General features: G+C 75.4%; 42 protein-coding genes (1 of these 42 running past the window's edge). 26 read left to right on the top strand and 16 right to left on the bottom strand.

Translation table 11 applies throughout. The annotated features are described in order from the left end of the window. The 3 genes in view from ACWGKI_RS06885 to ACWGKI_RS06875 are tightly spaced (at most 59 nt apart) and all read right to left on the bottom strand, a layout consistent with a single transcriptional unit that may run on beyond the window. Positions 1-4,098 carry the 5' portion of an FtsK/SpoIIIE domain-containing protein gene (locus ACWGKI_RS06885; protein ID WP_452185767.1) on the bottom strand. The gene continues 717 nt to the left of window position 1, outside the view, so the window shows 4,098 of its 4,815 coding nt (coding positions 1-4,098); the start codon lies at positions 4,096-4,098; its stop codon lies beyond the left edge, outside the window. A 59-nt stretch (positions 4,099-4,157) separates the two neighbouring features. Continuing rightward, a complete protein-coding gene (locus tag ACWGKI_RS06880) occupies positions 4,158-6,791 on the bottom strand; it encodes an FtsX-like permease family protein (RefSeq protein WP_452185765.1) in 2,634 nt (877 codons plus the stop codon). Next, positions 6,788-7,582, bottom strand: coding sequence for an ABC transporter ATP-binding protein (locus ACWGKI_RS06875; protein ID WP_380243465.1), 795 nt, complete (start codon positions 7,580-7,582; stop codon positions 6,788-6,790). The genes ACWGKI_RS06880 and ACWGKI_RS06875 overlap by 4 nt, the downstream gene beginning before the upstream one ends. A gap of 386 nt (positions 7,583-7,968) precedes the next feature. Between ACWGKI_RS06875 and ACWGKI_RS06870 the strand changes: the two genes are divergently transcribed. After that, the gene (locus tag ACWGKI_RS06870; RefSeq protein WP_452185762.1) at positions 7,969-8,901 is read left to right on the top strand and encodes a hypothetical protein; all 933 of its coding nucleotides are present in this window, start codon (positions 7,969-7,971) and stop codon (positions 8,899-8,901) included. Between the two features lie 114 nt (positions 8,902-9,015). Here ACWGKI_RS06870 and ACWGKI_RS06865 read toward each other — a convergent pair whose 3' ends face one another. Together ACWGKI_RS06865 and ACWGKI_RS06860 are read right to left on the bottom strand one after the other, a co-directional pair. Then, on the bottom strand, positions 9,016-9,741 hold the full coding sequence (locus tag ACWGKI_RS06865; protein ID WP_452185760.1) for a response regulator: 726 nt from the start codon (positions 9,739-9,741) through the stop codon (positions 9,016-9,018). After that, a complete protein-coding gene (locus ACWGKI_RS06860) occupies positions 9,738-11,195 on the bottom strand; it encodes a sensor histidine kinase (protein ID WP_452185758.1) in 1,458 nt (485 codons plus the stop codon). The genes ACWGKI_RS06865 and ACWGKI_RS06860 overlap by 4 nt, the downstream gene beginning before the upstream one ends. Positions 11,196-11,360: 165 nt before the next feature. Between ACWGKI_RS06860 and ACWGKI_RS06855 the strand changes: the two genes are divergently transcribed. From ACWGKI_RS06855 to purE, 4 genes are read left to right on the top strand one after another with little or no spacing between them, the layout of a single operon-like run. Next, positions 11,361-12,044: a response regulator transcription factor gene (locus ACWGKI_RS06855; protein WP_380243469.1), complete on the top strand. Its 684-nt coding sequence runs from the start codon at positions 11,361-11,363 to the stop codon at positions 12,042-12,044. A gap of 24 nt (positions 12,045-12,068) precedes the next feature. After that, positions 12,069-13,412 (top strand): ATP-binding protein, encoded by a 1,344-nt coding sequence (locus ACWGKI_RS06850; RefSeq protein WP_380243470.1) that lies wholly within the window; start codon positions 12,069-12,071, stop codon positions 13,410-13,412. 55 nt (positions 13,413-13,467) lie between these two features. After that, positions 13,468-14,742 carry a 5-(carboxyamino)imidazole ribonucleotide synthase gene (locus ACWGKI_RS06845; protein WP_452185756.1) on the top strand — a complete coding sequence of 425 codons (1,275 nt, stop codon included), beginning with the start codon at positions 13,468-13,470 and terminating at the stop codon, positions 14,740-14,742. Beyond that, positions 14,739-15,275 (top strand): 5-(carboxyamino)imidazole ribonucleotide mutase, encoded by a 537-nt coding sequence (gene purE / locus ACWGKI_RS06840; RefSeq protein ID WP_452185754.1) that lies wholly within the window; start codon positions 14,739-14,741, stop codon positions 15,273-15,275. Before ACWGKI_RS06845 ends, purE begins: the two co-directional genes overlap by 4 nt. A 10-nt stretch (positions 15,276-15,285) precedes the next feature. On the opposite strand, the gene ACWGKI_RS06835 is transcribed toward purE, so the two are convergent. The 4 genes from ACWGKI_RS06835 to rfbB all read right to left on the bottom strand — a co-directional run bounded on the left by ACWGKI_RS06835 (position 15,286) and on the right by rfbB (position 20,474). After that, a complete protein-coding gene (locus ACWGKI_RS06835; protein ID WP_452185752.1) occupies positions 15,286-16,338 on the bottom strand; it encodes a TIGR00341 family protein in 1,053 nt (350 codons plus the stop codon). Between the two features lie 287 nt (positions 16,339-16,625). Continuing rightward, the gene (locus ACWGKI_RS06830) at positions 16,626-18,011 is read right to left on the bottom strand and encodes an LCP family glycopolymer transferase (protein ID WP_452185750.1); all 1,386 of its coding nucleotides are present in this window, start codon (positions 18,009-18,011) and stop codon (positions 16,626-16,628) included. Between the two features lie 14 nt (positions 18,012-18,025). Next, positions 18,026-19,372: an LCP family protein gene (locus ACWGKI_RS06825; protein WP_452185748.1), complete on the bottom strand. Its 1,347-nt coding sequence runs from the start codon at positions 19,370-19,372 to the stop codon at positions 18,026-18,028. Between the two features lie 106 nt (positions 19,373-19,478). After that, positions 19,479-20,474: a dTDP-glucose 4,6-dehydratase gene (rfbB, locus tag ACWGKI_RS06820; RefSeq protein ID WP_452185746.1), complete on the bottom strand. Its 996-nt coding sequence runs from the start codon at positions 20,472-20,474 to the stop codon at positions 19,479-19,481. 101 nt (positions 20,475-20,575) lie between these two features. On the opposite strand from rfbB, the gene ACWGKI_RS06815 reads away from it, so the two are divergent. The 4 genes from ACWGKI_RS06815 to ACWGKI_RS06800 are packed head-to-tail and all read left to right on the top strand — an operon-like array spanning position 20,576 to position 25,396. Beyond that, complete coding sequence (locus tag ACWGKI_RS06815; RefSeq protein ID WP_452185744.1) at positions 20,576-22,240, top strand: DUF2142 domain-containing protein; 1,665 nt, start codon at positions 20,576-20,578, stop codon at positions 22,238-22,240. Beyond that, positions 22,237-23,310, top strand: a complete 1,074-nt coding sequence (locus tag ACWGKI_RS06810) for a glycosyltransferase family 2 protein (protein WP_452185742.1) — start codon at positions 22,237-22,239, stop codon at positions 23,308-23,310. The genes ACWGKI_RS06815 and ACWGKI_RS06810 overlap by 4 nt, the downstream gene beginning before the upstream one ends. After that, positions 23,307-24,467 carry a glycosyltransferase gene (locus tag ACWGKI_RS06805; protein ID WP_452185740.1) on the top strand — a complete coding sequence of 387 codons (1,161 nt, stop codon included), beginning with the start codon at positions 23,307-23,309 and terminating at the stop codon, positions 24,465-24,467. The genes ACWGKI_RS06810 and ACWGKI_RS06805 overlap by 4 nt, the downstream gene beginning before the upstream one ends. Beyond that, positions 24,464-25,396 carry a lysylphosphatidylglycerol synthase domain-containing protein gene (locus tag ACWGKI_RS06800; RefSeq protein ID WP_380244284.1) on the top strand — a complete coding sequence of 311 codons (933 nt, stop codon included), beginning with the start codon at positions 24,464-24,466 and terminating at the stop codon, positions 25,394-25,396. Before ACWGKI_RS06805 ends, ACWGKI_RS06800 begins: the two co-directional genes overlap by 4 nt. 86 nt (positions 25,397-25,482) lie before the next feature. Here the strand turns inward: ACWGKI_RS06800 and ACWGKI_RS06795 are convergent, their stop codons facing one another. Next, on the bottom strand, positions 25,483-26,100 hold the full coding sequence (locus ACWGKI_RS06795) for a dTDP-4-dehydrorhamnose 3,5-epimerase family protein (protein ID WP_380244285.1): 618 nt from the start codon (positions 26,098-26,100) through the stop codon (positions 25,483-25,485). 155 nt (positions 26,101-26,255) lie between these two features. Here ACWGKI_RS06795 and rfbD point away from each other — a divergent pair, with 155 nt between their 5' ends. Beyond that, complete coding sequence (gene rfbD / locus ACWGKI_RS06790) at positions 26,256-27,086, top strand: dTDP-4-dehydrorhamnose reductase (protein ID WP_452185787.1); 831 nt, start codon at positions 26,256-26,258, stop codon at positions 27,084-27,086. Positions 27,087-27,188: 102 nt separating this feature from the next. Beyond that, complete coding sequence (locus ACWGKI_RS06785) at positions 27,189-27,947, top strand: class I SAM-dependent methyltransferase (RefSeq protein WP_452185738.1); 759 nt, start codon at positions 27,189-27,191, stop codon at positions 27,945-27,947. A gap of 25 nt (positions 27,948-27,972) precedes the next feature. Here the strand turns inward: ACWGKI_RS06785 and rfbA are convergent, their stop codons facing one another. After that, on the bottom strand, positions 27,973-28,836 hold the full coding sequence (gene rfbA / locus ACWGKI_RS06780; RefSeq protein WP_452185736.1) for a glucose-1-phosphate thymidylyltransferase RfbA: 864 nt from the start codon (positions 28,834-28,836) through the stop codon (positions 27,973-27,975). 61 nt (positions 28,837-28,897) lie between these two features. Next, positions 28,898-29,665, bottom strand: coding sequence for a TIGR03089 family protein (locus ACWGKI_RS06775; RefSeq protein WP_452185734.1), 768 nt, complete (start codon positions 29,663-29,665; stop codon positions 28,898-28,900). 163 nt (positions 29,666-29,828) lie between these two features. Here ACWGKI_RS06775 and ACWGKI_RS06770 point away from each other — a divergent pair, with 163 nt between their 5' ends. From ACWGKI_RS06770 to ACWGKI_RS06760, 3 genes are all read left to right on the top strand, one after another. Beyond that, positions 29,829-30,164, top strand: coding sequence for a WhiB family transcriptional regulator (locus ACWGKI_RS06770; RefSeq protein ID WP_380244291.1), 336 nt, complete (start codon positions 29,829-29,831; stop codon positions 30,162-30,164). 91 nt (positions 30,165-30,255) lie between these two features. After that, positions 30,256-33,648, top strand: a complete 3,393-nt coding sequence (locus tag ACWGKI_RS06765) for a glycosyltransferase (RefSeq protein WP_452185732.1) — start codon at positions 30,256-30,258, stop codon at positions 33,646-33,648. 62 nt (positions 33,649-33,710) lie between these two features. Further along, entirely contained in the window at positions 33,711-35,342 is a 1,632-nt protein-coding gene (locus tag ACWGKI_RS06760; RefSeq protein ID WP_452185730.1) for a DUF5719 family protein, read from the top strand. A 183-nt stretch (positions 35,343-35,525) separates the two neighbouring features. Here the strand turns inward: ACWGKI_RS06760 and ACWGKI_RS06755 are convergent, their stop codons facing one another. Beyond that, entirely contained in the window at positions 35,526-35,999 is a 474-nt protein-coding gene (locus ACWGKI_RS06755; protein WP_452185727.1) for a metallopeptidase family protein, read from the bottom strand. A 105-nt stretch (positions 36,000-36,104) separates the two neighbouring features. Here ACWGKI_RS06755 and ACWGKI_RS06750 point away from each other — a divergent pair, with 105 nt between their 5' ends. After that, complete coding sequence (locus ACWGKI_RS06750) at positions 36,105-36,461, top strand: DUF3499 domain-containing protein (RefSeq protein WP_380244868.1); 357 nt, start codon at positions 36,105-36,107, stop codon at positions 36,459-36,461. 33 nt (positions 36,462-36,494) lie between these two features. Here the strand turns inward: ACWGKI_RS06750 and manA are convergent, their stop codons facing one another. Then, positions 36,495-37,706, bottom strand: coding sequence for a mannose-6-phosphate isomerase, class I (gene manA, locus ACWGKI_RS06745; RefSeq protein WP_452185725.1), 1,212 nt, complete (start codon positions 37,704-37,706; stop codon positions 36,495-36,497). 93 nt (positions 37,707-37,799) lie between these two features. Here manA and ACWGKI_RS06740 point away from each other — a divergent pair, with 93 nt between their 5' ends. From ACWGKI_RS06740 to ACWGKI_RS06715, 6 genes are all read left to right on the top strand, one after another. Then, a complete protein-coding gene (locus ACWGKI_RS06740) occupies positions 37,800-39,236 on the top strand; it encodes a phosphomannomutase/phosphoglucomutase (RefSeq protein ID WP_452185723.1) in 1,437 nt (478 codons plus the stop codon). Then, positions 39,233-39,439 carry a Trm112 family protein gene (locus tag ACWGKI_RS06735; protein WP_452185721.1) on the top strand — a complete coding sequence of 69 codons (207 nt, stop codon included), beginning with the start codon at positions 39,233-39,235 and terminating at the stop codon, positions 39,437-39,439. The genes ACWGKI_RS06740 and ACWGKI_RS06735 overlap by 4 nt, the downstream gene beginning before the upstream one ends. Positions 39,440-39,672: 233 nt before the next feature. Beyond that, on the top strand, positions 39,673-41,166 hold the full coding sequence (locus tag ACWGKI_RS06730) for a polysaccharide pyruvyl transferase family protein (RefSeq protein WP_452185719.1): 1,494 nt from the start codon (positions 39,673-39,675) through the stop codon (positions 41,164-41,166). 101 nt (positions 41,167-41,267) lie between these two features. Next, positions 41,268-43,493 carry a polysaccharide pyruvyl transferase family protein gene (locus ACWGKI_RS06725; protein WP_452185717.1) on the top strand — a complete coding sequence of 742 codons (2,226 nt, stop codon included), beginning with the start codon at positions 41,268-41,270 and terminating at the stop codon, positions 43,491-43,493. 65 nt (positions 43,494-43,558) lie between these two features. Continuing rightward, positions 43,559-45,475, top strand: coding sequence for a glycosyltransferase (locus tag ACWGKI_RS06720; RefSeq protein WP_452185716.1), 1,917 nt, complete (start codon positions 43,559-43,561; stop codon positions 45,473-45,475). 2 nt (positions 45,476-45,477) lie between these two features. Further along, complete coding sequence (locus ACWGKI_RS06715) at positions 45,478-46,599, top strand: sulfotransferase domain-containing protein (protein ID WP_452185713.1); 1,122 nt, start codon at positions 45,478-45,480, stop codon at positions 46,597-46,599. A gap of 13 nt (positions 46,600-46,612) precedes the next feature. On the opposite strand, the gene ACWGKI_RS06710 is transcribed toward ACWGKI_RS06715, so the two are convergent. Beyond that, positions 46,613-47,977 carry a SpoIID/LytB domain-containing protein gene (locus ACWGKI_RS06710; protein ID WP_452185711.1) on the bottom strand — a complete coding sequence of 455 codons (1,365 nt, stop codon included), beginning with the start codon at positions 47,975-47,977 and terminating at the stop codon, positions 46,613-46,615. Between the two features lie 150 nt (positions 47,978-48,127). Here ACWGKI_RS06710 and ACWGKI_RS06705 point away from each other — a divergent pair, with 150 nt between their 5' ends. The 5 genes from ACWGKI_RS06705 to glf all read left to right on the top strand — a co-directional run bounded on the left by ACWGKI_RS06705 (position 48,128) and on the right by glf (position 56,400). Continuing rightward, complete coding sequence (locus ACWGKI_RS06705; protein ID WP_452185709.1) at positions 48,128-50,089, top strand: N-acetylmuramoyl-L-alanine amidase; 1,962 nt, start codon at positions 48,128-48,130, stop codon at positions 50,087-50,089. A gap of 129 nt (positions 50,090-50,218) precedes the next feature. Beyond that, on the top strand, positions 50,219-51,517 hold the full coding sequence (locus ACWGKI_RS06700) for a hypothetical protein (protein WP_452185707.1): 1,299 nt from the start codon (positions 50,219-50,221) through the stop codon (positions 51,515-51,517). Between the two features lie 10 nt (positions 51,518-51,527). Further along, positions 51,528-53,366: a glycosyltransferase gene (locus ACWGKI_RS06695; protein ID WP_452185705.1), complete on the top strand. Its 1,839-nt coding sequence runs from the start codon at positions 51,528-51,530 to the stop codon at positions 53,364-53,366. Between the two features lie 10 nt (positions 53,367-53,376). Further along, positions 53,377-55,239, top strand: coding sequence for a glycosyltransferase (locus ACWGKI_RS06690; RefSeq protein WP_452185703.1), 1,863 nt, complete (start codon positions 53,377-53,379; stop codon positions 55,237-55,239). A 24-nt stretch (positions 55,240-55,263) separates the two neighbouring features. Then, a complete protein-coding gene (glf, locus tag ACWGKI_RS06685) occupies positions 55,264-56,400 on the top strand; it encodes a UDP-galactopyranose mutase (protein WP_452185701.1) in 1,137 nt (378 codons plus the stop codon). Positions 56,401-56,442: 42 nt separating this feature from the next. Here glf and ACWGKI_RS06680 read toward each other — a convergent pair whose 3' ends face one another. Next, positions 56,443-57,552 (bottom strand): hypothetical protein, encoded by a 1,110-nt coding sequence (locus ACWGKI_RS06680; RefSeq protein ID WP_452185699.1) that lies wholly within the window; start codon positions 57,550-57,552, stop codon positions 56,443-56,445. Between the last annotated feature and the right edge of the window lie 119 nt (positions 57,553-57,671).

Here is a 57,671-nt window from a genome sequence, read left to right as displayed (position 1 = left end):
GCCGCGGCCGGGCTGTGCCGGCCCCGGTTCGACGGCGTCCGCGAGGGGCACGCCGAACAGCTCGTCGGCGCCACGCTCGCCCGGGTGCAGCACGACAGCGGTGCGCCGGGCACGCAGCTCCGCGAGGGCGCCCCGGTGCGCGAGGGCGGTCCCGGTCGTCGTCGAGGCCGCGACGAGGGCGCGCCCCGCGGCGTCGACCATCGCCGCGATCCGGTCGGCCTCGAGCGGGTGCTGCTGGACGAGGGCGTCCAGGTCGTCCACGACGAGCACGCCCGGGCGCAGCTCGTCGAGGAACGAACGCAGGTCTGCCGACGACGGGGGTGCTGCGGGGACCCTCCCCGCGTCGCGACGCAGTGCGGCGTCGCGGGCGACCACCCCCGCGAGGAGCCCCGCGGCGGCGAGGTGGCGTACGACCCGGCGCAGCACGGTCGTGCGCCCGCTGCCGCGCGGCCCCGTGACGAGCAACCCGTGCGTGACGTCGAGGCCGACCACCTCCGCCTCGTCGCCGCCCACGCCGAGCGGCACCACGAGCCCGCCCTCCGTCCCGACGCTGGCGTCCGGTGGGTGGGGCCGAGCCGCACGCGCGAGGTCCCGCTCGTCGACCGAGGGCGGGAGCTCGCGCACGGTCACCGGGGCCGCGCCGGACCTCCCCGGCGGCCGTGCCGGGCTCGGAGGGCCGTGGCCGGGCAGCAGCACCTGGCACAGCAGCTGGTCTTGCCCGAGCCATGCCGCACGACCGGGCGGCCCGCCCCGACCGGCGAGCTCGGAGGGCGCGCCGAGGAGGACGTCCGCGTGCGCCTCGCGCCCGAGCAGCACCAGGCGCGGGCCCACCCGGGCGGCGAGGCCGCCGAGCATCGGGCCGTCGGACGACAGGGCGAAGGCCACGCCCGGGGTTGCGAGCGCCCGCGCGAGCGGGTCCCCCGGATCCGGTCCGGTCAGCGCCGCACGCAGCTCCTCCACGGCGTCGACCACCACGAGCGTCGGGGCGGTCGGCGGGGCGGTGCCCAGCAGCCGCAGGAGTCGTGCGGTGCGCCGTGGGGAGCCGGGGCCGGCGAGCGTGCCGAAGCCTGCGTGCTCGTCCAGCGCGGCGAAACGGGGCAGCGCGGCGGCCGGGGCGAGCGCGTGCACGTGCCAGCCCCGGGCCAGGGCGCCGGCCGCCAGCCCGACGAGAGCGGTCGTGCGGCCCGAGCGTGCTCGGCCCACGACCCCCAGGTGTCCCGCCGCCGGGTCCCAGCGCAGGAGCGTCCGGCGTTGGTGTTCCGGGTCGTCGCCGAGCGCCACCGGGAGGCCGGGCACCCCGACGTCGCCGACAGGGCCCGGGCCTGCGTCGTCGCCGGCACCTGGTGCGGCGGCGGCGAGCACGGGGTCGCCGGACCGGACGCTCTCCGGCAGCGGGGGCAGCCAGGGCGCGCGCCCGGCCCGCTGGCCCCGCACCGCGGCGGCCTCGCGGACCGCCTCGACGACCTCCGCCGCGCCGGGTCCTGCCACGCCGGGTCCTGCCACGCCTGGCCCCGCCGCGCCAGTGCGTGAGGCCTCGGTACCGCACGCAGCTCCCCACGCCGGCGCGCGGCGCACAGCGGCCGGCGTTGCCGCCCGACCTGCGGCGTGCGCGCACTGCAGCACCACCGGGGGTGCCGCCCCGCACCGGAGGACCCCTCGGCCGGGCGTCCCCGGGGGTATCCGGGCGGCGAGCGGCGTGTCGACCACGTCGAGGGAGTCCGCGGGGTCCACCACCCGCAGGGCGAGCCGCGCGGACACGTTGGCACGGAGGTCGGCGCTGACCGCGCCCGCCGGCCGTTGGGTCGCGAGCACGAGGTGCACGCCGAGCGACCGACCCTGGGCCGCCACCCGCAGCAACCCGGGCAGGAACTCGGGGAGGTCGTCGGCGAGTGCCCGGAACTCGTCCACGACGACGACCAGCCGGGCGGGCGCGTCGGCCACGCCCGCCGGCAGGGCGTCCACGTCCGCCACCCCGTGGCGCGCCAGCACCTGCTTGCGCCGGTGCAGCTCGGCCCGCAGGCCGGCGAGGGCCCTCCCGGCGAGGCCGGGGTCCAGGTCGGTCACCTGGCCGACCACGTGCGGCAGCCGACCGCACGCACCGAAGGACGCGCCACCCTTGAAGTCCACGAGTGCCAGCGCGAGGTCGTCGGGGGACCGGCGGCAGGCGAGGCCGAGCAGCAGCGCCTGCAGCAGCTCGGACTTGCCCGACCCGGTGGTGCCCGCGACAAGCAGGTGCGGACCGTCCGTGACCAGGTCGAAGAGCACGGGCCGCCCGCGGGCGTCGCGGCCGAGCGGCACCGCCCACCCGTCCGCCCGGTCCCAGGCGGCACCGACGTCGGGGAGCTCGTCCAGCAGGGGGAGCAGGGGAACCGTGGCGGGGAACCTCGGGTCGGCCGGGCCTGCCGGGTCGGCGGGGCCCTCCAGGTCGCTCGCGGTCGCACCGCCCGTCCCGGACTCCAGCGCGCCCAGGGAGCGGTGCAGTCCTGCGACCCCGGCGACGAGCCGCGCGGCGCGCTCGGCCCAGGCCTCGTCGACGCCGACCAGCGGCCCGGTCGTCGTCGAGCCGTCGGGGGCTGCACGCCGGACGCGACCGCCGCGCACCCGCCAGACCGTGCGGCACCATGCCGGCACGGGTGCGCCCTCGGGCAGGCACAGCAGCACGGCGCCACCGCGGGCGAGGGCGTCCTCGCGGCGCGCGGTGTCGGCGCTCGCGGCGCCGTCCCCCGGGTCGACGACCACCAGGGGAGGCCCTCCGCCAGGCAGCCAGCGGCACCACGACCAGGCGGCGGCACCGGCCACCTCGACAGAGGCGCCCCACGCCGCCAGCTCGACCACGACGGACCGTGCGGCGGCGAGCACCTCGTGCCGCGGACCGACGAGCGCGAGCGCCCCGTCGGGCACCAGCCGGGCGACGGCACGCGCCGCTCTCGAGCTGCCGGGACCGACCGCGACCCCGGCGCCCGGGTGGTCGGTGGCGCGGGAGCGCTCGTGGGCGCGCGCGACGGCGGCACGCCACGCGCCGTCAGAGGCCTGGTGCGCGGCGGCGAGCCGGGCGAGCAGAGGGCCGGGGGAGTCCCCCACCGCGGCGCGTTCGACGACGTTCCCCTGCCCGCCGTCGGCCGCGACCGTCGGGTCGGCCGCGCGTCGCCGGCGTCGTGCCGCGACCACCTGGGGCACCAGCGTGCCGAGCCCGAGCAGCGAGAACAGCGCGTACGCGGGCTGGCGGAGGACGATCGCGAGGACCACCGAGCCGAGGACAGGGACCGCGGCCGTGGCGAGCATCGCGACCGACCCGGGGGACGACGGCTGGGTCGACTGCGCCGAGGGTCGGGCCGTCGTCCGGCCCTCGCCGCCCCCTCGCCCGTCGAGCCATGCCGCGACCGAGCCGGAGCGGTGCAGCGTCCAGGCTGCCGGCACGGCGCCGCCGGGGAGCTCGAGACGGGCTCCCGGCCGCCATCGGCGCGGGAGCCTTCCGACCCGGCGCCGCCGGGCCCCCGCCCGGGGGCCGCCCGGCGGACCCGCGGAGACGAGGCGCGGCGGACCCGCGAAGAGGAGGCCCGGCGACGGGACGCGCAGCGAGCGGGCCGGACGCTGCCGCCGCCCGACCGACCGGACGGTGACCCGGTCCGGCCGGCGCGGGTCGACGCGCACCACGACGCCTGGCGGCGAGGTCGCGGCGTCGTGCCGGGCGGTGGAGCGCGCGTCGTGCAGCGACCGCGGGGCTCCGGGGGAGAGCGTGAGCGTCGCGCCCGCGGCGGCGCCGTCGGCCCGCGCGACGAACCATGGCCCGTCGAGCACCGCGGCGGAGCGGTCGGGCCGCGAGGGTGTGGCGGCGGCGTCGTGCGGCGTCAGGACCGCGCCGGGCAGGAGCGGCCGGGCCCCGACCACGTCGGCGTCGTCCACGGGGACGCCGTCCGCGGCGAGCGGAGTGTGCCGCAGCTCCGGGCGGCGCAGCAGCCCGGCCAGGTCGGCCCGGCAGGTGCCGAGCGGGGCGCCGGCCGGCAGGAGCACGTCCTCCCCGGGGTGCACGGTGACGCGGACGCCGTCGTCGCCCGGGTCGGGGGTGACAACGAGGGCGGGCACCGTGGAGGTCGACATGACCTCCAGGGTGCCCGCCCTGCGCGACCGTCACGGACGGCCTGTGGACAACGTCCGCGCTACTCGCTGGCGAGCGCCTCCACGGGGGAGGTCTTCACCGCGGTGCGGGCCGGGGCGACGGACGCCACCAGACCGGCCACGGCGGCCACCGCGAGCATCACCAGCACGTCGCGCCACGGGACCACGATCACGGGCGAGCCTGCCCAGCCGAGCGCCGCCGCCGCGCCCGCCCAGCCGTAGACGAGGCCGAGCAGCACACCCAGCAGGGCGCCGACCAGGGCGATGAGGAGGCCCTCCACGGCGAGCATGCCCCGCAGCTGGCCCTTGGAGAGCCCGATCGCCCGCAGGGTCGCGGACTCCCGGCGTCGCTCGATCACCGACAGGGACAGGGTGTTCGCCACGCCGATCAGGGCGATGACGACGGCAGCCGCGAGCAGCCCGACGACGATCGCGAGCGCGGTGTCGATCACCTTCTGGAAGCCGGCGCGCTCGACCGCGGCGCCGACGACGTCGGCGGGGGTCTCGGTGTCCGCGACGGTGTCCTGGATGGACGGGACGACGGACGCCGCGTCGGACGGGTCCTCGAGGCCGACCCACAGGCTGGTCACGGGCGCGGCCGGGTCGAGGGAGGCGAGGTCGTCCGGCACCACGAGCAGCCCGCTGTCCGCGAGGTCGGTGACCGCAGCCTTGACCTTCAGGGTCCCGTCCGGGCCGGTGAGCGTGAGCTTCTGCCCGTCGGAGATGCCCCAGGCCTCGGCGACGTCTGCCGGGACGACGGCGGTCCCCGCGGCGAGCGGCGCGACCAGGTCGGTGCTGCGCAGCACCGAGGCGGCGTCGTCCGGGTCGACGCCACGGACCGTGAGCGACAGGCCGGAGCCGACACCGTGGCCGGTGACCTTGGCCGCCGACGACGGCGACTCCACCACGGTGGACACGCCCGCGAGGTCGCCGACTGTCCCGGCGAGGGAGTCGGGGACGGCCGCGACGGTGCTGTCCCCGGCCGCGACGCTCGTGGGGTCGCTCGACAGGTCGGTCGAGACCGTGACGTCCACGGGGTAGCGGGAGTCCAGCTCGGAGTCCATCGTGACCCGCGCGCTGGCGGCGCCGGTCGACATCATGCCGACCAGCGTGACGCCGATGAGGAGCGCGGTCGAGGTCGCCGCGGTACGGCGCGGGTTGCGCAGGGTGTTCGCGGCGGCGAGACGCGCCGTCGGTCCGGACATCCCCACCAGTCGCCCGGCGAGCGCCACCACGCGGGGCAGCCAGAAGACCGCGCCCACCAGGACGCCCACGAACGAGAGGACGCCGCCCCCGACGGCGACCATCAGGCCGGTCGTCGGCTCGCCGGCCGCCGTGCTGAGCGCGACACCGCCGCCCAGCATCGCGAAGCCGATGACGGTGACGAGCAGCGAGAGCACCAGGCGCACCCGACCCGCGCCTCGGGTCGCCGACGGGGCGTCGGCCGGGCGGAGGGCCTCGAGCGGCGCGACGCGGGTCGCCGCGCGGGCAGGGGCGAGGGCGGCGACGAGGGTCACCACGGTGCCCACGACCAGCGGGATGAGGACGACGGCCGGCGTGATGCCGACGGTGGCCGGCAGCGGGACGCCCAGGTCCATGCTGCGGCCGATCGTGAGCGCCGCCTGGCCCAGGCCGACGCCCGCGAGCAGGCCCACGGCCGAGGAGAGGAAGCCGAGGAGCGCCGCCTCGAAGAGCACCGACCGGCGCAGCTGGGACTTGTCCGCGCCGACGCAGCGCAGCAGCGCGAGGGTGCGGGTGCGCTGGGCGACGAGCACCTGGAACGTGTTCGCGATGACCAGGGCGGCGACGAGCAGCGCCACGGCCGCGAAGACCAGCACGAACAGGGTGAAGAAGACGTTGTCGCCGCCGGTCATCTCGTTGGCGACGGACTCGGCGTGCTCCTCGGGCGTCACGACGCTCAGGTCGGCGGTGTCCGTGCCTGCCGCGGACGCGGCGCTGGTGAGCGCCCCGGTGATGGCGGTGCGGGCCGCCTCGACGTCCGTGCCGGCGTCGAGGGTGACGAGCGTGGTGGTGGGCGGGGCGGACTCCTCGCCGGGGGCGAGCATGTCCGCGTCCCAGCCCGTGACGTCCGCGGCCGGCGCGACGGCTGCTCCGCCCTGCAGGGAGTACGCGCCGTACGGGTCGGTGAGCGTCCCGCTCACGGTGAGCTGTTCGCGGACCTCGGTCCAGGCGTCCTCGGACTCCGGGTCGCCCTTGAGGACGGTGCGCACGAGGGTGACGGTGTCGCCCGGGGCGGTCTTGAGCCGCTCCGCGACCTTCACGGGCAGCGCGATCTCGCCGGAGGCGGTCGGCAGCGAGCCGTCGGCGACCTCGAAGGGGAGGACGTCGGTGTCGGTCGGCTCCGCCAGCACGGGCTGGTAGATGGTGCGACCGTCGGACTCGAGCTGCTGGTACGACAGGAGCTGCGGGTCGGCCGTGGCCACGCCGTCGGCGCCACGCACCGCGTCGAGTGCCGCGTCGTCCGCCGGGACGCCGCGCACGACGAGGTCGGCCCCCGTGAACTGGGCGGCGATCGAGTCGTAGGTGGTGCGGGTGATGACGTTGCCGGCGAGCAGGGTGATCGCGACGAACGCGGTGCCGATGACGATCGCGAGGCCGGCGGCGGCGAGCCGCCCGGCGCTGCGCCGCATCTGCGACAGGGTGAGGCGGATCATCGCGTGGCCACCGTCCGCAGCGCGTCGAGGCCGGCGAGGGCGGACTCGGGGGTCGGGTCGGAGATGTCGCCGGCGATCTTGCCGTCGGCGATGAGGACGACGCGGTCCGCGTAGGCGGCGGCCGCCGGGTCGTGCGTGACCATGATGATCGTGCGGCCGAGCTCGCGCACCGAGCGGCGCAGGAAGCTCAGCACCTCGGCGCCGGAGCGGGAGTCGAGGTTGCCGGTGGGCTCGTCCGCGAACACGACGTCCGGCTGCGCGATGAGGGCGCGCGCGATGGCGACGCGCTGCTGCTGGCCGCCCGACAGCTCGCTGGGGCGGTGCGTGAGCCGCTTGCCCAGGCCGAGCGTCTCGACGAGGGTGCCGAACCACTCCTTGTCGACGGTCCCGCCGGCGAGCTCGACCGGCAGCGTGATGTTCTGCTCGGCGGAGAACATGGGCAGCAGGTTGAACTGCTGGAAGACGAACCCGACGCGGGTGCGGCGCAGCGCGGTGAGGGCCTTGTCGTTCAGCCCCGTCACCTCGGTGGAGCCGATGAACGCCTGCCCGCCGGTGGCGCTGTCCAGGCCGGCCAGCAGGTGCATGAGGGTCGACTTGCCCGAGCCGGACGGGCCCATGATCGCGGTGAAACGGCCCGCCGCGAAGTCGACGTCGACGCCGTCCAGCGCGCGCACCTGCGCCTCGCCGCGGCCGTACGTCTTGGTCAGCGCGCGGGCCCGCACCGCGGGGGTGACGTTCGGTCGGGCGGCGGTGCCCTCGTCGGGGATCGGGACGTACACGGTCGTGTCCACGGAAGCGCTCCGGTGTCTCGGGGTGGTGGCCCGCGGCTCTCTCGGAGCCCGCCGGCCAGGACAGCACCGACGCTACGGAGCGCGGACCCCGCCGACATCGGCCCGAGGGCGGGTCCTGCGTCGCTCCCAGGTCATCCTCAGGTATGACACCGACCCTGAGCCGCACCCTGACTCACCCCTGGGCCACCTTGTCAGAATCACGTGCGGGCATGGCGTGACCTGGTTCTGACAGCTCGCTCGGCCTGCCCGCTGTCAGACGCACGTGACCGTAGGGCAGGACGTGGTTCTGACAGCTCGGGCCGGGGAGGCTGCCCCCAGACCGTGGCCGTCCTCAGATGTCCCGACGGCGACCAGCTCGCCTCCGCCGCGCCACGACGGTGGGAGCCATGACAGGTTCCGCCCACCTCTACCGCGTCCTGCTCGGGCTGCGCGATCTCGCCCGCCGCCAACGGGGCGTCGTCACCCGGGCCCAGGTCGGGGCCCTGGGCATGACGCCCGGCCATGTCGAGCAGCAGCTGCGCGCGCTGCGGTGGCGGTCGCTCAGCGAACAGGTGCTCGTCGTCCACCGCGGTCCGCTCGCCCGCGACGCCAGGCTCTGGGCCGCCGTGCTCGGCGCGCCCCGGGGGAGCGTCGTCGGAGCGTGGACCGCCCTCGAGCTGCAGGGTCTGGAGGGGTGGACGCGCGATCCCGTGCATCTCGTCGTGGCCCGCGGCGCGAAGCCCGACCGGCACCCCTGGCTCGTGGTGCACGAGTCGCGCCGGCTGCGGGCCGAGGACGTCGTGGACGCCGGCGGGCTTCCCGTGCACGGCGTCGCGCGGGCCGCCGTCGACGCGGCGGCCTGGCAGCCGACGTGGCGCACGGCGGCCGGGCTGATGGCCGCCGTCGTGCAGCAGCGCCTCGTGACGACCGACGACCTGTTCGCCATGCTCGACACGGTGGGCGCGGTGCGGCACCGCAAAGTGATGCGGCTGGCGCTCGCGGACGTCGTCGGCGGGGCGGACTCGCTCGCCGAGATCGACTTCGTCCGGCTGTGCCGGGACGCGGGGCTCCCAGAGCCGAGCCGGCAGTCGCCCCGGCGGGACCTCCAGGGTCGACGACGGTTCCTCGACGTCGAGTGGCGGCTGCCGGGCGGTCGCCGGTTCGTCGTGGAGATCGACGGCGTCGGCCACCTGGAGCGCGACCGCTGGTACGCCGACCTGCTGCGGGACGCCGAGCTCGGCGCCGACACCCGCACCGTGCGGATCCGCCTGCCCGCGATGGCCGCACGCTACGAGCCGGACCGCGTGCTCGCCGTCGTCCGCCACCACCTCGGCTGGTGAGCTGTCAGAACCAGGTACGCGTATGCCAGGACCTGGTTCTGACAACTCGCGCGGCCCCAGACCTGTCAGAACCAGGTACGCGTATGCCAGGGCCTGGTTCTGACAGGTCGCGGGTCAGGACCCGGGGCGGACGAGGCCGGTCTCGTAGGCCGTGACGACGGCCTGCACGCGGTCGCGGGCATCCAGCTTGGCGAGGATGCGCCCGACGTGGGTCTTCACGGTCGCCTCGGCGACGAACAGGTCGGCGGCGATCTCGGTGTTGGACCGGCCCCGCGCCATGAGGACGAGGACCTCGCGCTCGCGGTCCGTCAACGCCGCGAGCGCGTCGTGCTGCGGGGCGGCCTGGTCGGCGGGCAGCGCGGTGACGAGGTGCTCGAGCAGCCGCCGGGTCGACGACGGCGCGATGACGGCGTCCCCGGCGTGCACGGTGCGGATGGCGGCGAGCATCTCCTCCGGGGGCGCGTCCTTGAGCAGGAACCCCGACGCGCCGCTGCGGATGGCCTCCAGCACGTACTCGTCGAGGTCGAACGTGGTGAGGACGATGACGCGGGGCGCGTCCGGCGAGGCCGTGAGCCGGGCGGTGGCGGTGAGGCCGTCGAGGTGCGGCATGCGCACGTCCATCAGCACGACGTCGACACGGTGGTCGGCGAGCAGGCGCAGCGCCTGGGCGCCGTCGCCCGCCTCGAGCGCGACCTCCAGGTCCGGCTGCGAGTCGATGACCATGCGGAAGCCCGCGCGCACCAGCTGCTGGTCGTCGACCAGGGCCACGCGCACCACGCCCCCTGGCGCGCCGCCGGGCGGCCCGGCCGGGGGGAGCGGGTCGGTGGTGGGCGAGGTCATGCGTCCTCCTGCGGGGTCGTCGGCGGCGCGTCGGCCGGCGGCGTGGTGGTCATGGGGGCCGGGCTGGCCGGGCTGACGGTGCTGACGGTAGGTGGCTGCGGTGCGGCGGTGACGGTCGTGCCGGGCAGCGGCAGCTCGAGGTGCACGCGGAAGCCGCCGCCGGCACGGGGACCGGTCTCGAGGGTGCCGCCGTACAGGTTGGTCCGCTCGCGCATCCCCCGCAGGCCGAACCCGGGGTCGTCGCTCGCGGCGGCGGCACCGCGGCCGTCGTCGAGCACCTCGAGCTCGACGGTCGACGGCGTCCAGCGGACGGCGACGGTGACGGCCGGGTCGGGCCCGGCGTGCTTGCGCACGTTGGTGAGCGACTCCTGGCAGACGCGGTACAGGGTCAGCCCCATGCCGGCGGTCAGAGGTCGCGGTGCGCCGACGCGCACGTGCGAGACGCGCAGCCCGCCGTCGCGCGCCTGGGCCACGAGGTCCTCGATGTCCTCGACCCCCGGCTGGGGGGCGGGCCGGCTCGTGCGGTGCGGCTCACGGTGCGGCTCGCGCTGCGGCACGGCCGTGGTCGCGCCCGTGGACGGCCGGGCCGCCGCCGCGCCGGCGGACGGGGCCGGATCGCCGGGTCCGCCTGGCCCGACGTGCTCGTCGCGCTCGGCGTCGTCGTCCTGGGAGCGCAGCACGCCGAGCAGGCGGCGCATGTCGGTGAGCGCGGTGCGCCCGGTCTCGCTGATGGTGCCGAGCGCCCGGACCGCGGACTCGGGGTCGGACGCCGCGGCGTAGCGTCCGCCGTCGGCCTGCGCGACGACGATGGACAGGGAGTGCGCGACGATGTCGTGCATCTCGCGGGCGATGCGGGCGCGCTCGGCGGCGGCGCTGATCCGCGCCTGCTGGTCGCGCTCGATCTCGAGGCGGTGCGCACGGTCGCGCAGGGCGTCCATCGTCACGCGACGGGAGCGGCGCACGAGGGCGAACGCCCAGACGGCGAGCGCGGTGACGAAGCAGAAGATCCCGACGGGGACGACCTCGGCCAGCCCCGCCACTCCGGTGTCGCCGAGCATCGCGACGGCCACCGGCAGCACGGCGAGGGTCCCGACCGCGGTCGAGCAGATGGCCGTGACGTGCGCCCAGGTGGGCCCGTAGACGGTCACCGAGAACAGGGCGACGAGGATCAGGAGGTCCCCGGGCATGATCATCGGGTAGCCGGCGAGGATGTGCGCGAGCGCGACGGCGTAGACGGCGACGGCCGAGGGCACGGGGCGGGTGCGGCGCCAGGGCAGCGGTGCGAGCAGGGCGATGCTCCACGCGATCGACCCGGTCCGGGACAGGAACGGCTCGGCCGAGTACAGGTCGGTGGCGGAGCTGATCGTGAGCGCGGCGAGCAGCGCGGTCGTCGTCAGGTCGACGCCGAAGCGGTGCGCCTCGAACCAGCGCCCCATCCTCTCGATCCAGCTCATGACGGCCAGAGTAGGTGGGCGACGCCGCGGCCGCGTCAGCCCGGGGGAGGAGCGGGGGCCGGCAGGGGTCGGTCCCGGGGAGGACTCCGGCGGGCGACGGCGGGCCGGAGAACCGTGGCGTCTTTCACGTCCCAGGACCAGCGACGATGCCGCTAGCATGAGGGAATGACCCACGTACTGCTGGCCGAGGACGACCCGGCTATTGCCGAGCCTTTGGCGCGGGCTCTCACGCGTGAGGGTTACGACGTCATCGTGCAAGGAACTGGTCAAGGAGCCGTCGACCACGCGGGGAACGCGGACATCGTCGTCCTCGACCTGGGCCTGCCCGACATGGACGGCCTCGACGTGGCGCGGGAGATCCGCGGATCCGGGCTCACCGTGCCGGTCCTGGTGCTCACCGCACGCGCGGACGAGGTCGACCTGGTCGTCGGCCTGGACGCAGGCGCCGACGACTACGTGACGAAGCCGTTCCGCCTGGCGGAGCTTCTCGCCCGCGTCCGGGCGCTGCTGCGCCGCACGCACGGCGAGACCGGCGAGGACGAGGAGCTGCGTGCGCAGGACGTGCGCGTCGACGTGTCCGCGCACCGCGCGTTCCAGGGCGAGCGAGAGCTGCACCTCACCACCAAGGAGTTCGACCTGCTGAAGGTGCTGGTCGCCAACGCCGGGTCGGTCGTGGTGCGCGACACGCTCATGCGCGACGTGTGGGGCTCCGACCCTGTCGGTTCCACCAAGACTCTCGACATGCACGTGTCCTGGCTGCGCCGCAAGCTCGGTGACGACGCCAACGCCCCGCGCTACGTCTCCACCGTGCGAGGGCTCGGCTTCCGCTTCGAGCTCGGCGCGAGTTGACACCGCAGGGCCAGGGCTGACCTCGTGCGTCGCCGCGTCCTGCTGGCGACCATCTCCGCGGTCGCCGTCGCCGTGCTCCTGCTGGGTGTCCCTCTGGGCATCTTCGGTGCGCGGTACGTCCTCGCCATCGAGGAGCAGCGCATCACCAACCGCGTCGACGTGCTCGCGCGCAGCATCGACAACACGCTCGAGCGCGGTGACATCGTCGGTGAGTCCACGGTCGAGCGGGCCGCCGAGGGCAGCGACGGCGACCTCCCCGCGTACGTCGTCGTGACCCTGCCGGACGGCACGCAGCTCACGGCGGGCGAGCCGGTCACCGCGCCCACGATCGACAAGGCCAAGCTCACGGACCAGAACGTGTCCGTCTCGATGACCGTGTCCGCGGTCGGCGCGTACGTGAAGTCCGCGCAGACGGTCGCGCTCGTCATCATCGCGGGGATCGTGGCGATCGCCGCCGGCATCGCGGTCGCGGTGTGGCAGGCCAACCGGTTGTCCGCTCCGCTCGTGTACCTCGCGGCGTCGGCCGAACAGCTCGGGTCGGGGCAGGTGCGCCCCCGCCTGGAACCCTCGGGCGTCGAGGAGATCGACCTCGTCGCCGCCGAGCTGGCACGCTCGGCGGACCGGCTCGCCGGCCGGCTCGCCGCCGAGCGGCAGTTCACCCAGGACGCGTCGCACCAGCTCCGCACGCCGCTGACGGCGCTGACGATGCGCCTCGAGGAGATCACGCTCGCCTCCGACGACCCCGAGGTGGTCGAGGAGGCGCGGATCTCCCTGGAGCAGGTGGAGCGCCTCGTGTCCGTGGTGGACGACCTGCTCACGGCGTCGCGCCGGTCGCAGGGCGGCACGACGGAGGCCGTCGTCCTGGCGGACGTCGTGCACCAGCAGGAGGAGGAGTGGGCGCCCACGTTCGAGCGGGCAGGGCGCCGCCTGGTCATCGAGGTCCCCGACGGGATGCAGGTGCTCGCCACGCCGGGCGCGCTGGCACAGATCATCGCGACGCTGCTGGAGAACTCCCTCAAGTACGGGGACGGCACCACCACGGTGCGCTCGCGCCCCTCGGGCACGACGGGCGCGGTCGCCGTCGAGGTCGCGGACGAGGGGCCGGGGGTGGCCGACGACGTCGCGACCCGCATCTTCGAGCGTGGCACGACGACGGGTGGCAGCACCGGCCTCGGCCTCGCCCTGGCCCGTGACCTCGCGGCGGCCGACGGCGGACGGCTCGAGCTGGCGCAGCGCCGGCCCCCGGTCTTCGCGCTCTTCCTGGCCGGCGTGCCGCGCACGCTCGATCCCCACCTCGTGCTGCCACCCGGCACGACCATCTCCTCCCGTGGCCGCCGGCGCGGCTGGCTCCACCACCACGGCGACTGACGGGCGGCGTCCGGACGGCAGGAGCACGGCGCCCGCCTTTGGGCCGGTATCCTCGATGCCCGTGACCGGACCCCACGCCACCGCCCCTGTCGTCGCCGTCGTCGGAGGGGGTCAGCTCGCCCGCATGATGGCCCCCGCGGCCGCAGAGCTGGGCGTGGGCCTGCGGGTCCTCGTCGAGGACCCGGCGTCGTCCGCGGCGCAGGTGGTCACGGACACCCCGGTGGGCGTGGCGAGCGACGACGCGGCGATCCGTGCCCTCATCGCCCCCGCCGACGGGCGGCCCGCGGCCGCGGTGCTCACCTTCGAGCACGAGCACGTGCCGAACGTCCTGCTCCAGGACCTCATCGACCACGGCACGCCCGTGCGTCCTGGCCCGCACGCCCTCGTGCAGGCGCAGGACAAGATCGTCATGCGGCGCCGGCTCACCGAGCTCGGCCTGCCGTGCCCGCGCTGGGCGGCCCTGCCGACCGACCCTGCCGAGGCGCGCGAGGCGCTCGACGCCTTCCTCGCCGAGGAGGACGGGCACGAGGCCGTGGTGAAGACGTCCCGCGGGGGCTACGACGGCAAGGGCGTCCGCGTCGTGTCGTCGTCGGACGACGTCGCCGACTGGCTCCAGGCCGTCGTCGACGGCGGTCCCGCGCTGCTCGTGGAGCGGAAGGTGCCGTTCGTGCGCGAGCTGGCGGCCCTGGTCGCCCGTCGCCCGTCGGGCGAGGTGCGCACCTGGCCGGTCGTCGAGTCCGTCCAGCGTGACGGGGTGTGCGCGGAGGTCGTGGCGCCCGCCCCCGACCTGGACCCCGCCGTGGACGAGGAGGCCCGCCGGATCGCCGTCGCGGTGGCCGAGGGGCTCGACGTGACCGGGGTCCTCGCGGTCGAGCTGTTCGAGACCCGGGAGGCCGACGGCAGCACCGCGGTGTGGGTCAACGAGCTCGCGATGCGCCCCCACAACTCCGGCCACTGGACCATCGACGGCGCCGTGACGAGCCAGTTCGAGCAGCACCTGCGCGCCGTGCTCGACCTGCCCCTCGGCGACACCACCGCCCGGGCGCCGTGGACCGTGATGGCGAACGTGCTGGGCTCGACCCTCGACGCCCTCACCGACGCCCTGCCCGACGTGCTCGCGCACTACCCCGAGGCGCGGGTCAACCTGTACGGCAAGGGCATCCGCCCGGGCCGCAAGCTCGGTCACGTCAACGTGAGCGGCACCGACCTCGACGAGGTGCGCCGTCGTGCCCTCGGCGCGGCGGCGCTGCTGCGCGGCGAGGCCGGCCCGGCCGGCACCGCCACCGCCGGGGCCCCCACCACGACCGCCACCAGCAAGGAGCACGCATGAGCACGCCTGTCGTCGGGATCGTCATGGGCTCGGACTCGGACTGGCCGGTGATGGAGGCTGCCGCGGACGCGCTCGCCGAGCTCGGGGTCGAGTCCGAGGTCGACGTCGTCTCCGCGCACCGGATGCCGACGGAGATGATCGACTACGGCCGCACGGCCGCCGAGCGGGGCCTGCGGGTGATCGTCGCGGGGGCCGGCGGCGCCGCGCACCTGCCCGGCATGCTCGCCGCCGTCACGCCGCTGCCGGTGGTCGGCGTGCCGGTACCGCTGCGCCACCTCGACGGCATGGACTCGCTGCTGTCCATCGTGCAGATGCCCGCGGGCGTGCCCGTGGCGACCGTGTCCGTCGGCGGGGCCCGCAACGCGGGCCTGCTCGCCGCGCGCATCCTCGGTGCCGGGACCGGGCCCGAGGACCTCGCGCTGCGCGAGCGCATGGTCGCCTTCCAGGCCGAGCTCGGCGACGTCGCGCGCGCCAAGGGTGCCAAGCTGCGGGCCGCGCGCGAGGGCGCCCGCCGCACCGGCTTCTCCGCCTGACGCGAAGGGCTCAGCCCTCGACGCGCTCGCCCACCGTGTGCACCACGGTCACCTCGGGGTCCCACGGGACGAGCTCGTCGACCGCCGACTGGAGGGCCGCGACGTCGGGCACGTCGCCGGGGCCGCGGACCTCGACGACCACGTCCGTCGTGCCCTGCCACGTGACGTCCTCGACGTCGGCGCCGGGGGTGTCCGCGAGCCAGGCCTCCGCCGCGGCGCGGACCTGGCCGGCCCAGACGTCGGCGAGCACGGACTGGGCGGTGTTGGCGGCCATGGGCAGCGCCACCACGACGACGGCGAGCGCACCGACGAGGACGGCGCGGCGGGGCCGGCGTCGGCCACCGGCGTCCTGCCGGGCCTGCGCGGCGTCCGACGCGTAGCCCGCGCCGGTGAACACCACCGTGGACGCCACGACGAGCGCGACCACGTTGGAGCCGAACAGCAGCAGCGCGCCGGCCGCGAGGGCGGGCTCGCCCGCGCCCAGGCAGACACCCACCACGCCGAGCGGCGGCACGAGGGAGATGGCGATCGCGATGCCCGGCAGGACGTCGCCGAGGTCGCGGCGCGCGAGGGCGATGGAGCCGGCGAACCCGGTGGCGAACGCGGCGACGAGGTCGCCGACGCCGGGCGAGGTACGCCCCGTGACCTGGGAGTTCGACACGACCTGCGACGTCTCCGGGAGTACCAGGGCGACCAGCCAGCCGATCGCGACGACGAGTGCCAGCCCGCCCAGCACGTAGAGGGCGGAGCGCCCGACCAGCCGTCCGCGCCCCGTGACGATCCCGAGGCCGAAGCCGAGGATGGGCGTCGACAGCGGCGCGATGATCATCGCCCCGATCACCGTGGCGGTGGAGTCGGTGACGACGCCGGACACCGCGATGATCCCGGACAGCACCAGCATCGCCCAGAAGGCGGAACGCTTGGCCCCGACCTCGCCGGAGGTGAGGTCGAGCCGGTCGGTGAGCTCGGCGAGGTCGCGGCGCTGCGCAGCCGGGACGACGGCCGAGAGGAATCGACCCCGCGGCGCGGTGGGGGCGGTGGCGAGGGCGTCGGCAGCGGACATCGGACCTCCGGGGGCGCGGGCGCGGTGCCCGCCGTCGGCCGGGCAGCCCGGGGCTCGGCGCTCCGCGGCGAGGAAAGTATGCCGTGCCCGCGTCGTCGAGGTGGCACGGCACGCGCCGAGGTAGTTCCGGTCCGGCCGAGGTAGTACACCTCGTGCCGAGGTAGGGGCCTGGGCCACTACCTCGGCACGGGTGGCACTACCTCGGCCCGAGCTGCACTACCTCGGCCCGAGCTGCACTACCTCGGCACGGGTGGGACTACCTCGGCACGGGTGGGTCTACCTCGGCGTCAGCCGGGCATGCCGCCGACGGTGCTGCCGGGCTCGAGCTCGCCGTCGCGCACGTCGGCCCAGAACTTGTCGGTCTTGTCGGCGTCGAGCAGCACGGTCGAGCCGACTCCGGTGCCGGGGTCGTAGCCCGGGTCCGCGATCGGCGGGGTGCCGGTGACGCCGTCCGGGCCGGTGGCGGCCTTGAAGGCCAGGCCCAGGCGGCCGAGGTCGACGATGCCGGAGCTCTCGTCCACGGTGAGCGCGTCGGTGCCGGCGTTGACGAGCTTCACCTGGTCGACCGGGTTGAGCAGCACGCTCGGCTTGACGACCTTGGCGGCGACGGCGGCGATGACCTGCTGCTGCCGCTCTGCCCGGCCGATGTCGCCCTTGGGGTCGGAGTACCGCATGCGCGAGAAGGCGAGCGCCGTCTCGCCGTCGGCCATGTGGCAGCCCTTCTCCCAGTGCAGGTCGCTCTTCTTGTCGTCGACGTCCTTCGGGTAGCACAGCTCGACGCCGCCGACCGCGTCGACGATCTCCTCGACGCTGCCGAACCCGACCTCCGCGTAGTGGTCGACGGTCAGGCCGGTCAGGCCCTCCACGGTCTCGACGAGGAGGGGAGCACCACCGTAGGAGTACGCGGCATTGATCTTGTTCGCCTTGTGCCCCGGGATCTCGGTGTACGTGTCGCGGGGGATCGAGATCAGGGCGGCCGGCCCGCTCTTGGGCTTGTGCAGCACCATGATCGTGTCCGTCCGGGCGCCGCTCGTCCCGTCCTCGGGCACCGTGCCGGTACCGCGCTCGTCCGACCCGGCCAGGAGATAGGTGGTGCCGGGCGTCCCCGCGGCGTCCGACAGGGCCTCGATGTGCTGGATCTTGCCGTTGGCCCACACGATCAGGCCGATCGGCCAGGCGAGCAGCAGCACGAGCACGAGCACGGCGACCAGCCCCGCGACGCGCCCCTTGCGCACGCGGAAGCCGCCACCACCCGCGGTCGCCGCCGCAGCGTCGCCCGGGCCGCCGGGACCGGCCGGCGGCGGCGTGCGCGGCGCGGCCTGGGTGCTGCGCGCCTGCGCGGGCATGACGCGGGTGCCCGACCCCTGCCTGGCCGCGGGCGGGCGGGACGCGGGCGCCGCCTGCGAGCCGCGCGGCGCGTACGACCGGGGCTTCGGCGCGGCGCCGCCGCGCCGCTCGGGCGGCGTGGTCGGGATCTCCCGCGAGGACTGGCGGCGGACCCGAGGCTCCACGGGGGCGGCGTCGTCACGCCGTCCCACGCGGCCGCCGGTGGGCGGCGCGGGCGGGCGGGAGGACCCGCCCACGGGGATGGCGTCGCCGGAGCCGCGAGGGCGGTCGGAGCTGCCGCCGGACGGCGTGAAGCTCGGCGGGATGCGCTGGTCGTCGTTGCTCATGGGGATCCCCGCGCTCAGCCGCAGACCGAGGTGACGTCGGCGCCGGTGAACGCCTCCTTGCCGGCCTCGCGCGTGCGCTTCGGCTCGGGGTCGTCCTTGGTCGTCGCGGCGGTGGCGTCGTCGGTGGCGGCGCCGGTGGCCTCGTCGGTCGGGTCGTCGGTCGCGTCGTCCGTCGTGCCGGTGTCGTCGTCGGACACGGGGGTCGCGCTGCTGTCGCCGGCGCCCTTCGACTTCTTGCCGGTCTTCTCGGTCGTGATCGCGTCGTTGAGGGGCTTGTCGTGCTTGAGGTTCTTCCAGACCGCCTCGGCGTCGTCGGTGAGGATCACGTTCGCCGCGTTGCTCGGGTCGTACATGTTCGGCGCGGTCATGAACGAGATGGTGTCAGGGCGCACGTTGCGCGCGCTGTACGCCAGCCCGGCGAGTCCCTGGATGGAGGCGAAGTTGCTGCTCATCGTCATCGACCCGGTGACGGCGCCGAGGAACTTCAGCGACTTCGCGGGGTCGGCCAGCGTCCCGGCGCTGAGCACCTCGCGCGCGAGGGCGGCCACGAGCTCCTGCTGGCGGCCGATGCGGCCCAGGTCGGAGCCGTCCCCGATGCCGTACCGTGCGCGGGCGTACTTGAGGGCGGTCTTGCCGTCGAGCTCCTGCACGCCGGCGGACAGCTTGAGGTGGTCGGCCTTGGGGTTGTCGATGTCCTCCGGGATGCAGAGCTCGACACCGCCGAGGGCGTTGATCATCTTCTCGAACCCGGCGAAGTCGACGACGACGAAGCCGTCCATCTGCACGTCGGTGATCGTCTCGATCGTCTTCTGGGCGCACAGCGCGCCCGACTCGACGTCACCGCCGCTGTTGACCCCCTGCGCGAAGGCGGCGTTGAACTTCACCCCGTACAGGGGTGCGGTCTGACCGCCCGACGACGTCGGGCACGACGGGACGTCGACGGTGGTGTCGCGGGGGAGGGAGAGCATCTCCACCCGCGAGCGGTCGGACGAGATGTGCATGATCATCGTCGTGTCCGAGCGGGCGCCCAGGGTGCCGTCGCCGACGATGTCGGCGTTGTCGCCGCCGCGGCTGTCCGAGCCCATGAGCACGATGTTCAGCGGCATGTCGGCGTTGGGGTCCTTGGGCAGGATCTTCTCGGGCCGGTCGTCGCCGAGCAGCTTGTCCGCGTCGACGGACGTGATGTTGTTGGTGAGCCGGACGGCCGCCGTCGCGCCGCCGACGGCGACGAACGCCAGGACGGCGGTCAGCCCCATCCCCAGGGCGCGCGCGAGCGTGTGCGTGCGCAGGGCGCGTGCGTGCGAGGGCCCCTTGACGGAGTCAGGGGCCGAGGCGACGTGGCGGGGGGTGGTGCGGCTCACGGGAAGCGAGCATAGAGGGTTCGTGTCACGCCGCTGCGGTGCCCGGGAACCGGGACGGTAGAGGAAATGTGTGGGTCGGTCACCGGCCCCGGGCCCGAGGCTGTCGTCACTGGCCGTTCCGGGCGTACCGGGCCTCGACGGCCGCCTTGGCGGGCCGCCACCAGTCCTCGTGCGCGCGGTACCAGTCGACCGTCGCGGCCAGGCCGCTGCGGAAGTCGGTGTAGCGGGGCGCCCACCCGAGCTCCTCGCGCAGCTTGGACGCGTCGATCGCGTACCGCAGGTCGTGGCCGGGCCGGTCGGTGACGTGGTCGAAGTCGTCCGCGTCGCGGCCGAACAGCTCGTTCAGGGTCCGCACGACCTGGAGGTTGTTGCGCTGGCCGTCGGCGCCGATCAGGTACGTCTCCCCGATGCGACCGCGCTCGAGGACGGCCCAGACGGCGGAGTTGTGGTCCTCCACGTGGATCCAGTCGCGCACGTTGAGCCCCGCCCCGTACAGGCGCGGCCGCACCCCGTCGATGAGGTTGGTGACCTGGCGGGGGATGAACTTCTCCACGTGCTGGTACGGGCCGTAGTTGTTGGAGCAGTTCGAGATCGTCGCCGCCACGCCGAACGACCGTACCCACGCACGCACCAGCAGGTCCGAGCCTGCCTTCGTCGCCGAGTACGGGCTGGACGGGTTGTACGGCGTCGCGGGCGTGAACGCGTCGTCGCCCTCGAGCGGCAGGTCGCCGTACACCTCGTCGGTCGAGACGTGGTGGAACCGCACGCCGCGACGGCGGACCGCCTCCAGCAGGGTGAACGTGCCGACCAGGTTGGTCTGCACGAACGGCGACGGGTCGGCCAGCGAGTTGTCGTTGTGGGACTCCGCGGCGAAGTGCACGACGACGTCCGCGCCCGCCACCAGCTCGTCCACCAGCGGCGCGTCGGTGATCGACCCCTCGACCAGCTCGACCTGCTCCGCGACCGGCGCCAGCGACGTCCGGTCCCCGGCATAGGTCAGGGCGTCCAGCACCGTCACGCGGGCGTCGGGGCGCTCCCGCACGGTCTGCTGGACGAAGTTCGCGCCGATGAACCCGGCGCCGCCTGTGACGAGGACCCGCATGCGCGGCACCCTACCGGCGGCGCGACGGGCGCGGCAGGGGGCGCGGGGGCGAATCCGGGACCCGCGGCGCCGGTGGCGTCCCGCTCTGGGACACTGAGGTCGTGACGGACACCACGCGGCACGTGCGCCGGGAGCCCGCCCCGCCACCCCTCACGAGCGCCCTGCGACCGGCCCCGCGCGGGTACCGGCGTGCCGTCGCGCTGATCACGCTGGCCGTGGCCGGGTGGGCCACCCTGTGGGCCGTCGTCACGCCGCCGTTCCAGGCGCCCGACGAGCAGAACCACCTCAACAGCGTGCTGCGCATCGCTTACGACGGAGGATGGCCTGCCCCTGGCGACGCCTACCTCGCCCCCGGGGTCGTCGACGCCGTCCACGAGGCCGGCTACCCCTCCGACCCGCCCGGCCGGTGGGTGCACCGTCCCGACGTCCCCCAGTTCGTCGACCTCGTGCCTGTGCCCCGCGACGAGCGCACCCGCCTCGACGCCTCGAACGCGCTGGGCGACGCGACGTCCGGCACGACGGTCGACCAGATGACGCAGCACCCGCCGCTCTACTACGCCCTCGGTGCGGCCGTGCTGCGCGTCACAGGGCTCACCGAGGCGCGCTGGGACGCCCAGATGCTGGCGCTGCGCCTGTTCGACGTCGTCCTGCTGGCGCTCACCGTGCCCCTCGCCGCCGCGACCGCCCGCCGGGTCACCGGCTCGCCGGCCGCCGGCCTGGTCGCCGCCGCGTTCCCCCTCTTCCTGCCGCAGCTCGGGCACATCATGGGTGCGGTGAACAACGACGCGCTCGTCGTGCTCACCTGCGCGGCCGCGACCTGGCTCGCCGCCCGCGTGGTCACCGGCGACCTGCGGTGGCGGGTCGCCGTCGCGATCGGCGTCGTCGTCGGGCTCGGGCTCCTCACCAAGGTGATGGTGGCGTTCGCGCTGCCCACCGTGGGCGTCGCCTACCTGCTCGCGCGCGGCCGGCGGTGGCCCGGCCGGCTGGGGCGTCTCGTCGTCGCCGTCACGGTCGCCGTGGCCGTCGGTGGCTGGTGGTGGGTGCGCAACGTGATCACCCTGGGCGCGGTGCAGCCCGTGGGCATGCCCCGTGACCCGGCCACCGTGGCGCAGGTGCCGGACGCCGAGGTGCCGCGGCTCATCCTGGAGAAGCTCCCGCAGGCGTTCTTCGGGAACCTGTCCTGGCTGGAGGTACGCCTCCCGGGCGCGTGGGTGGTGGCCGGGTCGGTGGTCCTGGTCGCCGTCGTGCTCGCCGCGGTCCTCCTGCCGGGTGCACGACGTGCGTCGTTCGCGCTCGCCCTGCTGCCCGCCGGGCTCGCCGCCGGGGTGGCGTACAACAGCTGGTCCGCGCACGCCGACACCGGAGGGCTCGTCGCCGTCCAGGGCCGGTACGTGTTCGGCGGGATCGCGGCGCTCGCGGCACTGTTCGCCGTCGCGCTGTGGCAGCTCGTGCGCCGCCAGGACCGGCGCCTCGCCGTCGCCGTACCGGTGGTGACGACGCTCGCGCTCGCAGCCGCGGCCGGAGGCCTGGTGTGGGCGTTCGGCGCGTTCTACCAGGGGCCCGGCGAGCCGTTCGGGGCCGCCGTCGACCGCTGGCTCGCCTGGAGCCCGCTCGCGGAGCCCGCCCTGCTCGTCGTGGTCGCGGCGTGCGCGCTCGCGCTCGTGTCCGCGCTGGTCGTCGCGCTCGGGTGGCCCCGTAGACTCGCGGCGTCCGTGGCCCCTGGCGACACGCCGGCGGCCCCCGGTCCCCCGAAGGATGCGCGATGAAGCTGTTCGTCCAGATCCCGTGCCTCGACGAGGCCGGGACGCTCCCGCTCGTGCTCGCGGCCATCCCGCGCGAGGTCGCCGGGTTCGAGAGCGTCGAGGTCCTCGTCGTCGACGACGGCTCCACGGACGGCACCGCCGAGGTGGCGCGGCGGCTCGGCGTGCACCACGTGCTGCGGCACACCAGCACGATGGGGCTGGCGCGGTCGTTCCGCGACGGCGTCGACTACGCCCTCGCGCACGGCGCCGACGTCGTGGTGAACACCGATGGCGACAACCAGTACCCGTCGGAACGGATCGGCGACCTCGTGGCGCCCATCCTGGCGGGGGAGGCCGACATCGTCGTCGCGGACCGCCAGACGGCGACCATCGCGCACTTCTCGCCGTTCAAGAAGCGGATGCAGCGCCTCGGCAGCCGTGTCGTGAGCGCGGCCGCGGGGACGTCGCTGCCCGACGCCGCGAGCGGGTTCCGCGCCTACTCCCGGGGCGCGCTGCTGCGGCTCAACGTGGTGACCGAGTTCAGCTACACCATGGAGACGATCATCCAGGCGGGCAACAAGCGCCTGCGGATCACGAGCCTGCCGATCAGCACCAACCCGAAGACGCGCGAGTCGCGGCTGTTCTCCAACATCTGGCAGCACATGGGCCGTTCCGGGCGCGCGATCCTGCGCTCCTGGATCATGTTCCGGCCTCACCTGGTCTTCCTCACGCTCGCCGCCCTGTTCTTCGTGGCCGCGGCCGTGCCCGCCGTGCGGTTCCTCGTCTACCTGGCGCGCGGGGACGCCGGTGGCCACGTGCAGTCGCTCGTCTTCGCGGGCGCCATGCTCGTCGGGGCGCTGCTGTGCCTCGCGCTCCTGGTCATCGCGGACCTGCTGCGCACCAACCGCACGCTGGTGGAGGAGACCCTCGAGCGGGTCAAGGCGATCCAGTACGGCGCGCGGCCCGCGTCGCACGCCGTGGTGCCCGACGCCGTCCCCCACGACGTGCGCGACGCCGTCCGCCACGACCTGCGCGACGGGGTGCCCGACGCCGTGCCGGACGCCGTGCCCGACGATCAGGACGCGCCCGCGTGATCGTCGCGTTCGGCACGTACGACGCCGCCCGGCACCCCCGGATCGGCGTGCTCGTGGCAGGGCTGCGCGCCCACGGCCACGTCGTGCACGAGCTCGACCGTCCGCTCGGCCTCAGCACGGCGCAGCGGGTGCGGATGCTGCGCGAGCCGTGGCGGCTGCCCGTCCTCCTGGTGCGGCTGCTGCGCTGCTGGGCGCTCCTCGTGGGCGACGCCGTCCGGCACCGGCGCAGGCACGGGCGTCCGGACGCGGTGCTGGTCGGCTACCTCGGACACTTCGACGTCGTGCTCGCCCGGCTGCTCTTCGGACGCACGCCGGTGCTGCTCGACCACCTCGTGTTCGCGGGGGACACGGCCACCGACCGCGGCGCTCGGGGCGCGCGGGTGACGGCGCTGCGGGCGCTCGACCGCCTGGCGGTGGCCTGCGCCGACGTCGTGCTGCTCGACACCGCCGAGCACGCGCGCATGCTCGGCGAGCTCGTGCCGTCCCGCGCTCGCCGCGGGCTCGTCGTGCCGGTCGGCGCGCCGCAGGACTGGTTCGACGCCGCGCCCTCCGCCGGCCGGGCGGCCGGTCTCGCCGACGCCGGGACCCGGCCGCTGCGACTCGTGTTCTTCGGGCTGTTCACCCCCCTGCAGGGCACGGACGTGCTTGCCGCGGCCCTCGCCCGGGCGCTGCCCCGCGCGGCCGCCGACGGCGCGCAGGGGGGCCGGCGGATCGAGGTCACCCTCGTGGGCGCCGGCCAGGACCTGCCCGCAGCCCGCGCCCTGCTGCGTGACGTCCCCGGCGTGACCTGGCTCGGCTGGGTCGACCCCGCCGAGCTGCCCGGGCTCGTCGCCGCGCACGACGTCTGCCTGGGGATCTTCTCCGCCACCCCCAAGGGGCTCCGCGTCGTGCCGAACAAGGTCTTCCAGGGCCTGGCCGCGGGCTGCGTCGTCGTCACGTCCGACACGGCGCCGCAGCGCCGGCACCTCGGCGACCACGTCGAGCTCGTCCCGCCGGCCGACCCCGCCGCGCTGGCGGAGCGGCTCCTCGCGCTGCGGGACCCGGCGACGCTCGCCACCGCCCGGGCCCGCGCCGCGTCCGGTCGCGGCCTCGCGCGTCCCGCCGCGGTCGTCGAGCCGCTGGTGCGCCTGCTCGCCTCCCGCGGGGTCCGTCCGTGACGGCCCGCGCCGGCGCGCTGTCCCGGGCGCTCGGCGTGCTGCGCTCGCCCTGGGTGCGGTGGGGTTTCCTCGTCCTCGCGATCGGGCTGGCGGTCTACGCCGTCGTCGCCGCGCGGGACGACCTCGCCCGGGCCGCCGCCGAGCTTTCCTGGCAGCGCGTCCTTGTGGCTCTGCTGCTGTCGCTCGCGTTCGTCCTGTGCACCTTCGTGTCCTGGCGGGTCGTCCTCGCCGACCTCGGGTCGCCCGCAGGCTTCCGCGTCGCGCTGCGCGTCTTCGGCATCAGCCAGCTCGGCAAGTACGTGCCGGGCGGGGTCTGGAACGTGGTCGCCGCCGCCGAGCTCGGGGTCGACCACGGCATCGCGCGCCGCACCTCGGTCACGACGACGGCGGTGGCGACCCTCGTCGGCGTCGTCTCCGGGGCCGTCGTCGGCGTCGTCGCCCTCCCGTTCGTCGCCTCCGGCGCCCTCGGGTCGGCCGGCCCGGTGCTGTGGCTGCTGCCCGCCGTCGCCGTCGTCCTGCTGCCGCCCGTGCTCAACCGGTGCGTGGCCTGGGCCCTGCGCGTCGCCCGCCGGCCTCCGCTGGACCGGCCCCTCGGCTGGCGTGGCCTCGGTGCGGCGACGCTGTGGTCCGTCGCCGGGTGGCTGCTCGCCGGCGCGCAGGTCTGGGTGCTGGCCGTCGGGCTCGGGATGCCCGCCGACGCGCGCGGCGTCGCGCTCGCCGTCGGCGGCTACGCCCTCGCCTGGGTCGTCGGTTTCCTCGTCGTCGTGGTGCCCGCCGGTGCAGGCGCGCGCGAGCTGGTGCTGCTCGCCGTCCTCGCCGCCGTGCTGCCGCACGCGGAGGTCCTGCTGCTGGTGCTGGTCAGCCGCGTGCTCGTGACGATCGCCGACCTGGCGATGGCCGGGGCAGGGGCCCTCGCCCGGCCGAGATAGCAGAACTACCTCGGCGCGAGGGGGACTACCTCGGCGGGTGAGGAACTACCTCGGCGCGAGGGGGACTACCTCGACGGGCGGGGCGGTCAGGCGCGCAGGCTGGCGAGGTAGGCCTGGACCGCGTCGTCGGAGGGCAGGAGTCCCTGCTGCTCCGCCTCGGCGAGCCCGGGGGCGGCGGCGTCCTTGTCGGAGAGCTGCGGCGTGAGGGGCGAGCCGTCGCGGGCGGTCGTCGGCCAGTCGATCCCGACGGCCGGGTCGAGAGGGTGGATCCCGTGCTCGCCGCCGGGGTTGTACCCGGTGGAGCACAGGTAGAGGACGGTCGAGCCGTCCTCCAGCGACAGGAACGCGTGGCCGAGGCCCTCGCCGAGGTAGATCGCGCGGCGGTCGACGTCGTCGAGCAGCACGGAGTCCCACCGCCCGAAGGTCGGCGACCCGACGCGGAGGTCGACGACGACGTCGAGGACGGCGCCCTGGGCGCAGGTCACGTACTTGGCCTGTCCCGGCGGGACGTCGGCGAAGTGGATGCCGCGCAGGACGCCGGCGGCGGACACGGAGCAGTTGGCCTGCTGCAGGTCGAGGGGGTGCCCGACGGCGTCGGCGAACGGCCCGGCCTTGAACCACTCGAGGAACACCCCGCGCGGGTCGCCGAACTGCTGCGGGGTGATCTCGTAGGCGCCGGGCACTGCCAGCTCGCGGAACCGCACGGGTGGTGCTCCCTCGGGTGTGTCCGTCGGACGCCCGGTCCCGGCCGCCCCCGCCTAGGATCCTAGGCGTGAGCACCGCCGACGCGCAGACCGTCAGCACACCTGCCAGCACACCTGCCAGCACGTCGCCGCCCGCGCGCCGCCGCTGGCTCGTCGTGGGGGCGGGCGGCATGCTCGCCCACGATCTCCTGGACGTGCTGCAGGAGGCCGGCGCCGACGTCGTCGCGGCCCGCCGCGCGGACCTGGACGTCACGGACGCGGCCGCGGCCGCCGCCGTCGTGCGCGACGTCGACGTCGTGGTCAACTGCGCCGCCTGGACCGCCGTCGACGACGCCGAGACCCAGGAGGACGCCGCCTTCCAGGTCAACGCCCTCGGCGCCGCGCACCTGGCCCGCGCCGCGCGGGCGGCGGGCGCACGTGTGGTGCACGTGTCGACGGACTACGTCTTCGACGGGCGTGCCGGCACCCCGTACGCCGAGGACGCGCCCCTGGCCCCCGTGTCCGCCTACGGCCGCACGAAGGCGGCGGGGGAGTGGGCCGTGCGCGCCGAGGCGCCCGACCACCTGATCGTGCGCACGGCCTGGCTCTACGGCGCCCACGGCGGCTGCTTCCCCCGGACGATGGCGCGGCTCGCGGCCGAGCGCGACGAGCTGACCGTGGTGGACGACCAGGTGGGGCAGCCCACCTGGACCCGGGACCTCGCCGACCTGATCGTGCGCCTCGTCGACGCCGGCGCCCCGGCGGGGACCTATCACGGCACGGCCTCGGGACAGACGTCGTGGTGCGGGTTCACGCGGCGCATCGTGGCGGGCCTCGGCACCGGGACCCGCGTCACCGCCACCACCAGCGACGCCTTCGTGCGACCCGCACCCCGCCCGGCGTACTCCGTGCTCGGCCACGACGCCCTGCGCGCCGCCGGGGTCGACCCGATCGGCGACTGGGCCGCGCGGTGGGACGCCGCCGCGGCGGACGTGCTGGCAGGCTGACCTCGGCCGGCCCCGAAGCTCCCGCCCTCGGTGCCGTCAGTGCCGTCCGTGCAGTCCGTGCAGTCAGTGCCGCCAGTGCCGTCGAGTCCGAAGGAGCGCCTCGTGCCCCCTGCCGTCGCCACCCCGCCCCCGCTCACGCTGTACGGCAGCCTGCGGTGGGACGTCGTGGAACCGCTGCTGCCCGGCGCCGCGGGGCGCGTGCTCGAGATCGGCTGCGGCCAGGGGGCCGTCGGCGTCCGCCTGGCCGCGCGGGCCGCCGCGTACACCGGGGTCGAGCTCGACGCCGACAGCGCCCGCACCGCCGAGCAGCGGCTCGTGGACGCCGGAGCGCCGGGCACGGTCGTGCACGGCCCGCTGGACACGCTGCCCGCCGCCGAGCGGTTCGACCTCGTCTGCGCCTTCGAGGTCATCGAGCACATCGACGACGACGCCGCCGCCCTGCGCGAGTGGGTCGCGCGGCTGCGGCCCGGTGGCACGCTCCTGCTCTCCACCCCCGCGTGGCAGCGTCGGTTCGGCCCCATGGACGAGGCCGTCGGCCACTTCCGCCGGTACGACCCGGCCGTCCTCGTCGCGCTCCTGCGGGACGCGGGACTCCACGACGTCGGCCTGCGCCTGTACGGCGTCCCGCTCGGCTACGCGCTGGAGGCCGCACGCAACCAGGTCGCCCGTCGCCGACCGGGGCTGCGCGACGAGGGCAGCACCGCCGACCGCACGGCCCGCAGCGGCCGGCTCTTCCAGCCGTCGACGGCGGCGCAGGGCACGCTCGTCCGCGCCGCGACCTGGCCGTTCCGGCTCGCCCAGCGGGCGTTCCCCCGCACGGGCACCGGGCTCGTCGCGTGGGGGAGGGCACCGCGCGGCTGACGAGGAGCTCGGGTCAGGGCTCGGGTCAGCGCTCGAGGAGGCCGAGCAGGTACGTGCCGTACCCGGACTTCACCAGCTTCTCGGCGCGCACGCGCAGCTCGTCGTCGGTGAGGAACCCGCGGCGCCAGGCGACCTCCTCGGGCGAGCCGATCTTGAGACCCTGGCGCCGCTCGATCGTGCGGACGTAGTCCGACGCCTCGAGCAGGGAGTCGAAGGTGCCGGTGTCGAGCCACGCGGTGCCGCGGGGCAGCACCTCGACCTGCAGCGTGCCGCGGCGCAGGTACTCGCGGTTGACGTCGGTGATCTCGTACTCGCCGCGGGCGGACGGCTCGAGGTTCCGGGCGATCTCGACGACGTCGTTGTCGTAGAAGTAGAGGCCGGGCACCGCGTAGCTCGACTTCGGCTCGCGCGGCTTCTCCTCGAGCGAGAGGGCGCGGCCGGCGTCGTCGAACTCGACGACGCCGTACGCCGTGGGGTCCGCGACCCGGTAGGCGAAGACGGCGCCGCCCGTGAGGCCGTGGAACCGGGTGAGCTGCCGCCCCAGGCCCGGCCCGTAGAAGATGTTGTCCCCGAGCACGAGGGCGACCGCGTCGTCGCCCACGAAGTCCGCGCCGAGCACGAACGCCTGCGCCAGCCCGTCGGGCTGCACCTGGACGGTGTACTCGATCGACACGCCGAACTCGGAGCCGTCACCCAGCAGGCGCCGGAACTGCTCGGCGTCGTGCGGGGTGGTGATGACGAGGATGTCCCGGATGCCCGCGAGGATCAGCGTGGACAGCGGGTAGTAGATCATCGGCTTGTCGTAGACGGGCACGAGCTGCTTGCTGACGCCGAGCGTGATGGGGTGCAGCCGGGTGCCGCTGCCGCCGGCCAGGATGATGCCGCGCATGGCAGTTCATTGTGCTGCACCTGCCCGGAACCGGCAGGGTGAACTCTGCGGCGACGGGTGCTCAGGCGGTGGGCGTGACGCGCTCGGTGGCCCGCAGCCGGTCGAGCCGCTCCGGGTCGGCGCCGAGCTCGGCCGCGGTCGCCGCGGACAGGAGCACCACGGAGCCGTCGGCGGCCCACGTGGCGAGCAGGTCGCGCAGCAGCTCCCCGAGCGGGCGGTCGCCGTCGACGAGCACGCGCTCGCCCGCCGCCCGCGGGGCGGGCAGCAGGTCGCCGAAGGTGACGGGCCTGGCGCCGGGCGCCTCGAGCGCGACGGCGGCGGTGTCGGTCTCCGGGGCCCAGCCGATGACGTCCCCGTACGTCATGACGGCCGCTGCCGCGTCGACCGCGCCGGGCGGCAGCGCGCCGTCGAACGACCGCGCCAGGGCGGGCAGCGCCACGGCCACGACGTCGGGGGCCCCGGGACCGGACAGGAGGTCGCCCCACGCCTCAGGACGGGAGGTCACGACGACGTCGCCGCCGGCCGCCGGCACGTCGCCGGGGAGCGCCACCGTCGCGCCGGTGCGCCACGCCGCCAGCGCCCACAGGACGCCGCGCCAGTGCGCGGGCACGTCGAGCGTCACGACGGTCCCCGGGGCGGCGTCGAACTCCTCGACGAGGAGGTTGACGGTCTTGTTCACCCAGTTCTGCAGCACGGCCCCGGAGAGCTCCACGCGTTCCCCGCCGTCGCCGTACCAGGTGAGGCGCGGACGACCGGGGTCGGACACGACAAGATCGAGAATCTGCGAGATCGTCGACGGTGTCCGGGGGGCGGCGGGGAGCGGGTTCACGCAGGTCAGCCTACGAGCCGCGGCGCGGCGGCTCCGTCCCCGCATGTGAATGGGCAGTGGAGATCGAGATCACTAGCACATTTCGACTTGACGCCTTCGAAGGACACGCGTGTAATTCCAGGTATGCAGTTTCCGTAAAGAGAACGGCATGGAGGGGCACGCCATGTGGAACTTGCTGGATGGGGACCGGGGGGTCTTCCCGTCTGACGTAGGCCGTGAGCCCGAGCGCGTAGCGCCGGTGCTGCCGTTGTTCGGTGACGCTACGGTCGACGACGAGACTCTCCTCGGGTGGCAGGAACGAGCCCTGTGCGCCCAGACCGACCCGGAGGCCTTCTTTCCCGAGAAGGGCGGGTCCACGCGCGAGGCCAAGAAGGTCTGCACGTCCTGCGAGGTCCGGGCCGAGTGCCTGGACTACGCGCTCGCCAACGACGAGCGTTTCGGCATCTGGGGCGGGCTCTCCGAGCGTGAGCGTCGCAAGCTGAAGCGCCGCGCCGTCTGAGCGCGCGCTGACCGAAGGGATGTCCGGCCCGACACGCACGGGTCGGATATCCCACGACGGGATCGGGGCTCGTCGCATCATGGCGGGCAGGATGACTGCTCCCCACCCGACCCCAGCCCGCCCCGGCGGCGTGGTCGCACCCCCGGGCGCGACCACCGTCGGCGCGCCCGCCACCGCCGCCGGCGACCGGAGGGACGGCACCGCTGCCGCCCCCCTGGTGGTGACCGTGACGGCCGTGGTCGTCACGCGCGGCCGCACCCCCTTCCTCGACGCCACGCTCGACGCGCTCGCCCACCAGGAGCGCGCGGCCGACGAGGTCGTCGTCGTGGACGTCGGTGCCGCGGAGTCGACCGCCCACCCCGACCTGCGCCTCGGCGGCGCCCGCTTCGTCGCGGCGTCGGGGGTCCGCAGCCTCGGTGAGGCGGTCGACCGCGCGAACGCCGTCGTGGGCGTCCCCGAGACCGGCTGGCTGTGGATCCTGCACGACGACTCCGCCCCCGACCCCGACGCCCTGGCCCGCCTGCTGCGCGCCGTCGAGCACTCGAGCGCCGTCGCCGTCGCCGGCTGCAAGCAGCGTCGCTGGCCCGTCGACCCCGACGGGACGCCGGCCGCCGAGGCCAGCATGCTCGTGGAGGTCGGCGGCACGGTGTCGCCGCTCGGCCGGCGGATGACCGGCATCGACGACACGGAGATCGACCAGGGCCAGCACGACGCGCGCGAGGACGTCCTCGCCGTCGGGCTCGCCGGCGCGCTGGTCCGCGCGCACGTGTGGGCTGAGCTGGGCGGTACCGACCCTGAGCTGGGTCCGTTCGGCGACGGGCTGGACCTGTGCCGGCGTGCGAGGCTCGCGGGGCACCGTGTGGTCGTGGTCCCTGACGCGGTCGTGCGGCACGCGCAGGCGTCGCTCCTCGGTCTGCGCGGGCGCCCGAACGCCACCCCGGACCTGGAGACGTCGCGCTACGCGCGCCGCCGCAGCCAGCTGTACCTGCGCCTCGTCGACGCGCCGCTGCCGCTGCTGCCGTTCGTCTGGCTCGCGATCCTGCTGTGGGCGCCGTTCGCGGCCATGTACCGGCTGGCCCTCAAGCGCCCGGCACAGGCCCGCGACGAGCTCGTCGCCGCGGTGGTGACCGCGTTGCGCCTGGTGCCCCTGTACCGGGCTCGCCGGCGCGCCGCCCGTACCCGGCGGTTGCCCCGGCGGGTCCTCGCCCCGCTGCTCGGCACCTGGCGGCAGGTGCTCGCCGAGCGCCGGGACGCCCGCCTGGCCCGGGCCGAGGCGCAGCGCGCCCGCTGGGCACCCACGGACCTGGAGCGCGCGGACCTGCGCCGGCTCGCCCGCACGCGGCGCGTCGTCCTGGGCGTCGTCCTGGTGGCCGTGGTGGCCCTCGACGTCGCGCTCTTCGGGCCGTGGCAGGGCGTGCTCGCCGACGGCGGCCGGGTCGTGGGCGGCGGGCTGCTCCCGGCCCCCGGGAGCGTCGGGGACGTCTGGGAGGCGGCGACCTCCGGCTGGGTGCGCGACGGGCTGGGGGTGCGCGCGGCCGCGGACCCGCTGCTCGTGCCGCTGACGGCGTTCGCCGTGCTCGCCGGTGGCGGGCTCCAGACGGCGGTGAACGCCGTGGTGGTGGCCGCGCTGCCGCTGGCCGCGCTCGGTGGCTGGTTCGCGGCCGGCTCGCTGACGCGCTCGGTCGTCGTGCGCGCCGTGGCCGCCCTGGCCTGGGCGGCGGCGCCCGGCTTGCTCGCGTCGCTGGGCTCGGGCCGGCTGGGCGCCGTCGTCGTGCACCTCACGCTCCCGTGGCTGCTCGTCGCGCTGCTGCGCACCGTGGGGGCGCACGCGCGCGACGTCGTGCACACGCCGACGCGCCGCCGCGGGTCCCTCGGCGCCGCCGGCGCCGCGGGCCTCCTGCTCGCCGTCGCCGTGTGCGCGGCGCCCGTGCTGCTGCCGGTGGCCGCCGTGCTGATCGGCGTCACCGCCCTCGTGGTGCGGCGGTCGTGGCGGTCCCTGCTGCTCGTGCTGCTGCCCGCGGTCGTGGTGCCGCTGCCGTTCTGGGGCGAGGTGCTCGGCAGCTGGTCGGACGGGGGGTGGCGCCTGCTGGTGGCCGAGCCCGGCGCGCCGCTGGCCGCCCAGGGCGCCCCCACCGCCCTCGAGCTGCTGCTCGGCCTGCCGGGGGACACCGTCTGGTTCGAGCGGTGGCTCGGCACGGACGGCCCGCTCGGACGCTTCGCCCTGGTCGGGCCGGCACTCCTCGGCGTGGCCGTCCTCGTCCTCGCCGCCGTCGCCATGGTGCGCCCGCGCGCCGTGCGCGGGGTCCGGCTCGCGTGGCTCGGCGCCGCGGCGGGGCTCGCGACGGCGGTCCTGGCGGTCGCGACCGTCGTGGCGAGCGGCACGGCGACCGACGGCTCGGCCGCGAGCGTGACCGGCTGGCCGGGCGTCGGGCTCTCGGTGCTGCTGCTGGCCCTCGGTGCGGCCGCGGTCACCGCGCTGCCCTCGACCGGACGACGGCAGGTCCCGGCGGCGCCCGTCCGCGAGGAGCACGGCCGGCTGCGGCGGGCAGGGACCGTCGGCCTCGTGGCCGTCGGCGTCGTGGCGCTCGCTCTGCCCGTGGCCCAGCTCGGCTCGTGGGTGCTGGGCTCGACCGGAGGCGGCGCCGTCGGCGACCTGCAGGCCGCGGCGCAGCCGGTGGTGCCCGCCGTCGGCACCCAGATGCAGGCGCCGCCCCGCTCCGCGCGGGTGCTCCAGCTGGACCGGGTCGCGCCCGGCGACGCCGGAGCCTCAGGGGTCGCGAGCGGTGCGACGGTCGTCGACTACACGCTGCTGCACGCCGACGGCACCCGGCTCGAGGACTCGTCGACCGTCGTGCGCGCCCGGGCGGCCGGCGTGCTCGCCGGCCCGGAGCGCACCGACACCGCGCTGCTCGACCAGGTCGTGGCGGAGGTGGCCACCGGCCGGTCCACGGACGTCGCCGACCGGCTCGCCGCGCTCGGGATCGGCGCCGTGCAGGTGCCGGCCGGCGGCGACACGGACCTGGTGACCACGCTCGACCTCGTGCCCGGGCTCGCCCGGGTCACCGAGGAGGGCGCCCTGGTCTGGCGCGTCACCACCGACGGGCCCGCGCCCGGCTGGGCGACGGTGCTGCGGGACGGCGGCGCCGCCGAGGCGCCCTCCCCGTTCTTCGCACCGAAGAGCGCGGTACGCACCCTGCCGTCCGACGGCACCAGCGCGGGCGGGCGCCTGACCGAGGGCGCCGAAGACCGCACCCTGCGGCTCGCCGAGACCGCTGACAGCGGCTGGCACGCGACCCTCGACGGGCGACGGCTGGCGGCCGTCGACGCCGGCGGCACGCAGGCCTTCGCCGTCGGCCCGGACGCCGGCCGGGTGCAGGTCGCCTACGAGTCGCCGCACCGGACCGCGTGGCTCGTCCTCGCGGGCGTGGTGCTGCTCGTGCACGCGCTGCTGGCGCTGCCGGTCGGACGGCGGCGCGGACGATGAGCGCGCGGCGGACCGAAGGACGGAAGACCGAAGGACGACGGACCGGTAGGACGGGGGACGACGTGCGGGACACCCGGGCGCGGCGCGGCCTGCGCGCGACGGCGGCAGCGGTCACGGGGGTGGCGGCCGTCGCGGCGCTGGCCGCCGTGGCCGTCCTGGGCGACCAGTGGGCGCAGTCGTGGACCGGGGCGGAGCAGCGGGCCGTCGCGGCCGGGACGCGCACCGTGGGCGTACAGCCTGCCGACGCCACGCTCGTCTGCCCGACGCCCGTCGCCCTCCCGAAGGGGTCCGACGTCGGCGACTCGCAGTTCGCCGCGGCCCCCGTGCCGACGACGACCAGCCTCGGCGCGATCGTGCTCGGTGACGCCGCGGGCGAGGCGCGCACGACCGGCCTCGGCGGCAAGGGCGCGACCCCGTTGGCCACGGGAGACGCCGCGGCGGCGCTGCAGGGCGACGTGAAGGGCACCCGCGTGCTGCGGGCGACCCCCGAGGCGGACGCGCCGTTCCGTGCCGCGGGCACCCTCGCCTCGGTCACGACGCAGGGCGACCTCCGAGGCCTGGGCGCTGGTGCGTGCGCCGCGCCGTCGACGTCGCAGTGGCTGGTGGGCGGGGGCACCGAGGTGGGGGAGACGGCGACGCTCACCGTGCAGAACCCCTCGGAGCGGCCCGCGACCGTCGCTCTCGACGTCTACGGGCCCCAGGGGCCCGTGGCGCTCGGCGGCAGCGGCGCGTTCACCGTCGCGCCGCACGACCAGGTCACGACGCCGCTCGGCGCGGTCGCCCCCGAGCAGGACCGGCTCGCCGTGCACGTGCGGGCGTCGGGGGCGCGGGTGACGGCGTCGCTGCAGACGCAGGCGATCGACGGGCTCCTGCCCGCCGGTGTCGACGTGGTGACGACGGGTGCGGCACCGCGCGAGACGTTCGCGGTGGGCGCCGTGCTGAGCCGGGGCGAGGCCGTGGACGACCCGCACGCGCCGCGACTGCGCGTGCTCGCGCCCGGGGACGTCGGCGGGACCGCGCGGGTGAGCGTGTACGGGCCCTCCGGGCCGGTCGTGCTGCGCGGGGCCGACGAGGTGGAGCTGGAGCCGGGCGTCGTGTCCGACCTCCCCCTGGGCGGGCTGCCGGCGGGCGCCTACTCGGTGGTCGTCGACGCCGACGTGCCGGTCGTGGGAGCCGCGCGCACGGACCAGCCCGGCGAGCAGCCCGCGGACTCGGTGGTGGACGGCACGCCATACGACGTGGCGTGGTCGGCGGGGCAGCCGCTGGCGGTGTCGGGCGAGGCCGGCCCGGCGGGGCAGCTGGGCGTGCCGGGCGGGGTGCGGACCGGGGTCGTGCTGTCGGCCGCGCCCGCGGACCGGGACCCCGACTCCGACCCGACGGGCACGGTGCCGGTGACGCTACACGCCTACGACGCGGCGGGGGCCGAGATCGGCAGCACGGACGTCGACCTCACCGCCGGGCAGACGACCGCCGTGGCGCTGGTCAACGTCGTCGACGAGGGCACCGTGCCTGCGGGCGTGAGCGTGGACCGCGGCGAGGCCGCGGGCGGTGACGTGGCTGTCACCTGGGCGGCGCTGCTGCGCGCGGACGACGGGACGGCGACCACGGGGAGCCTCGTGGCCTCGGTCGCGCCCACTGCGGCGGTCACCACGCCCGGCGCGGTCGACGTCCGCGCCGTGGACGCCGCGGGCTGACGCGACCTGTCAGCACCACGTCGGGCATCGGCGGCCCGGAAAGCTGTCAGAACCACGTCCGGGCATACCCCTTCCTGGCTCTGACAACGCGGCGGCCCGGAGAGTTGTCAGAACCACGTCCGGGCATACCCGGCCCTGGGTCTGACAACTTCCCGGCCAGGGGTAGTGGGCAGGCGTGCCCGGTCAGGAGTCGTAGCCCGGGTCGATCTCCTCGGGCGTGCGGGCCAGCAGGTGCGCCACCTGCTCGACGACGACGTCGCGCACGAGGTCGGCCCGGTCGGCGTCGTCGGCGGCCCGGAACTCCACCGGCCGCCGGTAGACGACGACGCGCGCCGACCGTCCGGACTCGGCGGGGAAGCAACGGCCCAACGGGACGCCGTCGCTCTCCCACGGCGCGGGCTCCGAGGGCGGCACGTCCTCGACGGCGAACTCGGTGCCGGCGAGCTGCGGCCCCCAGCGCCGCTGCAACGTCTCGACGACGTCCACGACCAGGTCGTCGAACTGTTCCGCCCGAGTCCGGTGGGCCGGCATCCCCGGCGGCAGCAGGGGGCCGCGCACACCGCGCCCGCGCCGGTCGCGCCGGCGGGTCGGGGGCACGGCTCCCGCGCCCGGCAGGCCAGGAGCGGGCTCGGGCGAGGAGCTGGCGACGTGGTGCACCCGACGAGCGTAAGCCGCCCCGGCCCGGGTCACGGTGCGGTCACGACGACGGCGGTGCGGCGAGCCCTGCACGCCGGCACCCGGCCGCGGCGTATTCTCCCCGACGTGAGATCGGTGAGGCAGTGCTCGCGCACGGCATGCACGCATGCCGCCGTCGCGACGCTCACGTACGTGTACGCGGACTCCACGGCCGTGCTGGGTCCGCTCGCGCAGCACGCCGAGCCGCACAGCTACGACCTGTGCGCGGATCATGCCGAACGGCTGACCGCGCCCCGCGGGTGGGAGGTCGTGCGACTCACCCCCGCCTTCGAGGAGCCGGCGCCGTCCCCCGACGACCTGTCCGCCCTGGCGGAGGCCGTCCGCGAGGCCGGCCGGGTCCGGCAGGAGCCCGCGGGCGAGCCCACGTCGGTCACCGAGACGGCGCGCCGCGGCCACCTGCGCGTGCTGCGCGAGGCCGACTGAGAGGCCGACTGACCGGAACGCCCGCCTCCGCGCTCAGGGCACCCAGGCGCACACGGCGTGGCCGGAGCCGGACAGCCGCAGCGCCCCCGCGTCGTGCGGGACGAAGACGGACGCGCCCCGGCCGAGCGACGCCGGCGCGGCGCCGTGCGCCGCGGTGACGGTGAGGTCGCCGGACAGGCACAGCACGATGCGCGGCCCTTCCGCAGGCAGCTCCACGTCCTCGGCGGGGTCGACGTCCGCCAGCGTGAGGGCGAACTCGCGGACCGGCGCCCGGTAGGTGCTCACCTGGCCCCGCCCGCCCGCGGCGCGGGTGCGGGGCGGCTGCGGCGGCCGCGGGACGAACGAGGCGCACTCCAGGAGCGCCTCCTCGTCCACCCGCTTGGTGGTGAGCCCGGCGCGCAGCACGTTGTCCGACGACGCCATGACCTCGACACCCAGCCCCGACAGGTAGGCGTGCACCTCGCCCGCCGGCAGGAACAGCCCCTGCCCCGGGTCGAGCGTGACGCGGTTGAGCAGCAGCGACGCCAGGGACCCGGGGTCGCCGGGGTGCTCGGCGGCCAGCTGCAGCACGGTCGCGTCGGCGCGCGACGACGGCGAGCCCGCGGCCAGTCGCGCCGCCACGGCTGCCACGGTCGTCGCGACGTCCTCGGGCGTGCCGGGGTCGCGCCGCGCGGCGACGAGGCGGGTGAACGCGGCGCGCACGCCGCCCGGTGAGCGGTCGGCGGCGAGCAGCGCGCGCACGTCGGCCACGAGGACGCCGTCGAGCCCGTCGAGCAGGTCGAGGACGGCGCGGGGCGCGCGGAACCCGGCCAGACCCTCGAACTCGGTGAGGGCCACCACCATCTCGGGCTTGTGCTGGTCGTCGTGGAAGGAGCGGCACGGGTCGCCGGGCGCGAGCCCCTGGCGGTTCTCGCGGTTGTACCCCGCCCGGGCGGCGTGCGGCTTGGGGTGCACCTGGAGCGACAGCGCGCGGTCCGCGGCGAGCACCTTCAGCAGGTAGGGGAGCCGCGGGCCGTACTCGTCGGCGACCCGGCGGCCCAGCATCGCGTCGGGCGCCGAGCGCACGAGCTCGAGCAGGGTCCCGCCGGGCCCCGCCACCCGGGACGGGGCGCTGGGGTGCGCGCCGAGCCACAGCTCCGCGTCCGGGGCGTCGCCGGGGACCGTGCCGAGCAGCTCGGCGAGCCGCGTGCGCGAGCCCCAGTCGTAGTGCTGGACGGTGTTCTCCAGCGGGTAGAGCTCGGGCACGGTGCCCACCCTTGCACATGCGCGCCCCGCAGGGCCTGGGGGCAGGGAAGATCCACCCGCCCCGGCCGCACCCGGGCACGTACGCTGTGGGGCGTGACGATCGACCTGGCCACCATCATCAAGGCGTACGACGTGCGCGGGACCGTGCCGGACCAGCTCTCGCCGGAGGTGGCCCGCGCGATCGGCGCCGCGTTCGCGCGCGTGGTCGCGCAGCCGGAGGGTGCGCGGCAGGTCGTCGTCGGGCACGACATGCGGGAGTCCGGCCCCGAGCTCGTCGAGGCGTTCACGGCGGGGGTCACCGCCGCCGGGGTGGACGTCGTGCGGATCGGCCTGTGCTCGACCGACGGGCTCTACCACGCGTCGGGCGCTCTCGACGCCCCCGGGGCGATGTTCACCGCCTCCCACAACCCCGCCGTCTACAACGGGATCAAGCTGTGCCGCGCCGGCGCGCGCCCCGTCGGGCAGGACACCGGCCTGTCGGAGGTGCGCGAGCTCGCGCAGCGGCTGCTCGACGACCCGGCGGGCCCCGGCACGGACCAGGCCGCGCCGGGCACGGTCCGCGACGTCGACACCCTGGCCGACTACGCCGCGTTCCTGCGCGGGCTCGTCGACGTGTCGGGCATCCGCCCCCTCAAGGTCGTCGTGGACGCCGGCAACGGCATGGCCGGCCACACGGTGCCCGCGGTGCTCGGCACCGCGGCCGGGCTGCCCGCCCTGCCGCTCGACGTCGTGCCGCTGTACTTCGAGCTCGACGGCAGCTTCCCGAACCACGAGGCCAACCCCCTCGACCCGAAGAACCTCGAGGACCTGCGGGCGGCCGTCGTGGAGCACGACGCCGACCTCGGCCTCGCGTTCGACGGCGACGCCGACCGCTGCTTCGTCGTGGACGAGCACGGCGACCCCGTCTCGCCGTCCGCGGTGACGGCCCTGGTGGGGCTCCGCGAGGTGGCCAAGGAGCTCGCGGCAGGCCGCACGCCCACGGTGATCCACAACCTCATCACGTCCCGCGCCGTCCCCGACCTGCTGCAGGCGGCGGGGGCGACGACGGTCCGCACGCGCGTGGGCCACTCCTTCATCAAGGCGCAGATGGCGCAGCACGACGCCGTCTTCGGCGGCGAGCACAGCGCGCACTACTACTTCCGCGACTTCTTCTTCGCGGACACGGGCATGCTCGCGGCCCTGCACGTGCTCGCGGCGCTCGGCGAGCAGCCGCACCCGCTGTCGGTGCTGGCGGAGATGTACTCCCCGTACGTGGCGTCGGGGGAGATCAACTCCACGGTGGCGGACGCCGCCGCGGCGCGGGAGCGGGTGCGCGACGCGTACGCCGCCGCGTACCCGCAGGCCGACGTCGACGAGCTCGACGGGCTGACCGTGGCGCACTGGGACGGCCACCCGCAGTGGTGGTTCAACCTGCGGGCGTCCAACACGGAGCCGCTGCTGCGGCTCAACGTCGAGGCGGCCGACGGGGACATCATGGTGAAGGTGCGCGACGACGTCCTGTCGCTCGTGCGGCAGACGGAGGACGCATGAGCGACAGCACGAGCGAGGCCCCCACGATCGACCCGTGGGTGCGCAGCATCCTGCGCTGCCCGGTGACGGGCGCGGAGCTGGTCGACGCCGTCGGCCCGGACGGGGAGCAGGAGCTGCGCTCGACGGACCCCGAGCGCCCGCTCGCGTACCCGGTGCGCGACGGCATCCCGGTGCTGCTGGAGAGCGACGCGCGCCCGCTCTGACCCGCTGCGACCACCCCGCGACCACCACCGCGACCACCCCCGCGACCACCCCCGCGACCACCGCGCGACCACCACGCGACCACCACGGGGCGGCCCGGCCGCGAGCCTCTGCCGGGCTGCTGGGAGAACGCGCGCGGAGCACGTCGTGGCCCCCAGATGAACAGTCGATGAGCAGCCGGTGATCAGGCCGGATTCCGGCCTTGCGGCGGCCATCCGGTGCCTACGCTCGCGCCGTGCCGACTCACGCCGCCGCCGCTCGACCCGCCCAGCCGGGCGCGTCCCGTGCCGCCTCCCGCGCAGCCCGTCCCGGACGCCGTCTGCGCCTGTTCCACTTCGACATCAAGACGTACGGGAACTACGGCGACACGCTGCTGTTCGAGGCCGTCCGTGAGACCTTCGAGGGCTTCGCCGGCGGCGCGTGCTTCGAGGTCGCGGGCAGCCGGTCCCTGCGCGACCCGGTGGGGCCGAAGCTGGTCGACCACATCAACGAGCACTTCGACGCCGTCGTCGTGGGTGGCGGCGGCCTGTTCCTGCGCGACACCAACGCGAACGCGCGCTCCGGGTGGCAGTGGAACATCTCCCTGGAGCAGCTGCGCCGGATCGAGGTCCCGATCGTCGTCTTCGCCGTCGGGAACAACCGGTTCATCGACCAGGAGGACTTCGCGGAGCCGTTCCGCGAGCACCTCAACCTGACGCTCGACAAGTCCGTGTTCTTCGGGCTGCGCAACCACGGCTCCGTGCGCACCATCCGGGAGTACGTGGACCACGACCCCGAGCGCGTCACCTACCAGCCGTGCCCCACGACGATCTCGTCGTACCTGTTCCCCGACCTGTACCGGGAGCAGCTCGACACCGGCGACGGCAAGGTGCTCGCCGTCGAGTCGATCATCGGCAAGCGGCAGGTCGCGGCGGGCTTCGACCGGGACCGCGTCTACGCCGACCAGGCGGACGTGCTCGCTCGCCTGAAGGGCGAGGGGTGGCGGCTGGTGAGCGTGCCGCACGCGCGCGCCGACATGACGTTCCACGAGCTGCTCGCCGAGCGCGGGCTGGTCGACGACGCACGCGTGCTGTGGGGCCGCCGCGACGTCCTGTTCACCGGGCTGGAGGCCCTCGCCGACCTCCCGGTGATCCTGGGGACCCGCGGGCACGCCCAGATGGTGCCGTTCGGCATGGGTGCGATCCCGCTGTCGCTGTACGTGCACCACAAGACGCGCTACTTCGCGACCGACATCGGGCACGCGGAGTGGGCGCTCGACCCCCGCGCCGAGACCTTCACCGACGACCTCTACCGCACCGTGCACGACGTCACGGAGCGGCAGGCCGCGCTGCGTGACGAGCTCGCCGTGACGCGCCGGGGCCTGTACGACACGACCCTGGCGAACCTCGCGACCATCTACGAGCGGCTCGCCGGCGTGGCCGTCGCGCCCTCCTTCACGCCCCTGACGCCGAAGGAGCGTCGGCTCGCGGCCCGCACCTACGACGCGGCCCTCGAGAAGGCCAAGGCGGAGGAGCGCCTGCGGACCAAGGACCGCGAGCTGGGCGCCAAGGACCGCGAGCTCGGGGTCAAGGAGCGGGAGCTGGGTGCCAAGGACGCGCAGATCCGCTCGCTCGGCAGCGACCTGCAGCAGGTGCGCGCGACGCTGCGGGCCGTCCGGGAGTCCGTCCCGCAGGGCTCCGTCGTGCGCCGCGCCGCCCGCCGGGCGCGCCGGCTGGTGCGGCCCCGCTGAGGCCCGTCCGGCGCCGCCTGACGGCGCCCGCGCACCCCGCACCTCCCCAGCACCCCGAAGCACCCCGACCCGGCGCGGCACGGAAGGATCGAGCAGGACGGATGACGAGCACCACGACAGGCCCGACGACGCGGGCCGGCGCGCCGTCGCGCGCGGAGCGGCGGCGGCGCAACGCGGCCGCCGTGGCCGTGCTGCGCGAGGTGGCGCGGCCCGCCGAGGTCCTGCGCCAGGCGGGCTCGCCGCGCTCGCGGACCGGGTGGCGGCTGCGTCTCGGGCTCTGCGGCTGGGAGAGCGTCGAGGGCCTGGTCCCCGCGGCGCGCGAGGCGGCCGCGGCCGCGATCGACGGCTGCCGCCCCGAGGAGGCGCGCCCGCTGGTCGACCTGTTGCTCGCGGCCCCCGGCGCGGGGCCCGCCGCCGTCGAGCTGGCGGGGTGCCTGCGGGCCCTCGACGGCGACGACGAGGGCGCCGCCGCGCTGCTCGCCGCCGCGGCCACGGGGTCCGTCCGGGAGCGCGCCGCCGCCGCGTGCGCGCGGGTGGCGGACCTGCGCCGGGCCCTCGCGCTGCGGGCGGTGGTCGACGCCCGTCCCGTGGACGGCGCCCGGGTCGGTGCGGCGCGCCGTGCCCTGCTCGCCGCGCCGTGGCGCTCCCCGGGCGCGGTGGAGGCCGCGGCGGTGCGGTACGTCGCCTGCGCGGTGGCGGACGGCGACGTGCGCGACCTCGACGGGCTCGTCGGACCGCTCCTCGACGGCGGCGCGCTGCACGTCTCGGAGCTCGACGCTCCCGGCGTCGCGCACCTCGTGGCACGCGCGACGGTCCTCGCCGACGACGCCGACCACGACGGCGCCCTGCACCTCCTGCGCGGGCTGCCCGCGCTGCCCGAGGCGCTGACCGGCCCCGCGCTGCTGCTGCTCGCCCGGCTCCTGACCGCGACCAGCCGCTACGCCGAGGCCCGCACCCTCCTGGCGGTGGCGGGGAGCGCCGACGACGAGGCGACCGCCGCGGCCGCGCACCTGCAGGCCGCGCGCGTGGCCTGGGTGACGCACGACCACGACGGCGTCCGCGCCGAGACGGACCTCGCGCTCGCCGCCGGGGCGCCCGCCCGGGCGGTGCGGGGGCTGCGGCGCGACGCCCTCCACCCGCGCACCCCCGCCCCCGACGACGCCCCCACGGACGGCGTCGGCCACGTGGCGTTCTACGTCGACCCCGGCGGCAACTTCGGTGACGTGGCCCTCCCGCTCGCCGTGCGCGAGGCGGTCGAGGACGCCGCCGGACCGCGCACCTGGGTGCCCTTCCACGCGCACCAGCTCTTCGACGCCGACCGGGTCCGCGTCGCGAACGCCCAGCGCGCCCTCGTCGTCGGGGGCGGCGGCCTCTTCCTGCCGGACACCGCGCCGAACGGGCACAGCGGCTGGCAGTGGAACGTGCCGGCGGCGTCCCTGGCGGCGCTCGACGTCCCCCTGTTCGTCTTCGCCGTGGGCTACAACCTCTTCGACGGGCAGGAGTTCCACGGCGCCCGGTTCCGCGACGGGCTGGTGGCGCTGGCCCGGCGCGCGGAGCTCGTGGGGCTGCGCAACCACGGCTCGATGGAGCGCGTGCGCGCGCTGCTGCCCGACGACCTGGCCGGCCGCGTGCGGTTCGTGCCCTGCCCCACGACCGTGTACGAGCGGCTGCACCCCGACCTGCCCGCCGCCGAGACCGGCACCGGCCGGGTCCTCCTCAACGCGGCGTTCGACCGGTCCGCCCGCCGGTTCCAGGGCGGCTACCGGACCTTCCTCGCCCAGGTGCGTGACGTCGTCGCCCGGGCGAGCACGGCGGGCGCCGAGGTCCGGGTCGTCGCCCACACCCGCGGCGACACCCGGCTCGCGCACGACCTGCGCGACGCGCACGGGCTCGACCTGCCCCTCGACGAGCTGCACCTCATGGACCCCGGCGAGGCGTTCGGCGTCTACCGGCGGGCGTCGCTCGTCGTCGGCATGCGCGGGCACGCCACGATGATCCCGTTCGGCCTGGGCACCCCCGTGCTGAGCCTCGTCTCCCACCCGAAGATGCGCTACTTCCTCGACGACGTCGGCCGCCCCGGGTGGGGTTTCGACGCCCGGGACCCGCGGCTGGGCCCCCGGCTCGCCGAACGGGCGCTCGACGTCCTCGCCCGCGAGCAGGAGTACCGCGACGACGTGCGCGCCCTGCAGCTCGACCTGCTCCCGCACGTCCAGGACGCCGCCGGACGCGTGGCCGCCGCCCTCGGCGCCCCCGCCCGGACGACGACGCCGGTGCCCACCTCGGCGCCCACCCCGGCGCCCACCACCACCGTGCCCCACCGGCACTGACAGCACCGACCAGCAGCACCGCCCAGCAGCACCGCCCAGCAGCACCGACCAGACAGGAGCCCTCGATGCCCACCATGCGGAGCGTCCCGCTCGGCCGAGAGCCGGGCGACCCGGAGATCGCATCCTTCGCCGACCTCGTCGACCGGCCGCTGCTGATCGTCGGCAACGGCCCGTCGTCCGCCATGCCGCCCTACCGCCGGATCCCGGCCGACGTGGTGGTCTTCCGGATGAACTGGTTCTTCCTGGAGAGCAACTACCACTTCGGCGACCGGGTCGACGCGTGGTTCAGCGCCGTCCCGCACGAGCGCCTCGAGAAGCTGCTGCAGGACGAGATCCGCTCCGGCCGCTACGACGTGCAGCGCATCGCCTCGCCCATGCGCCACGCCGCGCACCGCGACGGCGACAAGTACGGGCTCGAGCCGCTCACCGACGTCGTCGAGCTGGACTCGTGGGCCGTGCCCGCCCGCAACCCGCGGCTCGCACGGCACTTCATGAGCCGCCCCGGCCTGCCCACGACCGGGATGCAGGCCCTGGCGTTCGGCCTCGGCGTGGGCTTCCGCGAGGTCTACCTGGCCGGCATCGACCTGTACGAGTCCAAGGACGTCCGCTACGGGTACACGATGCCGCAGGTGGCCGACCTCGGGCTCCAGGCCAAGGACGCCGCGCCCGGCTACGAGGCGGCGCACGGGCTCGACACCGACATCGCGTTCCTGCGCTCGTGCCTCGCCGCCTACCCCGACGCCACCGTCCGCTCGGTGAGCCAGTCCGAGATGCTGCACCTGTACGTGCCGCCCGCCGAGGACCTGCCGGCGGACCGCCCGGCCCTCACGCCGGGGGAGACCGTCGGCGCCACGAAGGACACGGTCGAGATCGAGCTGCCCGCCACCGAGGGGGTCCAGGCGCTCACCGTGCCGAAGGTGGACGGCCCGCTGTGGAAGGAGGTCGACGGCCGCCGGTGCGCCTACGTGACCGTCGTCTCCGGCTCCTACCACCACGGCGCGCGGGCGCTCGCGAACTCGCTCCGCCGGGTCACCGACGTGCCGCTCGTCGCGCTGTGCACCCCCGACGCGGACAAGGCTGCGCTCGCGGCGAGCGGCATCCTCACCCTCGACGTCCCGCCGATCGCGAACCCGATCCTGCGGGGCGGCGCCCGGGGCGGTCGCCGCCAGAAGGTGCAGGAGCGGTTCGCGGCGACGTACACCAAGCTGCACGTCTTCCGGCTCGACTTCCTCGACCGTGCCGTCTACGTCGACAGCGACGCCGTGGTCAGGCGGAGCATCGACGACCTGTTCGCGGGGGACGACTTCGCCGCCGTCCCGGACGCCGGCCTCGACGCGCCGAACCCGGACGTCTTCAACTCCGGGGTGTTCGCGTTCACGCCGTCGTACGCGATGTTCGAGGCGATGATGGCCCGCCTGGCGCACACGCCGTCGTACGACGGCGGGGACCAGGGCTTCCTCAACGTCTTCTTCGACTCGTGGCGAGCGCTGCCGCCGGAGAACAACACCACCAAGCGGATCTTCTCGCACCACCCGGCCCTCTTCCACGACGAGGACGTGCGGGTGCTGCACTACGTCGGCAAGAAGCCGTGGGAGCCGGCGGGCGGGGACGACCGCTACGACACCCTCGACCTGGAGTGGCTCGACTACCTGGGCGACACCGAGAAGAACGAGCTGATCCGCGACCTGCGCCGCCAGACCGACCTGTCCACGACGGTCGCCGCACCGCCGGCCGAGGTGCTGCGGACGGTGAAGGCGCACCTCGCGGCCGGCCGGGCCGAGCCCGCCGCACGGCTGCTCGGCGAGACGGCGCGCAAGCGCCGCCTCACCACCGCCGAGCAGCGCCAGCTCGCCGTCGCGAGCATGCGGCTCGGCCGGCGCCGTGACGCGCTGCGCACGCTCGAGCGGGCCAAGGGCCCCGTCGCGACGGTCGCGGTCGGCAGCGGCATCCTCGCGCAGTACTACCGCAACCGGAGGAAGTGACGATGGCTCGCTGGCTCATGGCATCGAAGGCGGCACCGAGAGCGGCGTCGAGGGCAGCACGCAAGGTCCGCAGCGTGGCGGAGGAGCACCTGCCCCCGCACCTCGGCCCCGCCCTGCTGACCCGGGACTGGGACACGCTCGCCGCGCACGCGGGCACGACGTCGAAGGACGCTCGCCTCGCCGCCGCGCTCACCGGCCTGCGAGCCGGGGCGGACGCCGAGGTCCTCGCCGCGCAGCCCGAGGAGCCGGGGGAGGCGCTGCGCTACCTGGGCGACGTCGCCCGGTGGCGCCTGGGGACGCTCGCCGCGGCCCGGGGGGCCGAGTTCGCGGACGCCTTCGGACGGCTGCACCGTGCCGACGTGGTGACGGTCGCGACGATCCAGAAGTCGGGCACCCACTGGATGCGGTTCTTCCTCACGAACTACGCGCGCGCCCTCGCCGACCCGGACGTGAGCCGCCCGATCTCCTACCCGCAGCTGGTGCAGGACTTCTACGGCAACAACCGGTGGCAGGTGTTCCGCGAGGCGGAGCCGTACCGCACGCCGACCACCCTGCTCGCGGCGCACGGCGTCTCCGACGTGACGATGCAGCACTTCCGGCACGACCTCGACCCGTTCGTCTTCTCGCCGGGCCGCAAGATCATGCTGTACCGCAACCCGCTCGACTACGTCGTGTCGCTGTACCACTACACGATCAAGCAGCGGCCGCAGCACCGCGACGACGCGGCGCACCCGCGCGACGTCATCGAGCGCATGCTCGACGTGTACGCGCTGCACTACCTCACCCTGGACAGCTACCGCGACGACCCGGACGTGCACGTCGCCTCCTACGAGTCGCTCAAGGAGGACCCGGGGCTCCGGTTCCGGGAGGTCGTGCGGTTCCTCGGCCTGCCCCTGGTGGACGACGCCGTCGACCGCGCCCTCGCGCTGTCGGACATCTCGGTCGTGCGCGCCATGGAAGAGCAGACCGGCCGGTCGATGGTCGTGAAGCTGGACGGCTACTTCACCCGGGACGGCTCGATCGGGCAGTGGAAGCAGTTCTTCGACGACGCCGACGTCGAGCGGGCGCGCCGCGTCCTCGCCGGGCACGGGATCGACCTCGACGCGTTCACCGTCGACGGCTGAGGCGGCGGCGCGGTCAGGACACCGCCGTGACCTTGGTGATCCAGGCCGCGGGCATGGACCCCGCCGTCGTGCGGGCGCCGATCCTCGACCGCATCGCGTCGGCCTTGCCCGTGACCTTGGCGATCTTGCCCCCCGACGACGTCGCGGTGAGCGTCCGTACCTGCCCGCTCGACCAGGTCGCGGTGACCTTGATCGACTTCACGTCCGGGAGCCCGAACAGGGTGCGGGCCTGCGCCTGCGTGAGCCTGCGGGTCCACGACGCGTACGAGTTCCCGGGCGCGGCCTTGCTGTACGGGTCCGCGACCGACCGCTCGTAGGGGATGGTCGCGGACCACACGTCCTCCGAGCTCGCCGTCCGCCCCCCGCTCGAGGAGTAGTAGTGGGCCGCGACCGGGACCCCGCCGTACGTGAGCACCCGCGCCTCGGTGCTGCTGCGCAGCGTAGCGCGGACCGCCGACACCCAGACCTTGCCGTACCGGCCGTCCGTGCCCTCGTTCTCCTTCTTCCAGCCCGAGTAGTACTGGTCGCGCACGTCGTCGACGACGTTGCAGCGGCAGGCGTCCCGGACCGTCGACCTCGACATCGCGTACGAGCGGGCGGTGATCGCCTGCGCCGACAGCGCGGCCTTGCCCCCGTTGAGCCCCCACGACGACGGCATCTCCGCGATCCCGTACAGGTACTCGGTGTTGAGCAGCACGTCGTTGGTGATGTTGGGGAAGCCCTGGCGTGCGGTCGCGGTCAGCCGGCCGTGACGGTACGACCCGTGCGCCCCCGCGACCGTCGCCACCGCCTTCGGGCCCGACGGCTGGTAGTACCGCGTGCCGGACCAGTGGATGCGCAGCAGGCTGCCGTAGTACCGGGTGCCGTTGACGGTGATGCGCGACCGTCCGCCCGCCGTGGTGGCCACGGTGAACGTCTCCGTGCCCGACCCGTGCGCCAGGGTGGTCCCCTCCGGGCTGCGCAGGCGCCAGTTCCCGCCAGTGACGGTCACCGTCGTCGACGCCTTGCGGTCGCCGTACGCGGTCGAGCCGCCCGGGTCCGGGCCGAAGACCTGCACGAGGGTGCTGTAGGGCGTCGTGCGCCACGCCACCGCGGCGTTCTGGTAGTAGTAGGCGAGGATGTCGCGCCCCGCCGTCGTGCCCTGGCGCGCCATCTGATACGCGCCGTACTGCGGCATCCCGACCCCGTGGCCGAAGCCCGAGCCGGTCAGCGTGAACGAGCGCGGCACCGCGGCCTGGGCCGACGTCGCGGCCACCGTCCCGCCACCGAGCGCCACCAGCGCAGCCACCGCCGCGGCGAGCACGCGGCGTGCTGTCCGTGGTCGACGGCGCGCGGCCCCCCGGCCGGCGCGCGCGTCCGTGCGATCGTCGTCGATCATCGTGAACACCCCCTCCGATCACTGTGCCCCAGGGGTGAGCGCCCAGCATCCGGAACGCTCGCCCGCTCAGGGTGCCGGTGGGCGAGACACCCCTTACCGTCGAGCGGGTCAGGTGCCCGGCGCGACCATGGTGGACGAGCGGAGACGAGCATGACGGCGACGAGCATGGCCCGAAGGACGGTCCGGACCGTCGCCACGACGACGACCGTCGTGGCCCTGGCCCTCGCAGGAGTCCTCCTGCCGACCGTGTCCCTGCCGGTCCCGGAGGCGCACGCCGTGGCCCCGGACGTGGAGCACGTGCCCGTGCGCGGCATCGACCGCGACGCCCGGCACCAGAAGGGCGCGCTCGACGACGTCGTCGGGCACGACCACGAGGACTCCCCGAGGTCCGAGACCGCGAAGAAGGTCGCCCCCGACGGCGACACGACGGCGCTCCCGGCCACCGAGCCGGACGAGGGCGAGCTGGCGGCGCTCAGCGAGCGCACGAGCACGCAGGACTTCTTGGTCGCCGGGGTGACCTGGGACGAGTCGACGTCCGCCGAGGTCACCGAGGTGGCGGTGCGGGTGCGCGAGGACGGCCGCTGGACCGCGTGGCAGTCCCTCGGGCTGGACGGCGTGACCGTCGACGGGGGCCGCGCCGGCACCGAGCCGATCGTGTCGACGGGCGCCGACGGCGTCCAGGCCCGCGTGCGCACCGCGGACGGGTCCTCGCCGCGCGGCCTCCAGGTGGACGTCGTCGACCCTGGCACGTCCCGCGCCGACGCCTACGTCGGCGGCTCCGCCCCGGCGTCCTCCGCCGACGCGGGCACCGGTTTCGAGATCCGGCCCTCGGTCGTCACGCGGTCCGCGTGGGGCGCCGACGAGTCGCTCGCCGGCCGCTGGCCCGAGACGTCGAAGACCCTCAAGGCGATCTACGTGCACCACACGGCCGGGACGAACAGCTACAAGGAGAGCCAGTCCGCGGCGCTGGTCCGCGGCATCTACGCGTACCACACGAAGTCCCGCGGCTGGCCGGACATCGGCTACCAGTTCCTCGTGGACAAGTTCGGCAACATCTTCCAGGGCCGCAAGGACGCGCGCGTGGACAACCCCATCGGCGCGCAGGCCGGCGGGTACAACACGGGCACGATCGGCGTGTCCGCGATGGGCAACTTCGACACCGCCCAGCCCACCAGCGCCCTGCTCTCCGGGATCACCAAGGTGATCGCCTGGAAGGCGTACCAGTACAAGATCAACGCCAAGGGCACCACGAACCTCCTGACGGGCGGCAGCACCGGTACGGGGACCCGGGCAAGACCCGGCACGTGGGTGCGGGTACCGACCGTGCTCATGCACCGCACCACCAACGAGACGGCCTGTCCCGGGCGCTACCTGGCCGCGAAGATGTCGTCCCTGCGCAGCGCGGCGGAGTCCCGCAGGCAGGCGGCGATCAAGAAGTACGGCCCGATCCGGTGGGCGGTCGGCGCCCCGGCGCGGTACGCCCCCACGACGGCGCAGTCGCCGGTGCAGTGGTCCACGCGGGCCACGTACCGGTGGAAGCCGGTGTCCGGGGCCCGCTACTACCAGGTGCTCTACCGCCAGGCGCACTGGAGCTCCGACCTGCCGAGCACCAACTACTGGCGCGTGCTCAAGTCGGCCACGACGGCCCGGTCGGTCACCGTCGACCTCGACCGGGGTCAGGCGATGCAGATCGCGGTCCGGGCCGTCAGCAAGAACTACCACCGGGGGCCCATGACCACCCTGGTGTGGACGAGCACGACGATCATGCCGAAGTCGTGGTCGATCTCCAGCGCGTGGTCCAAGGTGCACCACACGGCCTACTACGGCGACTACGCGTACCAGACCGCGAAGGGCGGGGCCACGATCAGCCTCAAGAGCGCCAACCAGGTGCACCGGGTGGTCGTGCGGGGGGCCACGGCGCCCGGCGACGGCAAGCTCCAGGTGCTCGTGGGCGGCAAGGTGCGTGGCACGTTCGACTTCAACAAGCCGTCGGACGGCGACCGGATCTTCTCCCTGACCCTCTCCGGGCACGTCGACGGGACGGTCACCCTCCGCAAGGTGGACGACGAGAAGAAGGTGCGGGTCAGCCACGTCGCGCTGGCGCGCTGGTAACCTCGCGGCGTCGCTGTCGGACCGGCCGGGCGGCGCGCCGGAGCCCTCAGCCCGCGCGCAGGGAGGCGGGCTACCGTCGGCGGGACGAACCCGGCGTCGAGGGGGACCAGCGGTCCCGGAGGAGATGGCATGTCGACCAGCGCGGGCCAGGCCGATTCGCAGGCCGAGTCGAAGGCCGAGTCGAAGGCCGAGTCGCTGGAGCTGCCCGAGCGGGCGCTCCTGCTGCACATCGGGCTGATGAAGACCGGGACGACGAGCCTGCAGAACGCCGCCGCGGCGCTCCGGCCGGAGCTCCTGGCGAACGGCGTCCGGTACCCCGGCAAGACCTTCAACCACCGCAGCGCCGTGAACGACTTCATGGGGCACTCCTGGGGCTGGGGGACCACCCCCGTGCACGGGGCGTGGCGCAAGCTGCGCGCCGAGATCGACCGGGACACGGAGAACCGGATCTGGATCGGGCACGAGTTCGGCGCGAACGCCGACGACGCCACGGCCGCGCGCTGGCGCGAGGAGCTGGGCGAGCGGGCCCACGTGGTCGTCACGCTGCGCAGCTACGGCGCGCTCCTGCCGTCGCTGTGGCAGCAGATGACCAAGGAGGGCGAGACGGCCGGCTTCGAGCCGTGGCTCCGCGGCGTGCTGTCGGACGGGCCGGAGTCCGAGCTGAGCTCGTTCCGCGACCGGATCGACCAGGGGCGGGTGGTGTCGCGCTGGGCGGAGGCCTTCGGTGCCCAGAACGTCACCGTCGTCGTCGTGGACAAGTCGACGCCCGCGCTCCTCTTCGACGCGTTCGAGTCGATGCTCGGCCTCGAGCCGGGCCTGCTGAGCACGGCGAAGCTGAACGGCAGGTCCAGCAACCGGGGCATGTCCCTCGAGGAGGCGGAGCTGTTCCGGGCGCTCAACAAGCGGATGCGGCCGCAGCTCACCTGGCTCGAGTACTGCAAGTGGCTGCGCGACACCGAGTCGGTCTCGGTGCTCAACCGCCGCAAGCCCGGCAAGCACGACACCAAGCTCGTCCTGCCCCCGTGGGCCGCCGAGGTCGCGCACACGCGGGCCGAGCGGTACGTCGAGCAGGTCCGGGAGTCCGGCGTCCGTGTCGTCGGGGACCTCGCGCTCCTGGGCGCCGAGGTGCCGTCGAGCGACGAGGCCAGGCTCAGCAGCGCCGTCGTGCCGATCGACGCCGCCGTCGAGGCGATCCTCGGGGTGGTCCGGCAGGGCCGTCGCGACGAGGAGCGGCTGGCCAAGGCCCGGGAGGAGGTCTCCCGGCTCGAGGAGGAGGCCGCCGCGCGTCGCAAGGCGGACGCCAAGGCCGCCAAGGCGGCGAAGCCCGGGAAGTCCGGGCAGTCCGGCACGACCGTCGCCGACGCGAGCGGCCGCGAGCTCGTGCGTGCCCTCGGCTCGCGCGTCAAGCGGCGCGTGCGGCGCGGCTAGGCTCACCCGGGTGCACCTCGCGCAACAGCTGATCCTGTCCGTCCCGGCCGACCGTCGCGCCCTGGTGGTCGAGGACGGTCCGGCCGTCCTCGACGGCGGGACGCTCCGCGTGCCCGCCGGCTCCGCCCAGGGGCTCGCCGCCTACTTCTCCGCCTTCCCGGCGTCGTACTGGGTGCGCTGGGCCGGCGTCGCGGCCGTCCGGCTGGAGGTCGACGCCGCCGGTGAGGGTGTCGTGTCCCTGGTCCGGTCGGACGCCGCGGGCGCGCGGACCGTCGTCGCGACCGCGCACGTCGCGCCCGACGGGGGCACCGTGACGATCGACGCCGACGTCGCCGGCGCTGCCGACGGCGGCTGGCTGTGGTTCGAGGTGGACGCCAGGCAGGGCGACGTCGTGGTGTCCGGCGGACGCTGGCTCGTGGACGTGGCGCCCCGCCGGTCCGGTGACGTCTGCCTGTCGATCACGACCATGGACAAGCCCGAGTTCTGCGTGGCGACGTTGGAGCGGATCGCCGGGTCCGCGGCGCTGGCCGAGGCCGTGGGCACCGTGCTGGTCGTCGACCAGGGCTCGCGCCGCGTCGTCGACCACCCCGCGTACCCCCAGGTCGCGGCCGCGCTCGGCGACCGGCTGACCATCATCGAGCAGCGCAACCTGGGCGGCTCGGGCGGCTTCTCGCGCGGCATGCTCGAGGCGCTCGACCGTCCGGACGCCGACGCCGTGCTGATCCTCGACGACGACGTCGAGGTGGAGCCGGAGGCGCTGCTGCGCGCGATCCGGTTCCACCGGGCGGCGCGCACGCCCGTCGTCGTGGGCGGGCACATGCTCGACCTGAACCGACCCACGGTGCTCAACTCGTTCAGCGAGGTGGTGCACGAACGCTCGTTCAACTGGGGGCCGCCCCGCGCCGACCAGCAGTGGCACGACCTCGCCGCCGGGCCGCTGCGGGACACCCCGTGGCTGCACGCCCGGGGCCGCAGCGACTTCAACGGCTGGTGGATGTGCCTCATGCCGACCGACGTGCTGCGGTCCGTCGGGCTGTCGCTGCCGCTGTTCCTCAAGTGGGACGACGCCGAGTTCGGGCTGCGGGCCCGGGACGCCGGCCACGCCACCGTCGCGTTGCCGGGCGCCGCGCTGTGGCACGTGGCGTGGACCGAGAAGGACGACACGGTCGAGTGGCAGGCGTACCTGCACGTGCGCAACCGCGTCGCCGCCGCGCTGCTGCACGCCCGCCGCCCGCGGGCCGGGCTGCTCCTGGCCGGGCTGCTGGCCACCGACGTCAAGCTGCTGCTCGGCATGCGCTACTACGCCGTCGACCTGCACGTGCGCGCGCTGCGCGACGTGCTCGCCGGCCCGGGCGACCTGCACGCCGACCTCGGGCGCGTGGTCCCCGCCGCGCGCGCCGTAGGGGCCGCCTACCCGGAGACGGTCGTGCACCGCGCGGGCGACCCGGCCTACGACGTCGCCGCCGTGCGCGCCCGCCCGGGCGAGCCGGGGGAGCGGCCGGCGTCCGCCGCCGCGCTGGCGCGCGTCGCGCTCGGCGGGCTGCTGCGGCAGCTCCGGCCGGCACGCCCGGCCGCGAGCCCGGGGTCGACCCTCACCCGCGAGCAGGCGACCTGGTGGGAGACGCCGCGCCACGACTCGGTGCTGGTGCTGGCCGGCGACGGCGCCTCGGGCGTCTGGCTGCGGCGCGACCCGCGCCGGTTCTGGCGGCTGCTCGGCGCGACCCTCGTGACGCACGCGCGCCTCGGCCTGCGGTGGGGCGCGGTGTCCGCGCGGTGGCGCGCCGCCGCGCCCGCGCTGGTCGCCCCCGAGACCTGGCGGGCGACCTTCGCACCCCGGGGGCCCCACTAGGATGGGCGGGATGTCCACCCCCTCCGTCGTCGCGGTCGTCGTGTCGTACAACAGGGCCGCGCTGCTCGGCGCGGCCCTCGACGCGCTCGCCGCGCAGACCCGGCCCGTCGACCGGGTGCTCGTCGTCGACAACGCGTCCACCGACGACGCCCTCGACGTCGCCCGGTCCCACCCCAGCGCCCCCGAGGTGGTCGCGCTCAAGCGCAACACCGGCGGGGCGGGCGGGTTCGCCGTCGGCATCGCGACCGCGGTCGCGGACCTCGACGCCGACCTCGTGTGGCTCATGGACGACGACACCGTCCCCACCGAGACGGCCCTGGAGGCGCTCCTCGGCGCCCGCGAGGCGTACGCCGGCGACGTCACCGCGCTGGCCAGCCGCGTGATGTGGACGGACGGCAGCGACCACCCGATGAACACGCCGCGCACCCGACCGGGCGCGTCGCCGGCCGAGCTGTCGCGGGCGCGCGCCGCCGGCGCCGTGCCGGTCCGGTCGATGTCGTTCGTGTCGATGATGGTCGACGCGCGCGCGGTGCGGGAGCACGGCCTGCCCGTCAGCGACTACTTCATCTGGAACGACGACTTCGAGTACTCCACGCGCATGCTCCGTCGCGGCACCGGCCTGTACGTGCCGGGCAGCGTCGTCGAGCACCGCACGGCCCGCCTGGTGGGCACCGACCACGACCCGGGCCCGCGCTTCTACTACGAGGTCCGCAACAAGGTCTGGATGTTCACGCGCTCCTCCGCGCTCGGGCTCTCGGAGCGGGTGCTCTACGGCGGGTCGACCCTGCGGCGCTGGACCCGCACGATGGTGCGCTCGGCGGACCGCGGCACCCTCGTCAAGGCCGGCGGGCGCGGGCTGTGGCACGGCCTCGTGCACCGGCCGCGCGCGGACACGGAGGTGCTCGCCGGGGTCGGCCCCGCGGCCCTCAGCGTCGCGCGCGTCGAGCTCGGGCAGGCCGAGGGACCGGCGGGTCCGGAGCGTCCGGCGGCGTCCCGGGCGGCCGGCCGGTCGGCACCCGTCGCCCCCGGCCCCCTCGACGACACCCGGTTCTCCGTCCTGCTGCCCGTGTACGCCGGCGACGACGCCGCGCACCTGGAGCGTGGGTTCCTGTCCGTCACTCGCGACCAGACGCTGCGGCCGGACGAGGTCGTCGTCGTGCGCGACGGGCCCGTGGGCGACGCCGTCACCGCCGTCCTCGGCCGCCTGCACGAGCTCACCGACGTCCCGGTGACCCTCGTCCCGCTGGAGCGCAACGTCGGCCTGGCCCGCGCCCTCGAGGCGGGCCTGGAGGCGTGCAAGCACGAGGTGGTCGCCCGCGCCGACGCGGACGACATCTCCCGCCCCGAGCGGTTCGCCGTGCAGGTGCCGCTCGTCGCGGCCGGCTGCGACATCGTCGGGTCCGCGATCCAGGAGTTCGACGACGACGAGCACGCGCCCGGCATGGTGCGCGTGCCGCCGACGGGCGACGACATCGCGACGACCGCCCGGTTCCGCGACCCGTTCAACCACCCGTCGGTCGTGTACCGGCGCTCGGCCGTCGCCGCGGCGGGCGGGTACGAGCACCTCGACCTCATGGAGGACTACCTCCTCTTCGCCCGCATGATCGCGGGCGGTGCGGACGCGCACAACGTCGTCGAGCCGCTGGTCCTGTACCGCGTCGGCGCGGGCGCCTACGCGCGCCGCGGCGGCCGCCGGCTGCTGGCGTCCGAGCTCGCGCTGCAGCGCACCCTGCACTCCGAGGGCTTCCTCACCGGCCCGCAGATGGTGCGCAACGTCGTCGTGCGCGCCGGCTACCGCGTGGTGCCCGAGTCCGTCCGCAAGGCGGGCTATCGCGCCTTCACGCGGCTGCGCGGCGGCTACGAGCCCGACTGACCGACCCCTGACCAGGAGGAACGCATGACCGACCTCGTCGTCGTCGGCACCGGGCTCTTCGGCCTGACCGTGGCCGAGCGCATGGCCGAGCAGGGCCGCAAGGTCCTCATGATCGACCGCCGCGACCACCTCGGCGGCAACGCGTACAGCGAGACGGACCCGGACACCGGCATCGAGGTCCACCGGTACGGCGCGCACCTGTTCCACACGTCGAACGAGCGCGTGTGGGAGTACGTCAACCGGTTCACGGCGTTCACGTCGTACGTGCACCGGGTGTACACCACGCACCGTGGCGAGGTCTTCCCGATGCCGATCAACCTCGGCACCATCAACCAGTTCTTCCGCTCCGCGCACGGCCCGGACGCCGCACGCGCGCTGGTGCGCGAGCAGGCCGCGGAGCTGGGCGGCAAGCGCCCGGAGAACCTCGACGAGCAGGGCGTGTCGCTGATCGGGCGCCCCCTGTACGAGGCGTTCATCCAGGGCTACACGGCCAAGCAGTGGCAGACCGACCCGCGCGAGCTGCCGGCGTCGATCATCTCCCGCCTGCCCGTGCGCTACACGTACGACAACCGCTACTTCAACGACACCCACGAGGGTCTGCCGACGGGCGGGTACACCGCGTGGCTGGAGCGGATGGCCGACCACCCGAACATCGAGGTGCGGCTGTCCACGGACTTCTTCGACGACGCGCAGCCGGTGAGCAAGAAGGCCGTCGTGGGCCAGGTGCCGGTCGTGTACACCGGCCCGGTGGACCGGTACTTCGACGACGCCGAGGGGTCGCTGTCGTGGCGCACGCTCGACTTCGAGCGCGAGGTGCTGCCCGTGGGCGACTTCCAGGGCGCGCCGGTGATGAACTACGCCGACACCGAGGTGCCGTACACGCGCATCCTCGAGTTCCGGCACTTCCACCCCGAGCGGGACTACACGAGCGACAAGACCGTCATCGTGCGCGAGTACTCCCGCTTCGCCGAGCGCGGCGACGAGCCGTACTACCCGGTCAACACGCCCGCCGACCGGGAGCGGCTCCAGCGCTACCGCGCGCTCATGGCCGGCGAGCCCGAGGTGCACTTCGGCGGCCGTCTCGGCACGTACCAGTACCTCGACATGCACATGGCGATCGGCTCCGCCCTGTCGATGGTGGACAACAAGCTCACCGCCTGACCCCCCGGCTGCCGAACAGGTGGTTGCGCACGTTCTGAACGCTCAGAACGTGCGTAACCGCCTGTTCGGCGCGGCGCGGGCGAGGAACGACCTGACCTGGCGCCCGACGACGCGCTCGCGCACGTGCCGGGCGTCGAAGCGCAGCACGCGGATCCCGGCCACCTGGGCGAAGGCGTTGTCCCGGTCGCGGTCGCGCCGTTCCGACCGCTCCTCGCCCTCGTGCCACTCATGGCCGTCGAGCTCGGCGACGAGCCATCCACGGTCGCCGAGGTCCCATGCCATGTCCCCGACGCCGGCCCTGCGGCCGCCCGGCCCGTCCACGGGGAGCTGGAGGACGTCCGGGGGGACGCCTTCCTCGAGGCACTGCCACCGTCCGGCCGACTCGAGCCACGACTCGGCGCGCGGGTCGGCGTGCTCCCACAGCTCGTGTCGCAGGGCGATGCCGCGCCGGCCCCGGGCATGGTCGTGCGCGCGTGCCGCACCCGCCGGGGTCAGGAGCTCGAGACGCAGCGCGGAGTCGAGCACGGCGAGGCCGTTGTCGAGAGGCAGCTCGGGGACGGCCTGCGCGATCGCCCACTCCGGGGAGGCGATCAGCCGCCGGCCGGTGCGGGCGTCACCCCAGCCGACCGTCGTCATGCCGTCGTCGAACTGACGGAGCCAGGCGCCCGGTCGGTGCGACCGCTTCGAGGCGACCGGCATGGCGGCCTCCGGCCGGATCACGGGCGGCAGGCCCTCGACCCCCAGGAGGGCCAGGGCGCACTGCCCGGCGGCGATCGACCCCGGCCCGTACGCGAGCAGGGCGACCCAGCCCGCGCGACGCCGCAGGTGGTCGAAGAGCAGGTCGCCCGCCGATCGGTCCCGGTGCACCGCCGCTGTCGCGCGGCCGGACCTGCGGGCTGCCGCGTCGGGATCGGAGCGGACGAACGGAGGGAGCGCGCCCCGGGGGACGTCGTCGGCGGTACGACGTCGGGGCGCGACAGGGACGGTGTCGATCACCCCTCGCGTGACGACCTGCCACCGGCCGGAGCGCACCCAGCCGGCTCGCCGGGACCGGCCGACGCCGTGCACGTCGCACTGGCGGCTGCTGAGCAGTCCTTCCTGCGCCTCCGCGAGCGCGAGGAGGGCGGCGGGGAGGTCGGCAGGGCGGCGCACGCCGCCATCTCAGCAACTTTCGGACCCCGAGGTCAGACGCCCTGTGGACAGTGCGCCGAACAGGTGGTGGGGGGCCGGAGGTAGGAGAAGGCGAGGGGGAACACCCCGATGAGTGACCC

The sequence above is a fragment of the Isoptericola sp. NPDC055881 genome, assembly GCF_053615895.1.
Note: the sequence above shows the minus strand (reverse complement) of the source record. Positions and strands in the feature narration are given on the sequence as shown.

Excerpts from the sequence above, each read along its gene's own strand:
- ACWGKI_RS06880 (WP_452185765.1), bottom strand. The coding sequence starts at position 6,791 with ATGATCCGCCTCACCCTGTCGCAGATGCGGCGCAGCGCCGGGCGGCTC.
- ACWGKI_RS06870 (WP_452185762.1), top strand. The coding sequence starts at position 7,969 with ATGACAGGTTCCGCCCACCTCTACCGCGTCCTGCTCGGGCTGCGCGAT.
- ACWGKI_RS06865 (WP_452185760.1), bottom strand. The coding sequence starts at position 9,741 with ATGACCTCGCCCACCACCGACCCGCTCCCCCCGGCCGGGCCGCCCGGC.
- ACWGKI_RS06860 (WP_452185758.1), bottom strand. The coding sequence starts at position 11,195 with ATGAGCTGGATCGAGAGGATGGGGCGCTGGTTCGAGGCGCACCGCTTC.
- ACWGKI_RS06855 (WP_380243469.1), top strand. The coding sequence starts at position 11,361 with ATGACCCACGTACTGCTGGCCGAGGACGACCCGGCTATTGCCGAGCCT.
- ACWGKI_RS06845 (WP_452185756.1), top strand. The coding sequence starts at position 13,468 with ATGCCCGTGACCGGACCCCACGCCACCGCCCCTGTCGTCGCCGTCGTC.
- purE (WP_452185754.1), top strand. The coding sequence starts at position 14,739 with ATGAGCACGCCTGTCGTCGGGATCGTCATGGGCTCGGACTCGGACTGG.
- ACWGKI_RS06835 (WP_452185752.1), bottom strand. The coding sequence starts at position 16,338 with ATGTCCGCTGCCGACGCCCTCGCCACCGCCCCCACCGCGCCGCGGGGT.
- ACWGKI_RS06830 (WP_452185750.1), bottom strand. The coding sequence starts at position 18,011 with ATGAGCAACGACGACCAGCGCATCCCGCCGAGCTTCACGCCGTCCGGC.
- rfbB (WP_452185746.1), bottom strand. The coding sequence starts at position 20,474 with ATGCGGGTCCTCGTCACAGGCGGCGCCGGGTTCATCGGCGCGAACTTC.
- ACWGKI_RS06810 (WP_452185742.1), top strand. The coding sequence starts at position 22,237 with ATGAAGCTGTTCGTCCAGATCCCGTGCCTCGACGAGGCCGGGACGCTC.
- rfbA (WP_452185736.1), bottom strand. The coding sequence starts at position 28,836 with ATGCGCGGCATCATCCTGGCCGGCGGCAGCGGCACCCGGCTGCACCCC.
- ACWGKI_RS06770 (WP_380244291.1), top strand. The coding sequence starts at position 29,829 with ATGTGGAACTTGCTGGATGGGGACCGGGGGGTCTTCCCGTCTGACGTA.
- ACWGKI_RS06765 (WP_452185732.1), top strand. The coding sequence starts at position 30,256 with ATGACTGCTCCCCACCCGACCCCAGCCCGCCCCGGCGGCGTGGTCGCA.
- ACWGKI_RS06735 (WP_452185721.1), top strand. The coding sequence starts at position 39,233 with ATGAGCGACAGCACGAGCGAGGCCCCCACGATCGACCCGTGGGTGCGC.
- ACWGKI_RS06725 (WP_452185717.1), top strand. The coding sequence starts at position 41,268 with ATGACGAGCACCACGACAGGCCCGACGACGCGGGCCGGCGCGCCGTCG.
- ACWGKI_RS06720 (WP_452185716.1), top strand. The coding sequence starts at position 43,559 with ATGCCCACCATGCGGAGCGTCCCGCTCGGCCGAGAGCCGGGCGACCCG.
- ACWGKI_RS06715 (WP_452185713.1), top strand. The coding sequence starts at position 45,478 with ATGGCTCGCTGGCTCATGGCATCGAAGGCGGCACCGAGAGCGGCGTCG.
- ACWGKI_RS06710 (WP_452185711.1), bottom strand. The coding sequence starts at position 47,977 with ATGATCGACGACGATCGCACGGACGCGCGCGCCGGCCGGGGGGCCGCG.
- ACWGKI_RS06705 (WP_452185709.1), top strand. The coding sequence starts at position 48,128 with ATGACGGCGACGAGCATGGCCCGAAGGACGGTCCGGACCGTCGCCACG.
- ACWGKI_RS06700 (WP_452185707.1), top strand. The coding sequence starts at position 50,219 with ATGTCGACCAGCGCGGGCCAGGCCGATTCGCAGGCCGAGTCGAAGGCC.
- ACWGKI_RS06690 (WP_452185703.1), top strand. The coding sequence starts at position 53,377 with ATGTCCACCCCCTCCGTCGTCGCGGTCGTCGTGTCGTACAACAGGGCC.
- glf (WP_452185701.1), top strand. The coding sequence starts at position 55,264 with ATGACCGACCTCGTCGTCGTCGGCACCGGGCTCTTCGGCCTGACCGTG.